The organism is Micromonospora sp. NPDC047074, from assembly GCF_040643815.1.
GTDB lineage: Bacteria > Actinomycetota > Actinomycetes > Mycobacteriales > Micromonosporaceae > Micromonospora.
In genome coordinates this window covers 114,896-165,000 of sequence record NZ_JBEYVB010000013.1, presented here as the reverse complement: position 1 = coordinate 165,000, position 50,105 = coordinate 114,896, and the positions used below count along the sequence as shown (strand labels likewise).

Sequence of the window (50,105 nt, the reverse complement as noted above, 5' to 3'; positions counted from 1 at the left end):
CCGGCGTAACCACCACTCGGCGTCGTGTGGATGACGAAGTCACCGCCGTACACCCGCAGACCCTGGTAGGTCCGGGTGTAACGGGTGTGCGCCGCACCGTTCGCGTCCACCTTGGAGCTGTAGACGGCGTACGTTTCGCCTGCCGAGGCGCGGACGGCTGCGCCGTTCGCGCGGAGTGCCGCCTCGGCCCGGGCGACGGCACTCGGCTCCGGGGCGGGGGCGGCCGGTGCCGCGTACGCCGTGGTGGCAATGCCGGTCAGCAGGCCGCTGGTGAGTAGCGAGATGCTGACGGCGGCGAGGGATCTCTTCACTGGCCCTCCTGGGGGATCACGTGACGGTAGTCACCCAGGTAGATATATCGATTGATCGGAATCAGCAGAAGAGGTCGTTCAACCGATGCGTCCCGCCCGCCGCGCGTGCTTTGGTGGGGGGTTTGACCGCGGGAAGATCGACAGGCCGCCGCCGACGGTGGCGGCAGGCGTCAGGCGCCTGCTCCGGGCTGCGTGCCGCGCCGCGTGGGTGCCTTGTCGACGGCGTGCAGGAAGGCGGCCGTGATCGCCTCCAGCGTGGGCAGCGCGGGGGCGGTCCCGGGAATCCGGGCGACGGTCGTGGTGTCGCGGATGGCGGCCAGCGCGAGCAGGAGCGCGTCCCGGAAGCGGTCCCGCCGGGCGTAGCTCGGGAGCGCGTCCGTGGCGACGGCGAGCACGCGGTCGGTCACGGCGACCAGGGTCGCGGCGGTCTTCGCGGCGGTGTCGGGGTGCGTGCGGGCGAGCACGAGGAGTTCGGCCACGACGGCGAAGACCGGCAGCCGGTAGGTCTCCCACACCTGACGCAGGAGCAGCTCGGCGCGTTCACGTTCGGTCGCGCCCGCGACCGGTTGGGACGCCTCGTCGATGAGCCGGGCGGCCAGTCGGTTGATCGCGGCGTCGATGAGCGCGGCCTTCGTGGGGAAGTAGTGCTGCTGTAGCCCCTGGCTGACCCCGGCGAGCTGGGCGACACCGCGGGTGGTGGTGGCGGCGAACCCGACGGTGGCGAGGCACTCCAGCGTCGCGTCCAGCAGGGCTTCCACCGCCTGCGTCCGGCGTGCCGCGCGCGCCCCTCCCGCGTGTGCCATCACCGCATCCTGGCCGAGCCTTCGACGCATTGCAAGTCAGGTGACTTGTCAAGTCACGTGACTTGACTTAGCGTTGCTGCCGCCGCTCGCCGAGCACCGAGGAGGACCCATGCCCGTCACCGTCACGTCACCCTCCGCCGCGAGCGCGCTTGGTGCGCCCACCGCGCCGACCGTGCCCACCGCGCCGGGCGCCGGACTGGCCCGCCTGAACACGATCTACCGCCAGGGCATCCTCGGCCGCCGTCCGGAGATCCCGGCCGACTTCGGCGAACTCGAGCGCCGGGCACGTCGCGCCAGCAGCGCGGCCGCGTGGGCCTACGTCGCCGGTGGGGCGGGTGAGGGCCGGACGATGCGGCGCAACCGGGCGGCCTTCGACGGCTGGGCGATCGTCCCCCGGATGGCGTCGGCCGCCGTGGAACGGGACCTCTCCGTCGACCTGCTCGGCGACCGGCACGCCACCCCCGTGCTCCTCGCGCCCGTGGGGGCGGCCGCGCTGATGGGCGACGACAGCGACCTGCAGATCGCTCGCGCCGCTGCGGCCACCGGGACGGGCTACATCCTGTCCAACCAGGCGTGCAGCCCCATGGAGGACTGCGCGGCGGCCATGGGCGACGCGTCGCGCTGGTTCCAGCTCTACTGGAGCAAGGACGAGCGACTGGTGGACAGCCTCATCGCGCGGGCGGAGGCCGCCGGCGCCGGGGCCCTCGTCGTCACGCTCGACACCACGGTGCTGGGCTGGCGCCCGCAGGACCTCAACCTGGGCTCGCTGCCGTTCACCAGGGGGCAGGGCATCGCCCAGTACACCTCCGACCCCCGCTTCCGCGAGATCGTCGCCGACCGGGTCGCCCGGCCGGCCGACAAGCCCCCCACCACGGTGACCCTCGGCGCCGTCAGGACACTGCTGGCCATCGCCCGGAACCACCCCGGCCGGTTCTGGAGCAACCTGCGCTCGCCGCTGCCCCGGGCGTCGGTCGAGACGTTCCTCGACATCTACTCCAACCCCGGCCTGAGCTGGGACCACCTCGCCACGCTCCGGCAGCGGACCCGGCTGCCCGTGGTGCTCAAGGGCATCCTGCACCCCGACGACGCGCGTCGTGCCCTCGACCTGGGAGTCGACGCCCTCGTGGTCTCCAACCACGGCGGCCGGCAGGTCGACAACTCCATCGCCTCCCTCGACGCCCTCGTCGCCATCCGCGACGAGCTGGGCGCGGAGCCCACGCTGCTGCTCGACAGCGGCATCCGTACCGGCGCCGACGTGTTCACCGCGCTCGCCCTCGGCGCGAACGCCGTACTCCTCGGCCGTCCCTACATGTACGGCCTCGCGCTCGCCGGCCAGCGCGGCGTCGAGGACGTCATCCGGAACGTCGTCGCCGAACTGGACCTCACCATGGCGCTCACCGGCGCCCGGGACATCTCCTCGATCACGCGGGACCTGCTTCGGCGCGCGCCCGTCGGCTGACCCTGGTCAGGGGATCTCAGCGCGGGACCGCGGCGGTGGGGGCGGCGTTGGCGACGGCCACCCGGACCGGGTCCGGATTCGCCCAGCTCCAGTTCGGGTGGGCGCGGTTGGTCAGGAGGACCAGGACCATGCGGCGGTCCGGGTGGACCAGCAGGGAGGTGCCGGTGAAGCCGGTGTGCCCGAAGGTGCGGGTGCCGCTGAGCCGGCCCATGAACCAGGGCTGGTCGAGCACGACGCCCAGGCCGTGCGCGGAGGTGCGGTCGGGCCGTTCCGGGTCGACGGCGGGCAGGCCGCTGTTCACGTCGGTGAGCATCCGCCGGGTGATCTCCTCGGAGAGGATCCGGGTGCCGTCGTGGATGCCGCCGTCGAGCAGCAACTGACCGATGACGGCCACCTCGGCGGCGGTGCTGAAGATGCCGGCGTGGCCGGCGATCCCACCCATGTGGTTGGCGACGTCGTCGTGCACCACGCCACGGAGCAGCCCTCGGTGTGAGCGCGCGTCGGTGGCGACGAGCCGGCTCGCCTGGTCCGCGGCGCTGAGCCAGCTCCTGGGGTTGAACCCGGTGTCCTTCAGGCCGAGCGGCCCGGTCAACCCGTTCTTGAGGGCCCGGTCGAGTCGCTGGCCGGTGACCTTCTCGACCAGGAACGCGAGGACCATCAGGCCGACGCTGGAGTAGCGGAAGACGGTGCCGGGCACCGCGCCCCCGACCAGGGGAGTGGCGAGGACCGTTGCCCGGCGGGCCGCGTCGTCGGGCAGGCCGGCGACCTCGGCTCCGACGGGCAGGCCGCTGGTGTGCGCCAGCAGCATGGCGACGGTGACCCTGGTCTTGCCGTTGCCCGTGAAGCCAGGGAGGTAGTCGACCACGGGCGCGTCGAGATCGATGCGCCCGTGGTCGACCTGTTGCAGCGCGAGGATTGCGGTGTAGACCTTGGTGATCGAGGCGAGGTCGAAGATCGAGTCGGGTCGCATCATGACCTGCTTCGACTCGGGCAGCAGCACCGGGCCGGCGCCGTAGCGCAGCGCCCTGCCGACCCGTGCCTGCGCCGTGGTGACCCCGTGGGTCCGGCAGAGCGCCACCGCGCCCGCGTACGCGGGATGTCCGGGGTTGGCGCTGGTCGGGGCGAGGTGGCGGTCGAGTTCGCGGAGCAGCCTGCGGTCCGCGGCCGCCGTGCCGGGCCCGGCGGTCGGGCCGGCGGCGGTCGGGACGGCACCCTCGCGGCAGCCGGCGAGAACGGCGGCGGCCGAGGCGAGACCGGCGCCGAGCACGGTGCGGCGATGCGGTGACATACGGGGCATCATGGCAGCCCGCGTGGCCGGGACCAGCTCGCCCGGCCGCCGTGGGTTGCCGACGGCGGGGCCTGCGCGGTGCGGCGACTGACGTGGTCGACGGGGTCGTTGACGCAATCGAAACATGTCAATAATATGAGGAAAGCGTTTTCCCGTCCTGGGTCATGCCCTGGACCCGTCCTCGGAGGTGACGCACCATGACTTCTCCTGTGGCCGCCGGCACCGGCAGCCCGCCCCGACGCCGGTGGGCGGTGGTCCTCGCCGGCGCGACCGCGGTGCTCGCCACCGCGGCGGTGGGTGCCGTCGGCATCCCGACCGCGTCCGCCGCCACCGTCAGCACCAGCGCCACCTACGTCTTCGTCAACCGGCACAGCGGCAAGGCGATGGACGTCTACAACTGGGCCACCAACGACGGTGCCCCGATCCTCCAGTGGGGCCGCAACGACCTCGCCGTGCAGCGGTGGCAGTTCGTCGACACCGGCAGCGGCTACTACAAGATCAGGTCGGTGCACAGCGGAAAGTTCCTGGAACTGCCGAACGCCAACGACGGCACCGGCCTGGTCCAGAACGCCGACAACGGCACCACCCGGCAGCAGTTCCGGCTGGCCGACTCCGACAGCGGCTACGTCCGGTTCATCAACCGGCACAGCAACAAGGCGCTCGACGTGTGGGAGTGGTCGACCGCGGACGGCGGCCAGATCGTCGGGTACGGCGACCTCGGTGGCTGGAACCAGCAGTGGCAGCTGGCGACCGTGAGCGGGGGGAACCCGACCCCGCCGCCGAGCACCTCCTGGCCCACCCCGACGGGGCAGGTCAACGTCAACGGCACGATCCCCGTCTCCGGCGTGCTCGACGGTGGGATGCGCCGCTACTGCTGCATCGGCGACGGCAGCCAGGAGGAGAGCCAGGACCCGATGTTCAAGCTCGCCAACGGCGCCACCCTGCAGAACGTCATCATCGGCGCCCCGGCCGGCGACGGGGTGCACTGCGACGGTTCCTGCACGCTGCGCAACGTCTGGTGGGAGGACGTCGGCGAGGACGCCGCGACCTTCCGCGGCACCGGCTCGCCGACCTTCCTGGTCGACGGCGGTGGCGCGCGCAGCGCCGGTGACAAGGTGTTCCAACACAACGGCGCCGGTACGCTGACCGTCCAGAACTTCCAGGCCAGCAACTTCGGCACCTTCTACCGTTCCTGCGGCAACTGCTCGACGCAGCACCAGCGCGACGTCGTCATCCGTAACGTCACGCTGACCCGGCCGGGCAACACGGTGGCCGGGGTCAACGTGAACTACGGGGACACCGCCCGGTTCAGCGGGGTCACGGTCGTCAACGACTCCAGCCGGTCGATGGTGATCTGCCGCAAGTACAACGGCAACAGCAGCGGCGACGAGCCGACCCAGATCGGCACGGGGCCGGACGGCACCAACTGCGTCTATTCCTCGTCCGACATCAGCTACCGCTAGCCACCGCGAGCGTGTCGGGCCCGTACGGCGCCGCCGGCGGGCCCGGCACCGGGGCGTACGGCCAGGGCACGTCGCCGAACGCCGCCTCGACCAGCAGCGCCTCGACGTCGCGCAGCAACGCCTCGGCCCGAACGGCCGGAAAATACCGGGAGTCGGCGGTGACGACCAGCTCGGCCGCGCCGGGGGCGTCGAGCGCCTGGAGACGGCAGCGCCAAGGGAAGCCCGTCAGCTCCGGCAGCCACCGGAAGGCGCTGCGGGACACCATCGCGCGTACGCCGGCCTCGTCCGGGCCGGCCCCCGAAGGACGGGCGGGGCGCGACAGCCGGGTGTCGTTGAGGTAGCAGAACGGGGCCAGGAAGGTCCGGTGGTCGTGGCCCAGTTCGGTGACCGCGCGCTCCCACGCCGCCGGGTCGTAGTAGGCGTGCCGGTAGGCGTCCAGCGCCGCGCCCCGCGCGCGCGACAGCAGCTCGGCGAAGCCGGGACGGCCGTCCAGGTCCAGCCGGCAGAGCCCGATCTGGTTGAGCGTGCCGACAGCGGTGTCGTGGCCGGGCTGGAAGCGGTTGCTGGCCATGAGGACGATCCCGCAGGCGTCCTGCCCGCTGCCCGCGCCCAGCACGGCGGCGGTCGCCGCCAGCAGGGCGTCGGAGGTGCTGACCCGGTGCCGGGCCGCCACCAGCCGGGTCGCGTGCCCGACCGCCGCGGAGACCAGCGAGCCGCGCAGGTGGCGGGGGACCACCGGCGCGGGCCCGGCCCGGTCGGCCGGGCCCCCGGTGAGGCCGTCCAACTGCCGGATCCAGTACGCCACCGCCCGCTCCGAGCGCCGGGCCTGGACGAGGCGTTCCCGCTCGGCGAGGTCCACCGACTGGAGACCGGGCGGCGTGTCCAGCGTGCCGCGCAGCAGGAGCACCCGCAGGTCGCGCAGCACGGTGTCGGCGGCGTCCAGGTCCACCACGGAGTGGCTGAACACCGTGACGACCTGCCGTACCCGGTCGTCCACCGTGACCAGCGCGACGCGCAGCGGCCACTCGGCGACGTGGTCGAAGCGCGGCTCGCGCAGCCGGGCGGCCAGGGCGGTCGCCGCGTCGCGGCCGTCCGGGTCGTCGGCGGGCCGGGGCACGGCGTGCACGAGGACCGGCAGCCGGCCCGTCGCCGCCGCCTCCTGGTGCAGCTCCCGGTCCCGGCGCCGGAACCGGGTACGCAGCGACCCGTGCCGGGCGACCAGTGCGCCGACGGCGCGCAGCGCCCGGGGCACGGTGACATCGGCCCGGGCAGCGACCGGCAGGGTACGGGGGAGCCCCAGCACCCGGTACGCGGCGGGGGAGTCGAACTCCTCGACGGTGCGCCACATCGCGCGCTGCCCCCAGGTGAGCGGCGCGCTCGCGGCGCGCCCACCGGAGAACGGCGCGTACGTCAACTCCTCGACGCCCGTGCCGTCGGGGGTGACCGGCCCGGTGGCGGCCGGGAGCCCGGCCCCGGCGGACGAGCACGGCCACGGCACCTCCGCGAAGGCCGCCTCGACCAGCAGCTCCTCCAGCCCGCGCAGGAACGGCTCGACGGCGTCCAGCGGGAGATGGCGGGTGTCGGCGGTGAGCGTGACGCCCACCCCGGCCGGCTCGTCGACAACGTGGGTCAGCAGGTGCCAGGCCGCCTGGCGGAGGCCCTCTGTCCAGGTGAAGGTGCTGCGCCCCATGGCGGCCCGTAGCTCGCCGGGGGTCGTCCGGGGCGGCGGGTCGACTCCGCCGACGGGCAGCCGGACGTCGTTGAAGTAGTGGTGCGGCAGGAACGCCGAGTCGAAGTCGACGCCCCGGGCCTCGAAGGCCTGGCGCAGCGCGGGCGGGCTGTAGTAGGCGTGCCGCAGGCCGTCCAGGGACGCGGCCCAGACGCGGGACACCAGCTCGCCGAAGTCGGGGCGCCCGGTGAGGTCCACCACGCAGAAGCCGACCTGGCCGAGGTTGGCGACCGCGCCCGCGTACTCGGTGCGGAACCGGTTGTGGGCCATCGGGAACAGGCCGCACACGTCCCGGCCCGAGTCGCGGACGGCCAGCGCCGCGTACCCGGCCAGCAGCACCGCCGACACGCTGACCCGCTGCCGGGCGGCGATCAGCCGGGCGGCGGTGTCGATGGCGGAGGAGACCAGGACGCCCCGGCGCAGCGGCGGGTCGAGACCCGGCGCGGTCGGGGCCGGCGCCTGCCCGGGCAGCCGCTGGAACTCCCGCAGCCAGTGCGCCACGGCCCGCTCCGAGCGGCGCCGGTCGGCCCCGTGCTGACGGCGGGCCACGTCCGCCGACTGCGGGCCGGGCGGCGTGGCCAGGGCGCCCCGGAGTAGGATCAGCCGCAGGTCACGCAGCACCACCTCGGCGGCGTGCGCGTCCACCGTGCTGTGGCTGAACACCACGACGACCTGCCGTACCCGGTCGGCCACCGTGACCAGCGCGACCCGCAGCGGCCACTCCTCGGCGTGGTCGAACGCCACGTCGCCGAGGCGGTCGGCGGCCTCCCGGGCGGCCCGGGCCCCGTCGTCGGTGCCGGCGCACACCAGCAGCGGCAGCAACCCGGCCGCCGCCGTCTCCTGGCGCGGCCCGCCGTCGGTCACCCGCAGCCGGGTGCGCAGCGCGGAGTGCCGGCCGACCAGCTCGCCCACCGCGCGGGCCGCAGCCGCCACGTCCGCGCCGGCCCGCGCGGAGACCGGCACGGTACGCCTCAGGTTGAGAAAGTGGTGGTTGGAGCCGAACCGCGTGATGGAGCGCCACAGCACCCGCTGGGCCCAGGTCAGTGGTGCTGTCCCGGCACCCGGGCCGGTGAACTCGGCGTGGACGAGGGCCTCCGAGGCCCACTCGGCGGGCACCGCCAGGTCGGCGAATCGCATTCCCGACCGTACGACGGGCCGCTCCGGCGCCGGATCGCTCGATCGAGTCGTCCACAGGGGACCGATCAGCCGATCCACCGCCTCGGTTGCGCCGTGCACACTACTGGCTCCCATCCGTCACCGCCCGAGAAGGTACCGCGTGACCAACGTCGACGTACCGTTGCGGAGCCCTGCCCTCGCACCGACCGCCACCGGCCCCGCCGCAGAACCCCGCCTGTCGTTCGGGCAGGAACGCATCTGGTTCACCGAACAGCTCACCCCCGGCACCGCCGCGTACGTCGTCTACTCGACCACCCGGCTGCGCGGGCCGCTGGACGTCGGCCTGCTGCGCGCCGCCCTCGACGCCACCGCCGCCCGGCACGACAGCCTGCGCATGCGGTTCACCGAGAACGCCGAGGGCGAACCCGTCGTGCGGGTGCTCCCCCGGGTGCGGGTGCCGGTCACCGTCACCGCCGCGCCGTCCGAGCAGGCCGCCCGCGCGCTGGTGGCCGCCTCCGTCGCCACCCCCTTCGACCTCGGCCACGCCCCGCTGCTGCGGGCCCTCGTCGTGCGGCTCGGCGACGGGGAACACCTCGTGCACCTCGCGATGCACCACATCGTCAGCGACGGCTGGTCGCTCGACCTGCTTCTCGGCGAGGTCGCCGCCACGTACGGCGCGCTGCGCGACGGCGGCGTCGAACCCCCGGCACCGGGCATCGGCTACGTCGACTACGCCACCTGGCAACGGGACCGGCTCGACGGGCCGGCCACCGGCGATGGCTTCGCGTACTGGACGCGGGCGCTGGCCGGGGTGCCCCCGCTGGAACTGCCCACCGACCGGCCCCGCCCGGCCGTGCAGTCGTACGCCGGGGACACCTACCGCTTCGCCCTCGACGCCGAACTCACCGACGGGCTGCGCCGGCTCGGCCGCGCCCACCGGGCCACCCTCTTCATGACCCTGCTCACCGGTCTGCAGGCCGTGCTGTCGCGGCACAGCGGCCAGCGGGACTTCGCCGTCGGCACCCCGGTCGCCGGCCGGGTGGTGCCGGAGCTGGAGAACCTCGTCGGCCTCTTCGTCAACACCCTCGCCCTGCGCGCCGACCTCTCCCCGGTCGCCGCGACCGTCGACGCCCCGGCCACCGAGCCCAGCTTCGCGGCCCTGCTGCGGCGCACCCGCGGCACCGTGGTGCGGGCCCTGGCCCACCAGGAGATCCCGTTCGAGCGCCTGGTCAAGGAGCTCAACGTCGCCCGCGACGTCAGCCGCGCCCCGGTGTTCCAGGTGCTGTTCACCCTGCAGAACTACGCCCACGGCGGCGACCGCTGGCCCGCCGGCCTGGCCGCCGAGGGCGTCGGCACCGACGCCGCGACCGCCCGCTTCGACCTGTCGCTCTACGTGGGCGAGGCCGCCGACGGCCTGCGCTGCATGCTCGTCCACAACGCCGACCTGTTCGACGCCGCGACCGTACGACGGCTGGCCGGAAGCTTCGAGACGCTGCTGCGCGCCGCGGTCGCCCGGCCGGACCTGCCCGTCGTCGACCTGGACCTGCTCGGCCCCGCCGAGCGGGACCGGCTGCTCGCCCTCGCCCGACCCGACGAGCCCGGCGCCACCGCCGGCAGCGGTAGCACCGACGGCACCAGCAATTCCGGCGTCACCGGCTCGGCCGGCACCCTGGCCGACCTCGTCGTCCCGTACGCCGCCGCCACGCCCGAGGCGCCGGCCGTGGTCTGCGGGCCGGACACGCTCACCTACCGGGAGCTGGACCGGCGGGCGAACCGGCTCGCCCACTGGCTGCGCGCCCGGGGGGTCGGCCCGGACGGGCTGGTCGGGGTCCTGTTGGAGCAGTCCGTCGACGTGGCCGCGACGCTGCTCGGGGTGCTCCGCGCCGGCGGGGCCTACCTGCCGCTGGATCCGGAGCAGCCCGCCGGCCGGCTGGCCCTGATGCTCGCCGACGCCCGCCCGACGGTGGTGCTCACCAGCGCCGACCTGCGGGACCGGCTGCCCGCCGACGCCCCGGCCGCACACCTCGACGAGATCGCCGGCGAGGTCGCGGCGGCGCCCGACACCCCGCCGCGGACCGGAACGTCCGGCGACAACCTGGCGTACGTCATCTACACCTCCGGCTCCACCGGCACCCCGAAGGGGGTGGCCGTGCCGCACCGGCAGGTGCTGCGCTACCTCGACGGGGTGGCCGACCGGTTCGGGATCGTCCCGGCCGCCCGGTACGGACTGCTCCAGTCGATGTCGTTCGACTTCAGCGTCACCGTCTTCTACCTGGCGCTGGCCACCGGCGGCGCGGTGCACCTGCTGCCCCGCCGCGGCACCGGCGCCGAGCTGGCCGAGCGGCTGCGCGCCGACGGCATCGACTACCTGAAGATCACTCCGTCGCACCTGGCGGCGCTCACCGCCGACGCCGAGCCGGCCGACCTGCTGCCCGCCCGCGCGCTGATCCTCGGCGGCGAGGCGTCCGACCTGGAGCGCGTCGGCCCGCTCGCCGCCGCCGGCCCGGCCCGGGTCGTCAACCACTACGGCCCCACGGAGGCCACCGTCGGCGTCACCACCCACGAGGTGGCCGTCGACGGCCCGCACACCGGCCCGGTGCCGATCGGCCGGCCCCTGCCGCACGCCCGCGCGTACCTGCTCGACGAGCGGATGCGCCCCGTGCCGTTCGGGGTGCCCGGCGAGCTGTACCTCGGGGGCGACCGGCTCGCACGCGGCTACCTGAACCGGCCCGGCCTGACCGCCGAGCGGTTCGTGCCCGACCCGTACGGCCCGCCGGGCGCCCGCCTCTACCGCACCGGCGACCTGTGCCGGTGGAACGCCGACGGGCACCTGGTGTTCCTCGGCCGGCGCGACCACCAGGTGAAGATCCGCGGCTACCGGGTCGAGCTGGGGGAGATCGAGGCCGCCCTGCGGGACTGCCCCGGCGTACGGCAGGCGGCGGTGCTGCTGCGCGACGACCGGCTGGTGGCCTACCTGGAACCGGCCCCCGGCGCGGACGGGCCGGACCCCGCGCACCTGCGCCGCCGCCTCGCCGACCGGCTGCCCGAGCACATGGTGCCGACCCGCTGGGTGGTCCTGGACCGGCTGCCGTTGCAGGAGCACGGCAAGGTGGACCGGCGGGCCCTGCCCGAGCCGACCGACGCGCCGCCGACCGGGCAGCGGGTGGCCCCGACCGGGCCGGTGGAGACCCTGGTGGCCGGGATCTGGGCGGCCGTCCTCGGGGTGCCCGAGGTGGGTGCCACCGACGACTTCTTCGACCTGGGTGGGCACTCGCTGCTGGCCACCCGGGTGGTGGCCCGGCTGCGCCGGGAACTGCCCGCCGTCGCCGGGGGCGCCGCGCCGGCGGTCACCGTGATGGACCTGTTCCGCCACCGCACCGTACGCGAGCTGGCCGCCCTCGTCGCCGGGGCAGGCGGCGGCGCCGGCGGGCTGCTGCACGAGCTGACCCCGCCGACGTCCGCCGCCGACCGGGTCGCCACCCTGGTCTGCGTCCCCTACGGCGGCGGCAGCGCCGTGGTGTACCAGCCGCTGGCCGACGCGCTGCCGGCCGGGTACCGGCTGCTGTCGGTGGCCGTGCCCGGGCACGACATCGGCCTCGCCGACGACCCGGCGCCCATCGCCGACGTCGCCGCCGACGTCGTCGCGGAGATCCTGGACCGGGTGGCGGGGCCACTGATCCTGTACGGGCACTGCGGTCCCGGCGGCGCGCTGGCCGTGGAGGTGGCCCGCCGGCTGGAGGCCGCCGGCCGGGACCTGCTGGCGGTGTATCTCGGCGCGGTCTTCCCGTTCGCGCGGCCCGCCGGGGGCGTACTCGGGCCGCTGACCCGGCTGCGGCTGGCCGAACGCCTGCGCAGCGACCGGATCTACCGCACCTGGTTGCAGGCGCAGGGGACGGCCGTCGGGTCGCTCGCGCCGGACGAGGTCCGGTTCCTGGTCCGGGCGATGCGGCACGACGCCGAGGTCTCCGAGGAGTACTTCACCGACCTGATGCGTGAGCGCGTCGCTCCGCTGCGCGCGCCGGTCGTCTCGGTGGTCGGCGAGCGGGACCGCAGCACCGACTACCACGAGGAGCGGTACCGGGAGTGGCACTTCCTGAGCGACCGCGCCGCCCTCGCCGTGATCGACGAGGGCGGGCACTACTTCCTCAAGTACCGGGCCGGTGAGCTGGCCGAGATCGTCACCGGCGTGCACCGGCACCTCGACGCGCCCACCCCGGCCGCCGCGCCGGCCGGACCGGAGGACGCGTCGCCCGTGCCGGAGGCCTGGCAGCTCGCCGCCGTCTCCCACCGGCCGTCGTCCGGCCGTCCCGCGCCGGTCGACCCGGGCGGCCCGGCCGATACCGCACCGCCACCCAGCATGCGCCGCTTCGGCCTGGTCGCCGCCGGGCAGATCGTCTCCGGGCTGGGCACGGCGCTGACCACCTTCGCGATCCCACTGTGGATCTACACCGAGACCGGGTCGCTCGCCCGGTTCGCCCTCTTCGCCGTGCTCGGCCTGCTGCCCGGCCTGCTCGTGGCCCCGCTGGCCGGGGCGCTCGTCGACCGGACGAGCCGGCGGCGCGTCCTGCTGCTCGCCAACGTCGCCGCCGGGGGCGCGAACGCGTTGATGGCCGGGCTCGTGCTGGCCGACCGGGCCGAGGTGTGGCACTTCTACCCGCTGACGGCGTGGCTGTCGGTGGCGTTGGCGTTCCAGCGTCTCGCGTTCGTCTCGGCGGTGCCGCAACTGGTGCCCAAGCGCTACCTCGGCCACGCCAACGGCCTCACCCAGACCGCCGTCGGCCTCACCCAGTTCACCGTGCCGCTGCTGGCCGTGGCGCTGCTCCAGGCCGTCGGGCTGCGGGGCATCCTGCTCATCGACGTGGTGTCGTACCTGTTCGCGATGGGCGTCCTGGCGGCCGTGCGGTTCCCGCGCACCCTGGCCCTGCGCCGCCGCGAGGGCATCGGCGCCGAGATCGTCGCCGGCTTCCGGTACTCGCTGCGCCGCCGGGAGTTCCGCGCCATGCTGGCGTTCTTCGCGGCCCTGAACTTCTTCCTGTTTCCCGTGCTGTTCCTGCTCTCCCCGCTGGTGCTCGGCTTCGCCGACCTGGACGAGGTGGCCCGGGTCGCGCTCGCCGGCGGGCTCGGCGCGGCCGTCGGCGGCCTGGTGATGCTGGTCTGGGGCGGGCCCCGGCGCCGCCGGATGCGGGCGGTGCTGCTGGGCACCTGCGGCATCGCGGTGGCCGCCGTGCTGACCGGGCTGCGACCGAACCTGCTGCTCGTCGGCGCGGGCGCGTTCGGCATGTACCTCGCCCTCGGCATCGTCAACGGCGTCTACCACACGATCATCCAGACCAAGGTGCCGCCGCGCGTCCACGGCCGGGTCTTCGCGCTCAACCAGATGGTCGCGCAGTCCACCCTGCCGCTGGGCTGGGGCGTCGTGGCCCCGTTCGCCGCCCGGGTCGCCGAGCCGATGCTGCTGTCCGACGGCGTGCTGGCCGGCACGGTCGGTGTGGTGCTCGGTGTCGGTCCCGGCCGGGGCCACGGCCTGCTCTACGTCCTGTTCGGGGTGTGCATCGCGCTGACGGCGCTGGTGTCGCTGCTCACGCCGACCCTGGCCCGGTTCGACGACGAGGTGCCCGACGCGCCGCCGGACGACCTGGTCGGCATCGAGGAACGCCGTGCCCGGGCCGCCGGTGTCCCCGACGGCCGGCCGCGGGTCGCCCCGGCCGGCCGGAAGGCGGCCTGACGTGACCGCCACGACGCCCACCGGCCGGGCCGCGATCCCGCCGCGCACCGTGCCCGAGCTGCTCGACTGGCGCACCGCCCTGCACCCGGACCAGGTCGCGGTCGAGGTGCACGGCGTGGCGACCCTGACCTTCGCCCAGTGGTCCGCCGGCGCGACCGCCGTCGCCGCCGCGCTGCGGCACCGGGGACTGCGTCCCGGCGACCGGGTCGGCCTGCTGTTCGGCGCCCGCGACTGGACCGGGTTCGCCGTGACGTACTGCGGGGTGCTGCGGGCCGGCGGCGTCGCCGTGCCGCTCTCCGACCGGCTCGCCGCCGGGCAACTCGGGTACGCGCTGAGCCACTGCGCGGCCACCGCCGTCGTGCACGGCGCCGACACCCCCGCCCCGCCGGTCCCGCCCGGCGTGCCGGCCTGGCCGGCCGGTGACCTGCTCGCCGGGCCCGGTGCCGCCCTCGACCCCACCGGCCCCCGGCCCGGTGACCCCGCCCAGATCCTCTACACCTCGGGCACGACGGGCCGGCCGAAGGGGGTGGCCGCCAGCCACGCCAACCTCACCGTGGGCGCCCCGAACCACCCGCGCCGGCTGGCGCTGGCCCACTCGCGGCGGTTCCTGCACGCGTTCGCCATCGGCACCAACGCCGGGCAGACCATGCTGCTCAACGCGCTCACCGCGAAGGCCGCCGCGTTCACCCTGCCCCGGTTCACCCCGGCCCGGTTCGCCCGGCTGGTCGAGGCGCCCGGCACCGGGACCGTGTTCGTCGTCCCCTCGATCGCCGTCGAGCTGCTCGACTCCGGGGCGCTGCGCGGGCGGGACACCGGCGGCGTCCAGCTCATCGGCTCGACCGCCGCCCCACTGGCCCCGGCGGTGGCGGCCCGGCTCGCCGAGGCGTTCCCGCAGGCCACCATCGTCAACTACTACACCTCCACCGAGGCGGCCCCGGCCCAGACCACGATGATCTACGACCCGGCCCGGCGGGACGCGGTCGGGCGACCGGTCGGCGGGCAGCTCATGGTCGCCGACGCCGACGGCAACCCGCTGCCCGCCGGGACCACCGGGGACGTCTGGCTGCGCGCCCCGCATCCCCGCGCGTACCACCGCGACGAGGCGGCCAACCGGGCCACCTTCCGCGACGGGTGGGTCCGGATGGGCGACGTCGGCCGGATCGACGCCGACGGCTACCTCTACCTCACCGACCGGCACCAGGACGTCATCAAGTCGGGCGCGTTCAAGGTCTCCACCATCGAGGTCGAGGCCGCACTGCACGAGCACCCCCTGGTCGCCGAGGCGGCCGTCGTCGGGGTTCCGCACCCGGTGCTCGGCTCGGCCGTGGCCGCCGCCGTCGTGCCCCGCCCGCCGGCCGGCGGCGACGGGCTCTCCCTGCCGGTGCTGCGCGGCTTCCTCGCCGACCGGCTGGCCGACTACCAGCTACCCGCCCGGCTCCTGCTGCTGGAGCGGCTGCCCCGCAACGAGGGCGGCAAGGTGCTCAAGCGGCAGCTCGCCGACCTCTTCGACAACTGACCGTCAGCACGACCATGGGAGGCCATGTGGGCACCGCCGAGGCGACTTCCGCGCAGCACGCCGTCTGGTTCACCGAGCAGGCCGGTGTCGCCGGCACGGCGTACCACATGGCGCTGGGCGTACGGTTCGCCGCCGAACTCGACCGCCGGGCCCTCGTCGCGGCGTGCGCCGCGGTGACCGAACAGCACCCGGTCCTGGCCGCCCGGGTCGTCACCGACGACGGCGGCACCCCCCACCTGGCCCCGGCCGACAGCCGTCCGGCGGTCACCTTCGGGGAGCTGACCGACGCCCGGATCGCCGAGGAACTCGCCCGACCGCACGACCTGGGCACCGGCCCGCTGGCCCGGTTCACCCTGCTGACCGGCGCCGACGCCACGCACCTGCTGCTCGTCACCGCACACCACCTGGCCTTCGACGGCACCTCCAAGGACGTGCTCGTCAACGACCTGGCCGCCGCGTACGCCGTGGCGCTCTCGGGCGATCCGGGCCCGGCCCCGGCCCGCGCCGACGGGTACGCCGGCCTCGCCGCCGCCGAGCAGCAACGCGTCGCGGTCGACCTGCCCGCCGCCCGCGAGCACTGGGCGCGGCACTGGACCGGGCCCGGCGACGTCGTCCTGCCCGGCCTGCGCCGGCTGCCCACCGGCGCGGAGCCCGGCGGGGCCGTGACCCTGGACCTGCCCGCCGGCCAGGTCGCGGGCGTCGACCGGGCCGCCCGGTCGATCGGGGTGACCCGCTTCGAGCTGCTGTTCGCGGTGCTGCACGCCCTGCTCGCGCGCTACGGTAACCGGGACGTCCCGATCGGCGTGGCCCTGTCCACCCGCACCCCGGACCAGGCCGACCGGGTGGGGCTGTTCGTCAACGAGCTGCCCGTCGCGGTCCCCCCGGCGCGGGGGACGTTCCGCGACCACGCCCGCGCCGTCCGGGCCCGGCTGCGCGAGGTGTACCGGTACCGCGCCGTGCCGCTGGCACACGCCGTGCCCGGCCTGCGGCCCGCCCCGGCCCTGACCCCGGTCAGCGTCGCCTACCGGCGGCGCGGCGAGGAGCCGGTCTTTCCCGGGGTGGCCAGCGAGGTCGAGTGGACCCTGTTCGGCGGTGCCGCCCGCAACGCCCTGCACGTGCAGATCGTGGACGCCCCGACCGGCGTCACGGTCTGCCTCCAGCACAGCCCCACGGCCGTCGACACCGACGCCGTACGCCGGATCGGCGGGCACCTGCGCACCATGCTCGCCGCCGTGGTCGCCGAACCCGACCGCCCGGTGGCGGACCTGCCCGTGCTGCCCGCCGTCGAACTCGACCGGGTCGTCCGCGCCGTCAACGACACCGCCCGGGCGTATCCCGCCGGGCTGACCGTGCCGGCCCTGTTCGCCGCGCGGGTCGCCGCCGATCCGGACGCGCCGGCCGTGGCCGACGGCGACCGGACGCTGACCTACGCCCAGCTCGACGCCGCCGCCGCCCGGCTCGCCGCGCTCCTGCGGCAGCACGGCGTCGGCACCGGCGCCCTGGTGGCCGTCGCGCTGGACCGGTCCTGGCAGGCGGTGGTGACCGTGCTGGCGGTGCTGCGCTGCCGTGCCGCGTACCTGCCGGTCGACCCGGGTCACCCGCCGGCCCGGCAGGAGGCGATCCTCGCCGACGCCGCCCCGGCGCTGGTCGTGACGGGTGCCGCCGGGCAGGCGACCCGGCCCACCCTCGCGCTCGACGGGGCGAGCCTGCTCGACGGCCCGGTCCCGGCCGGTGACCCCGACGGGCCGCCGAGCGCCGACGACCTGGCGTACGTGCTCTACACCTCCGGATCGACCGGCCGCCCCAAGGGCGTGGCGGTCCGGCAGGGCGCGCTGGTCAACCTGCTGCTGGGCGTACGCGACCTGCTGGGCAGCGGCCCGCGCGACCGTTGGTTGCACCTGACGTCGCTGTCGTTCGACATCTCCACCGTGGAGGTGCTCCTGCCGCTGGTCACCGGCGGCCGGGTGGTCGTGGCCTCGACCGTCGGCGCGCTGGACGGCGCGGGCGTGCTGCGGCTGGTCCGGGACACCGGGGTGACCCACGTCCAGGCCACCCCGTCGGGCTGGCGGGTGCTGCTGGCGGCCGGTCTCGGCGCGCCGGCCCCGGACGCCGCCGGAACCTCGCCGGAGCCGCTGGTCGCGGTCGCCGGCGGGGAGGCGCTGCCGGTGGCCCTCGCGCGGGAGCTGCGGGCCCGCACCGCCCGCCTGGTCAACGGGTACGGCCCGACGGAGGCGACCGTCTACGCGACCATGGCCGACATCCCCGCCGACCCCGGCGAGGTCACCATCGGCCGGCCGCTGCCGAACGTGCGGGCGTACGTCCTGGACGAGACCCGCCGACCGGTGCCGCTCGGGCTGCCCGGCGAGCTGTACCTGGCCGGCGCCGGGCTCGCCGCCGGCTACCTGGGGCGGGCCGACCGCACCGCCGAGCGGTTCGTGCCGGACCCGTTCGCGCGGGCCGGCGGGCGGCTCTACCGCACCGGCGACCGCTGCCGGTGGCTGCCCGACGGGCGGATCGAGTTCCTCGGCCGCACCGACGACCAGGTCAAGATCCGGGGCCACCGGGTCGAGCTGGGCGAGATCGACGCCCGGCTCCTCGACCATCCGGGCGTGGCCGCGGCGGCCACCGTGCTGCGGCACGACGCGGGCGAGCCGCGCCTCGTCGCGTACGTGGTGGGCCGCGCCGCCGCCCCGCAGCCGGCCGAGCTGCGGCAGCACCTGGCGTCGAGCCTGCCGCAGGCCGTGCTGCCCACCGACTTCGTGGCCCTCGACCGGTTGCCGCTCGGCCCGACCGGGAAGGTCGACCGGGCGGCCCTGCCCGCCCCGACGCCCCGGGACCCGGTCGTGGCAATGCCACCCGGGGTGCATGACGACGCGGCCGGCGCCGACCCTGCTGGCGACGACCCGGTGGTGGCGCAGCTCCGCCAGATCTGGCAGGAGGTGCTGCGCGTGCCCGACATCGGGGTGCACGAGGACCTGTTCGACCTGGGCGGACACTCGTTGACGATCACCCGGATCAGCGGCCGGATCCAGCAGCGGCTGGGCGTCGAGGTGCCGCTCGACGCCTTCTTCGAGACCCCGACGATCGCCGAGATCGCCGAGATCGTCCGGCAGTCCGGAAAGGAGTTCTGAGCATGGGTGACACCGACCTGCGCAGCCGGATCGCGGAGCTGGTGAGCGAGTCCACGGCGGGGGAGGTGACGGCGACCGACGTGCTCTCCGGCGGGTCGATGGTGGCCCTCGGCGTGGACTCCCTCGGCCTGCTGCGCCTGGTCGACGCGATCGAGCTGGAGTACGGCGTCGAGGTCGAGCTGAACGGACCGGGCCGGCCGCTGGACACCCTCGACGACCTGGTGGCCCTGGTGGGCGCGGCCGAGCCGCCACCGGAGGCCGCGCCGCCGGCCTGAGCCTGGCTATCCGAAGGTGGTCCAGAGCCACACCTCGTACGCGTTCGGGAGGATCTTCCAGCAGTAGAAGGCGGCCAGCGCCGCCAGCAGGGCCAGCGCGCCCGTCAGCACCCGACGCGCCCACCTGCCCTCGCTCGCGGCACCGCTGTGTGGTGCGGGCCCGGCGGCCGTGGTCCCGGTCGGGGCGGCAGGTCGCCGGACGAGGCGGAGCACCGCGACGACCAGCAGCGCCGGCACGGCGACCACGATTCCCTGCACGAGCACCCAGTGCGTGGTGACCGCCAGCTGGAACGTGGACGGCGGGGCCGAGCAGTAGGACGGCGGGGCATCGGCCGCCCACACGTTGATCCCGCACTGCACCGGGGTCGCGACGGCGAAGTACGCGACGGCGGCGAGCATCGCCGTGACCATCGCCGCGAGGGGGGCCGTCACGGGGCGACCGGGCCCGCGGCCGGCCACCACCACGGTGGTCACCACGGTGACGGCCAGCACGACGACCATGAGGGTCGCCCCGTCGAGGATCTCGTTGAACGCGGCCCCCACGCTGCCCGCCGGGGGTGCCCGGCGTACCTCGGCGGGCAGGGCGAGCCGTGCGGCCACGGGCAGCAGGCCGCCGATCACGGCGGCGACCGCGCCGCCGACGAGGCCGACGGTGACCGCGCGGCGGACCGCCGTCCGGCCGCCGCCCACCCGGTGCGACAAGCACGCCGGTACGAGCCACAACGCGGTCGCCGCCGGCAGGACGAGCGGGTGGTTGACCAGCCGGTAGATCTGGCCGAGGGTGGTGCCGCTGCCGGCCGCCACGTGCGCGTACCAGTCGATGTCCGCCCCGGCGGCCGGTGCGGCACCCAGGGCCGGCCGCAGGCTGATCCCGCCGAGGCTGAACGGCAGCCAGACGGTGCAGGCCGCGCCGCCGGCCAGCGCGGCGGCGGCGAGCACCGCCGGCAGCGCCCAGCGCGGTGGGGGCCCGGCCTGTGCGACCCGGGCCGCCGCCGTAGCCCACGCGGCGACCAGCACCGCGCCGGCGACCAGCACCAGGGCGCTCGTGAGCCGCGTCGCCGGATCGGTGCCGGGCAGGCCGAACCCGCCGTCGTGGATCTGCACCGACAGCAGGGTGCCGGCCAGGTACGACCCGACCAGGACCAGCGGCGCGGACGACCAGTGCGGCATCCGCCCGGTACCGGGTGGCGGCCGACCGTCCACCCACGATCCCGGCGCCACGGCCGCGCGGGCGACCGACCGCCACACGGACAGCGCGAGGACCGCCGCCAGCACTGCGCCGACCGGCAGCCCCAGGAGCCCCAGCCCGAGGACCGGTTCCATCCCGAGCCGCAGACCGAACAGCGGGAGCAGATTCGTGGTCAGCACGCCGAGCGGCAACCCGACCGCGACCAGCTCACCGAGCCGGGGCGCGAGCAGCACCGTGGGATCGCCGACCGCGCGCCGCCGATCCGGGCCGGACGGATGCGTGCCCCAGCGGACGGCGAGGGATCGGGTGGCCGGGAGGCCCGCCAGGGCCCGGTCCAGCTCTTCCGCCGATCCGCCGATTCGCGTGGCGACCGCGTCGGCGTGCAGTTCCCGCACCCGCAGCACCGCGTTGCGCAGCAGGTAGACCAGGCAGGTCAGGACGAGCAGGACGGTGAGCAGTTCCGCGGCCGGGGCTGCCGCCGGCTGGCGGCTCCACCGGGTCGGGGTGACGAAGAGCCCCGGATGCGCCAGCAGTACCAGGCTCGGCACCACCGCGACGACGACGAAGGCCCGCCAGATCCAGACCGTCAGGTAGGTCATGTCGATGTCGCGGTTGCGCAGGTGGGCCAGCTCGTGCCGGACCACCGCCCGGAACGCGGGCAGGTCACGCGCCCGCAGCACGAGCAGACCGGCGTCGAGCGCCACGCGTCGCCTGCCGGGCAGCCCGAAGGCCTGCCCGCCGGTCGTACGCCGCCCCGGTGCCAGCCACCACGAAGGAGTGCGGGCCAGCCCCGCGGTGCGGGCGAGCTCGTCGAGGTCGGCGACGAGTCGCGGCGATGCCGTCGTGGAGAGGCGAAGGAGTCGGTGCCGGCGGACCAGCCACCGGGGATGGCCGGCGTAGCCCAGTGCGGCGACGCCGGCCAGCGCGGCCAGCCCGGCCGCGGCGAAGGCCACCTGCCCGGTGAGCACGGGGCGCAGGCAGGACCGGAACTCCGCCGCGAGTGCCCGGCGGAGTTCCTGGTCGTCGCCCGCCGCCGGCTGTCCGGCCTCGAAGGCCTCGGTGCAGCCGTTCAGGGACACCGCGGCCTGCGTGCGGCCGGGCAGGTGCAGCTCGATGGTGAGGAAGAAGACCAGGCCGGCGGCGAGCACCGCCCCGACCAGCACGCCGAACCGCACCCGGGAAGCGGTCGGTCCGACGGAACGCATGCAACCTTCCTTGTCGCTCGCGATGCCCGATCCGGCCGGCGGCGCGGGTCGGCCGAGCCGGTCATCCCCTTCAATGTAGGAGCACCGGCGCACACATCGACAGCCGCTCATGGATAGCGTCGCGGTCGGATTCGCGTCGCGGGAACCCCTTGCCTAAAGTCGATCAAGGCGATAGGAAAAGTGGGATGTGGCGTCCGGGGAAGCCGTGACCGCCTGCGAGCCCTCTCGTCCCAGGAGGTCCCTTGGCTGCCCGGCTCGACGTCGCTGCCGCGCACACCGGGTGGATGTCCGAGCTGGCCTGGTCGACGGGCGCGTTGGGCTTCGTGGCCGGGCTGACCATCGCCGTGGTCACCGCACCGGTCGGGGTGTCCGGGGCGATGTTCCTGCTTCCGGTGCAGCTCAGCGTGCTGGGAGTGCCCAGCCCGGCGGTGACACCCACCAACCTGCTGTTCAACGTCGTCGCCACCCCCGGGGCGTTGCTGCGGTACCGGCGGCAGGGCGGGCTGCGGACCCCGCTGGCCCGCCGGCTGGTGCTGGGCACGCTGCCGGGCGTGGTGGTCGGTGCGGTGATCCGGGTCTTCGCCGTGCCCGGGCCGCAGGTGTTCCGGCTGTTCGTCGCCGGGCTGCTGCTGCCGCTGGGGGTGTGGCTGTGCGCCCGGACGCTCCGCCCGGCCCGCCGGCGCCCGGCGGAGCCACCCTCGCCGCGGGCGGTCACCGCGCTGGCGGTCGCGGTGGGGATCGTCGGCGGTGTCTACGGCATCGGCGGAGGTTCCCTGCTCGGCCCGATGCTGGTCGGTCGGGGGCTGCCCGTCGTGCAGGTCGCCCCGGCCGCGCTCGCGTCGACGTTCCTGACCTCGATCGTGGGTGCTGGCGCGTTCGCACTGCTGGCCCTGGTCGCGCCCGGCGCGGTCGCGCCGTACTGGTCGCTCGGGCTGCTCTGCGGGCTGGGCGGGCTGGTCGGCGGGTACGTCGGCGCCCGGCTTCAGCCGTACCTGCCGGAGACCGGCCTGCGGCTGCTGCTCGGCGTCCTCGCGGCCCTGGTCGGTGTCCTCTACACCGTGCAGGCCCTCATCTGACACCCGACCGGCGACAGCGTGCCGGTGCCCGGTGGGAGGCGGGACCGCCGAGAGCGTCGCGAGTGGTGTGTCGGGGGGTTGGGCTAGCGTCGGCGGACATGGTGATGCTGAGCCGGGAAGCCTTCGCCCGGGCCCGGGGCTTCGTGTTCCGGCACGGCCGCCCGCTGGACCGCGCCCGGTTCGGGCACCGGTTCGAGTCCCGACCGGCCAGCGAGGTGGTGGCCGAGCTGGCGCGGTTCCAGAATCCGGACGGCGGGTTCGGGCACGCCCTGGAGCCGGACCTGCGGGCAGCCGCCTCGTCCGCGATCGCGACGTCGATGGCGTTCGCGGTGCTGCGCGAGGTGGACGCACCCGCCACCGACCCGGTGGTGCGCCGGGGCGTCGCATACCTGCTCGAGACCTATGACGGCGAGCGGTCGGTGTGGCGCATCGTGCCGCCGGAGGTCGAGGACGCGCCGCACGCGCCGTGGTGGACATACACCGGCGTCGACCAGACCTTCGACGGTTGCCGGGTCAACCCGACCGCCGACCTGCTCGGCGTGCTGCACGACTACGCGGAACTCGTGCCGCCGGGCCTGCTGGCCCGGCTCACCGCCACGGTCCTCGACCGGCTGGAAGAGGCGGCGGCCGACGACCTGAACGCGTTCCGGTGCGCCGTCACGCTGGCCGCCGCGAGACGCCTGCCGGAGGCGACGCGGGGCCGGTTGGCCGAGGTGCTGGCCGCAGGTGTCCACCGGGTCGTCAACCTGGATCCGGCGGCGTGGCCGACCTACGTGCTCCAGCCGCTGGAGGCGGCTCCGTCACCACGGTCGACGCTGGCTGGCGTGATCGACCGCGCCGCGATCGACACCAACCTGGACTACTGGATCCACGGCCAGCAGGCCGACGGGGCCTGGCCCCTGACCTGGAGCTGGGCCGAGGTCGACGAGTCGGCGTGGCGGCAGGCCGAGCGGGACGGAAAGGGGCTCCAGATCGTCGAGCGGCTGACGGTGCTGCACGCGTACGGCCGGCTCTAGGTACGGATACCCAGCACCGGGTCGGTGCGACAGCTCAGGCGTCCCCGGCCGCGCCCGCCGAGGATACTGACATGGCCGAGACGCTGCGTCGATACTCCGATCCGTCCCCCCTCGTGTCACACCGCCTGACGGCCGGCGAGAGCTGGCGCCGGGCCCGCCTGACGATCCTCGTTCGCGTGGTCGCGGCTGCGGTCCGGCTCGCCGGTCGTAACCGGGCGGCGTGGCGGTGGCTGGCCCGGCGGCACCACCCGGTGCTGGACCTGCTCGCGGCGGCGAACGCGCGGGCGGGTTGCGCGCTCGCCGCGCTGGACGTCCCGGCGTACCGTGCCTTCCTGCGTGCCCGGCCGGCCGGGCGCCGCCGCCGGCTGCGCGACTTCCCGGAGACCGACAAGGTCGGCTACGTCGTTCCCTTCGACTCCGCCCGGCGCTGCTGGGGCGGGCGGCTGCCGGAGCGGGGCGTGGTGGTCGACGAGTCGGCCGGCTCGTCGGGACGGCCCTTCAACTGGCCGCGCGGGGAGCGGGAACTGCGCGCGGTGCACCGCGACATCGCCGGCTACACCAGCCTGGTCTTCCCGATGCGCCGCCCGTTCGTCATCAACGCCTACTCGATGGGTGCCTGGGCGACCGGTACGACGACCGGCGCCGCGATGGCCCGGATCGCGGTGGTCAAGAACACCGGCCCGGACCTCGGCAAGATCGTCGACACGCTCCGGGAGTTCGGCCCGGACTTCGACTACCTGGTGACCGCGTACCCGCCGTTCCTGAAGCACCTGCGGGACCGGCTCGACGCCGAGGGCTTCGACTGGTCGCGCCACCGGATCTTCGCCAGCTGCGGGGGAGAGGGGATGACGGAGGCGTTGCGCGGCTACCTGGAGGAGCGGTTCCTCCGGGTCCGGTCGGCGTACGGCGCCTCGGACCTGACCATCGGCATCGGCGCGGAGACCCGGTTCACGGTGTGGTTGCGGCGGCGCCTGCGTACGGACGCCGAACTGCGGGCGGCACTGCTCGGTGCGGACGAGCAGCGGCTGCCGATGGTGTTCCAGTACAACCCGCTGACCACCTACCTGGAGACCAACGAGCGCCGGGAACTGCTCTGCACGATCACCGGTCCCGACGTCCTGCAGCCCCGGCTGCGGTACAACGTCGGCGACGAGGCGCTGCTCGTCACCCACCGGCGGATCCTCGACCTGGTCCGGAGCGACCCGCGGCGCTGGGCCGAGTGCCGCGCGGCGCTGGCCAGCGAGCGGATGACCCTGCCGGTGCTGCTGCTGTTCGGCCGGCGGGACTCGACGGTGTCGTACCTGGGCGCCAACCTCTATCCGCAGGACGTGGAGTACGGCCTCTACACCGGCAATCCGTACGCCGCCGAGATCAGCCGGTTCTGCCTGGCGCTGACCGAGGACGCCGCGCTGGAGACCCGGCCGGTGATCCACCTCGAACTGCGCCGCCCGCTGTCCGCGCCGGAGCGCGAGGCACTCGCCACGGCCTGCCGGACCGGGGTGCGCCAGCACCTCGTGGCGGTCTCCCGTGACTTCGCGCAGTCGCTGACCGAGGACCCGACCGCCGGTGACCTCCGCGTCGAGCTGCACGAACCGGACGCCGGCCCGTTCGCCGGACAGCAGAAGATCAAAAACGTCTACCTGGTGGGCTGAGCGATGCGTACCCGTGACTTCTCCCGTGCCCCGGCGCGCGCCCAGGCCGGCGCCATGTTCTTCGGCGCCACCCGCTACCGGAGCCCGCTGGCGATCCTGCGGCTCCTGCCGGCCTGGCGGCGGATGGTCCGTGACATGCGCCGCATGTCCGGATACCGCTGGCACCGGATCTACTGGGAGTTCCCGTTCACCCTCGGCACCGTCGCGTTCTTCAGCGACCGGGAGGCCCTGCTGCGCTTCGCCCGGTCCCGGCACCACCGCAAGCTGATGATCTGGCTCACCGACGGCGACCGCCACGCGACCGCCGGCTTCATCCGGATCTTCACGGCCGAACCCGACGGCTACTCCAACGGGGTGTGGCGGGCCGAGTCCACCGAGATGGGGCACATCCCGACGTTCACCCCGCTGGGCTCGGAGACGGTCGGACCGGCGGTGCGGCGATGACCGCCACCGCCACGAGCGGCTTCGAGCGGGTCGTCGACCGGCGCGGCCTGCGGGAGTTCCTCGCGCTCACCGACCGGGTGTACGCCGACGAGCCGCGCTTCGTGCCGCCGACGCGCCAGCAGGTACGACGCTGGTGGCGCGACGGGGTGGCGATGTACCTGCTCCGGGACGGCGCCACCGGCGCGGTCGTGGGCCGGACCACCCTGCACACCGATGCCGCCCTCGACGCCCGGCTCGGCCGCCGCTGTCAGCTCTTCGGGCTCACCGAGTTCACCGACGCGGCGGCGCGACCGCTGTTCGAGGCGATCACCGCCGCCGCCCGCGCCACCGGCGACCGGGACGTGCTCTTCGGCCCGGTGGCGTTGCTGCCCAACCAGGCGGGCGGGGTCATCACCTCCGGGTACGCCGACCGGGGCTTCATCGACAGTGCCTGGAACCCGCCCCGGTACGTGACCGCCTACGAGGCGTACGGATTCCGCCGCCGCTTCGAGTCGGACACCTGGATCTGCCCGGTCTCGGAAGGGGACGAGGCTCCGCGCCGCACCGAACCCGACGGCGCGGAGCTGGTGGTGCACCGGGGCGACGTACGCCGCCTCGCCGCGCAGCTCGACCTGCTGCGCGACATGCTGAACGCGTCGTTCGCCCAGCTCGGCTACTACACCGAGATCTCCGCCGCGCAGCTGCGCCGGCAGACCGACGGGCTCGCGTACCTGCTGGACGAGTCGCTGCTGCTCTACCTGACCAGGGCGGGGCAGCCGGTGGCGTTCGTGCTGTGCGTGCCGGACATCAGCGAGTTCGTGGTCCGGGTGCGGGGCGACCTCAACCTGGTCAACCAGCTCCGGCTGCTTGCGGTCCGCCGCCGCTACCGGCGCGAGGCGGTGCTGATCGTCAAGGGTGTGCTGCCCGAGCACCAGGGACGCGGTTACCAGCGGCTGCTCTCCGCCGCGCTGCGCCGCAACCTGCACGCCGGCGGGTACACCACGCTGCGCAGCACCTACGTCGGGCGGGACAACCCGGCCTCGGCCGCGCAGTACACGGCGCTGGGCGGCCGGCCGCTGCACGGGTACACCTTCTACGAGAAGGCGCTGTAGATGGACCTCGCGGCGTTCCGCGCGCTGGAGCCGCTCTGCTGGCGGGCGCCGAGCGCGCACAACACCCAACCGTGGCGGCTCGACCACCGGCCCGGGGCGATCCGGGTCGGCTGGGAACCGGCGTACGCGCTGCCGGCGGCCGATCCCTCCGGGCGGGACCTGCGGCTGTCCCTGGGCGCGTTCGTCGAGACCTGCCTGATCGTCGCGGCCGACGCCGGGCTGCGGATCGGGTTCGTCGCGGACCACTGCACGGCCGACCGCCGGGTGGGCTGGCTGCGGGCGTCCCCGCACCGCTACGACACCCCGTTCGGCGCGGCGCAGGTCCGCTCCCGGCGCACCCACCGGGGCCGGTTCTCGGCCGGCCCGGGCGCCGGGGTGCTCGCGGCCGTCGACGCCGCCGCGCGGGCGAGCGGTGGGGCCGTCCGGGTCGTACCGGACGTGGGCCTGGCCCGCCTGGTGCGGACCGCCGACCGGTGGACGTACGCCGATCCCGCCGTGGTCGGCGAGCTGCGGTCGTGGCTGCGGCTCACCCCGGCGCACCCGGACTACGACGCCGACGGGCTCACCGACCGCTGCCTCGGTCTGTCCCGGCGCGAGGCGGTGGCCCTGCGGGCGGCGCTGGCCGCGTACCCGGTCCTGCGCGGCCTGGGCCTGCCCCGCCTCCTCGCGGCGGCGTCCGGCAACCCGCTCGCCCTCGGCGGCGCCGTGACCGTCCTGATCGGACCGCCCGGGGCGGACGACGCGACGCAGGTCGAGTTCGGCCGGGTGCTCGCGCGCACCTGGCTGACCCTGCACGCGGCCGGGCTGGCGGCGCATCCGCTGAGCCAGCTCGTCGACGCGCCCGTCACCCGGGCGGCCCTGGGCGCATCGCTGGGCGTGGCGCCGGAGCGTCTGCTCCACGTCGCCCGGGTCGGCCGGCCGGCGGGCCCCGCGGCGCCCTCGGCGCGCCGGACCGGTGGTGACGGCGGTGGTCCCTGACCCTCCGGCCGGCGCCACCGATCCGCAGCGACCCGTCCTCGTCAGGAGTCGCGGTCGGCCAGCGCCGCGTGCAGCCGCGCCAGGTCACCGGGGTGGCCGTACCGGTAGCCCTGGCCGTGCACGCAGCCGATGGCGGTGACCGCCGCGTGCTGCCGTTCGGTCTCCACCCCCTCGGCCACCACCGACAGCTCGAACGCCCCGGCCAGCTTGGTCACCATCTCCACGGTCGCGTACGCCCGGGCGTCGTCGCCGAGCCGCGCCACGAACGACCGGTCGATCTTCAGCTCGGTCGCCGGGATCCGGTGCAGGTAACTCAGCGCCGAGTAGCCCGTGCCGAAGTCGTCGATGGCGATCCGGACGCCCAGCTCGCGCAGTTGGCGCAGCCGGTCCAGCACCGCCTCGCTGCCCTCGATGAGCGCCGACTCGGTCAGCTCCAGGGTGAGCGTGCTGGGGGTCAGGCCGGCGGTGGACGTCGCGGCGGCCACCGTGGCGATCAGGTCGGGCCGGCGCAGGTGCGCGGCGGCGATGTTCACCGACACGGAGGTCGCCGGCATCCGGTCCCGCCAGGTCGCCGCCGCCCGGCACGCCTCCTGGATCACCCACCGGTCGATCGGCACGATCAGCCCGGTCTCCTCGGCCAGTGGCAGGAACCGGTCGGGGCTCAGCGTCCCGAGGCGGGGGTGTCGCCAGCGCACCAACGCCTCCGCGCTCGTCACCGCCCCGGTGGCGAGGTCCACGATCGGCTGGAACTCCAGGCGCAGTTGCCCCTCGTCGACCGCGCGACGCAGGTCCGCGATCAGCTCCGCCCGGCTCACCGCCGACTCGCGCAGGGCGGGGGTGCAGCTACGGTAGGCGGCCTTGCCGGCGGCCTTGGCCGCGTACATGGCGATGTCGGCGTCGCGCAGCAGGTCGGTGTGCGAGGCGTGCTGCGGGCCGTACTCGGCGATGCCGATGCTCGCCGAGACGTGCACCCCGACCTCGTCCCGGCCGGGGGACGGGCGCAGCGCGACGAGCAGCCGGCGGGCCAACGCCTCCGGCGACACGGCCCGCTCACGGTCGACGAGGACGGCGAACTCGTCCCCGCCGAGCCGCGCCACCGTGCCGTCGCCGTTCACCGCCGTGCGCATCCGCTCCGCGATGCCGGTCAGCACCAGGTCGCCGGTGGCGTGCCCGAACCGGTCGTTGACCTGCTTGAACCCGTCCAGGTCGAGCAGCAGGACGGCGACGGGCCGGCTGCCGGACAGGGCCGCGCGCAGCCGCCGGGTGAACATGAGCCGGTTGGGCAGGCCGGTGAGCTGGTCGGTGTAGGCGAGCCGGCGCAGCCGGACCACCAGGCGCAGGTTCTCGTTGGCGGCGAGCCCGTGCCGCACCGCCAGCGCGGCGAGCAGGGCCATCATTCCCATGAAGACGAGCTGCGGAATCTGCCCGGTGGGACGGTGGGCCAGCACCACGGCGGCGACGGCCCCGACGACCGGCAGGTACGGCAGCGCCACCCGCCACCATGGGGGCAGGGGCGTCTCGGCCGCGTCGTCGGTGTCGTCGCGGACGGGTGGCGGCGGGCACCGGGTGGCGGCGGCGACCAGCAGGTAGCTCAGCGGCCAGCAGACGTCGATCGGGTGGCCGGCGGCGTAGTCGCCGCGGGCGGCGAGGGAGACGTACCCGACGTCGGCCACCGCGCGCAGGGTCAGGCTCGCGCCGATGAACGTCATCGCCCGCCACCGGGGGCGGTGCGGCCCGATCGTCGCGACCAGGATGGTCAGCTGCACCAGGTCGAGCATCGGGTAGAGCTGCCCGAAGGCGCGCAGCGGATCGGCGAGGTCGGCGGCGGCGACACCCCGGAACACCAGCACCCAGCCGATGGGGATCATGGCCAGTCCGACGATGAGCCCGTCGAGGAGCGTGCGTGCCCGCCCCACGGCGGTGCGCGGCGCGGCGGCCGAGCAGAGCAGGGCGGCGGCACCGGTGAAGATGCCGGCGACGAAGGTCGCGCCGACCAGCGGAGTGTGGGGCAGGCCGCCGCCGGTGAGCCGGTCGACCGTCCACACCGTACGGCCGAGGGCGGCCAGGCCCATGGTGACCGCCAGCAGGATCCAGAACAGGCGCACCGACCGGGGCTGCCGGCGAGCCGCGGTCGCGCAGGAGTACGCCGCGAGGCCGGCGACGAGCAGCCCGCCGAGATCGCTGACGAGGGCGGCCGCGGGCAGCGCCGCCACCAGCCAGGCCGCCTCGACCAGGACCAGGCCGGCGGCGAGGGGCAGGACGAGGCGGGTCACCCCGCCGACCGGGGACCGCCCGCCGCCCCCGGAAGCCGGCACCCCGGCCGGGGGGAGGGGTGGGTCGGGCGGTGCGGGTCGGGCCGGTGCGGGCATCGCCCCGGCGGCCTGCGCGACGTCTCCTGGTGACACGGCGAACGCTCCGGCTTCCTCGGTCACCCTCGACGGCGGGGAGGGGCTCCACAAACCCCGAAAGCCTAGCCAGGGCGGGATTCCGCCGCCAGAGCCAAAATGAGCCTGGAACCGGTCATCCCGGTTGCGACGTGTCACCTTGACCTGAACCTTCGTGCAGGTTCTAGGTTCGCGTCATGAGCATGGAAGTCACTGCGTGGATGTCCCTGCACCACGCGATGAATCAACGTGACCAACGGCCCTTCTCCAGGGCGACCCTCCGGCGGATCGGCTCCTTCGCCCGCCCGCACCGTCGCCTGCTCGCGTGGTTCCTGGTGTGCGCCGTCGTGGCCGCCGTGCTGACCGTGGCCGCGCCGGTGCTGGCGGGGCGGGTGGTCAGCGCCATCGTCTCCGGCACCGACACGTCGACGGTGGTGTGGCTGGCCGTGGCGATCGCCCTGATCGCGCTCGCCGAGGCCGGGCTGGGCCTGCTCACCCGCTACCAGTCGGCCCGGATCGGCGAGGGGCTGATCGTCGACCTGCGGACCACCGTCTTCGACCACGTGCAGCGGATGCCTGTCGCGTTCTTCACCCGGACCCGTACCGGCGCCCTGGTCTCCCGGCTCAACAACGACGTGATCGGGGCGCAGCAGGCGTTCAGCGACACGCTGTCCGGCGTGGTCGGCAACGCGGTGACGCTGCTCCTCACGCTCGCGGTGATGCTGACCTTCTCCTGGCAGATCACCCTGCTGGCGTTGGTGCTGCTGCCCGTCTTCGTGCTGCCCGCCCGGGGGATGGGCCGCCGGCTGGCCCGGCTCGAACGGGAGGCGGCCGATCTCAACGCGGCGATGAGCACCCGGATGACCGAGAAGTTCTCCGCACCCGGCGCCACCCTGGTCAAGCTCTACGGGCGTCCGGCGGAGGAGTCCGCCGAGTTCGCCGTCCGCGCGCGGCGCGTGCGTGACATCGGCGTCCGTACCGCCATGCTGCAGACGGTCTTCATCACGGCCCTCACGGTGGTGGGCTCCCTCGCGCTCGCCCTGGTGTACGGCCTGGGCGGCGTGTACACCATCCGTGGGCAGCTCGACGCGGGCGCGGTCGTCGCGCTCGCCCTGCTGCTGTCCCGCCTGTACGCGCCGCTGACCTCGCTCGCCAGCGCCCGGGTGGAGGTCATGAGCGCCCTGGTCAGCTTCGAACGGGTCTTCGAGATCCTGGATCTCAAGCCGATGATCGAGGACAGGCCGGACGCCCGGCCGCTGCCGGACGGGCCGGTCGCGGTCGAGTTCGACGACGTCCGCTTCGGTTACCCGTCGGCGCGGCAGGTGTCCCTGGCCTCGCTGGAGGACGTGGCGAAACTCGACAGCCGGGGCGGCGAGGAGGTGCTGCACGGGATCTCGTTCCGGGCCGAGCCCGGGCAGCTGGTCGCCCTGGTCGGCTCGTCGGGCGCGGGCAAGTCCACCATCGCCCAGTTGTTGCCCCGGCTGTACGACGTGGAGAAGGGCGCCGTCCGGCTCTCCGGTCGCGACGTCCGCGACCTGACCGGCGACTCGATCCGGGAGGCCGTGGGCGTGGTCACCCAGGACGGGCACCTGCTGCACGACACGATCCGCGCCAACCTGCTCTACGCCCGGCCGGACGCGAGCGAGGACGAGCTGTGGGACGTGTTGCGCCGGGCACGGCTGGCCGACCTGGTCCGTTCGCTGCCCGACGGCCTGGAGACGGTCGTCGGCGAGCGGGGGTACCGCCTCTCCGGCGGCGAACGCCAGCGGCTCACCATCGCCCGGCTGCTGCTCTCGCGCCCACGCGTGGTGATCCTCGACGAGGCCACCGCGCACCTCGACTCGACCTCCGAGGCGGGCGTGCAGGGGGCGCTCGACGAGGCGCTGGCCGGCCGGACCAGCGTGGTCATCGCGCACCGGCTGTCCACGATCCGCGCCGCCGACCAGATCCTGGTGCTGGAGGAGGGCCGGATCGTGGAGCGGGGCCGCCACCCCGACCTGCTGGCGCGCGACGGCCGGTACGCCGAGCTGTACCGCACCCAGTTCGACGAGCCGGTGCCGGCCTGACCCGGACTGGCCGATCGGCCACCGTGTCGGTCGGGATGGTGACGACAAGCTTGCCCTGTGTAACCAGACGGTCGAGGGTCGAGCCCGTATTCACATTCCACCGTGCGCCCGAGGAGTCCCATGCAGCCGTTCGACCTGACCAGTGGCGACCAGATCCTCAACCAGAACTCGCTGGCGAACAACGTCAGCGGACTGAACCTGTCCGTACGCACGGATCTCGGCAACCGCGTGGAGGCGTGGCGGGCCGGGCCGACCGTGACCGGCGACCAGCGGTTCTTCTGTCACGGCTACTCGCTGGGCACCTTCGGCGCGCACAAGTACACCGTGTGGGGTCAGCACCTGCCCCGGGTGCTGGCCGACGAGTACCAGACGCTCGGGCGGGTCGACAACGCGCGCAACGTCGCGGCCCGGGACATCCTGGTCTGGTGGCTGGGCGGCACGGACGCGTACCACTCCGCGGTGGTGGAACAGCCGGTGACCCTGCCCACCGGGGCCCTGGACCTCGCGCAGACGAGGGTCAGCTCGAAGACCGGCACGGGTCCGCTGTGGATCGGCATCCTGGCGGACGACGTGAAGAAGCAGTACAAGCCGGCGGCGTACGTCGAGGTGTACCGCCGCAACGAGTGAGCCCGGGAGCGGGGCGGCCGGCGGCCGGCCGCCCCCGACCTCCGGCGACGCCGCCCCGCACGGTGCGCATAATCGACTCGGACGGACGTCGAGCGGGGATCGGTGTGGAAGAGCTGTTGCCGGGCGGTGGCGTCAACGAGGTGGTACGGGTGGGCGACACCGTCCGGCGGCCGACGGGGCCGTGGTCGCCCCGGGTGCACGCGCTGCTGCGCGAGCTGCGGTCCGGTGGGCTGACGGCCACACCGGACTTCCTCGGCGTCGACGACCAGGGCCGGGAGATTCTCACCTTCATGCCCGGTGACGTCGGCAACTACCCCCTCGCGCCGGCGGTCAGCTCGGAGACCGCCCTGGTCACCGCCGCCCGCCTGCTGCGCCGCTACCACGACGCGACCGTGGACTTCGCCCGGCGCCACCGCGACGGCTGGCAGGTGCCCGCGCGCGAGCCGGTCGAGGTGATCTGCCACAACGACTTCGCCCCGTACAACTGCGTGCTCGCCGGGGACGAGGTCGTCGGCCTGATCGACTTCGACTTCGCCCATCCCGGGCCGAGATCCTGGGACGTCGCCAACGGGCTGTACCGGTTCGCGCCGATGACCGACGACACCAACCCCGACGGCTTCGGCACGCCGGCCGGCCAGGCGCGCCGGGCGCGACTCTTCTGCGACGCCTACGGCCTGCCCGACCGGTCCGGGCTGGTCGACCTGGTCGTCGCGAGGCTGCACGCCGTCGTCGACCTCATGCACGCCCGGGCGGCCGCCGGGGACGCCGCCTTCGCCGGGCACGTCGCGCACGGCCACGACCGGCTCTATCTGCGCGACGCCGAGCACATCGCCCGGCACCGCGACGTGTTCGAGGCCGCCCTGGGGAGCAGCGACGGGGGAGGGGCCGCGCCGAGCCGGTGAGTGAGTAGGGATTTCCCGGATTCCACGACGCGGCCGGCGGCCTACGGTGATGAGGTGCGTCGCCCGCCCGGCTCGGGCCCCGTCGCCCCGCTCCGAGGCGCCGCTGTGACGGGTCGCCTCCGTGCCACAGGGAGATCCGATGATGCCAGGACCTGCTCGTCGTGCTCGCACCGCTGCGGCCTCCGCGATCACGCGGCGGCCGCCGCTCGCAGACCAGGCCGGACGTGCCGCTGTGCGTCGGTGGGTGACACCCGTCGCCGCCCGGCCGGAGTGGGCCAGCCGACAGAATCGGCGGGCTGCGCGTGTGGCACCGGCGGGAACCGCCATGATGAGCCGGTGAAGATCCTGTCCATCCAGTCCTCGGTCGCCTACGGCCACGTCGGCAACTCGGCGGCCGTCTTCCCTCTCCAGCGGCTCGGGCACGAGGTCTGGCCGGTGCTCACGGTCCACTTCTCCAACCACACGGGGTACGGCGCGTGGCGCGGGCCGCTGCTGGCGCCGGCCGACGTGGCCGAGGTGATCGCGGGCATCGCGGACCGCGGGGTCCTCGGCAGCGCCGACGCGGTGTTGTCGGGCTACCAGGGCGACCCGGCGATGGGCGCGGTGATCCTGGACGCGGTGGACCAGGTCAAGGCGGCCAACCCGGACGCGGTGTACTGCTGTGACCCGGTGATGGGCGACGCCGGCCGCGGGATGTTCGTCCGGCCGGGCATCCCGGAGTACCTGCGGGACGTCGTCGTCCCGCGCGCGGACATCATCACCCCGAACCACTTCGAGCTGGACTTCCTCGCCGGCCGGACGACGACGTCCCTGGCGGAGGTGCTGGCGGCGGTCGACGTGGTGCGCGGGACGGGCCCCCGGCACGTCCTGGTCACCAGCGTGCTGCACGGCGAGGTGCCGGCGGGCTCGCTGGAGGTGGTGGCCGTCTCGGACGAGGGCGCCTGGGCGGTGACCACGCCGCTGCTGCCGATCAACCCGAACGGCGGCGGCGACGTGACCGCGGCGCTGTACCTCGCGCACCTGCGGACGACGGGCTCGCCGGCGACGGCGCTGGAACGGACCATCGCCTCCGTCTTCGCCGTGCTGGAGGCGACCCTCGCGGCGGGCACCCGGGAGATCCAGCTGGTCGCGGCCCAGGACGCGATCGCCCAGCCGCCCGTCAGGTTCGCCGCCCGCCGGCTGCGCTGACCGACTGACTTCCCGCCGGCCGACTGACTTCCGCCGGTTGCGGCCAGACCCCGCCGCCGCCCGGCCCGACCCCGCCGGTCGCGGTCCGGTGCCGGAGCCTGACCGAGCCGGCGTACGGCGCGCCGGGCCGCCCGGATCGGGCGACCCGTCCGCGTCGTCGCCGGGTCAGCGCGCCGGGGCCTGCTGCCGCTGTTCGGCCAGCCGGTCCGCGATCCAGACCCCGAACGTGAGCGCGGGACCGACGCTCATGCCGCCGGCGAAGGCGTCGCCGGAGAACTGGCCCATGCCCAGCAGCTCGCCGATGGCGTGCAGGCCCTCGACCGAAGCGCCGGACGTGGTGACGGGCCGCAGTAGTTCGTCGACCACCGGGCCGCCCCGGGACAGCAGCATCGCACCTGTCGTACGGACCGCGTAGAACGGCGGCTCGGTGAGCGGGTCCGGCCGGTACGTGCGACCAAACGGATCGGGCTGATCGGTGGCGTACCCGGCCAGCGTCCGGGACAGCGCCGCGGGGGGAAGGCCCACCATCCTCGCCAGCTCCGCCACGGAGTCCGCCCGGTGCAGCCAGCGGCCGGCTGCCGCCTCCGCCCGTACCTGCTCGGCGGTCCAGTCGGGGCCGATCGGTGAGCTGGGGGCGTGCCGGAGGGCCGCCTCGTTCCAGATGCCCCACATGGACAGCTCCGGCTGGCGCAGCAGCGCCCGCTCCCGGTGGTCGGGGGAGAGCCCGGTCTCGTCCACGAAGCGTTCGCCGTGCGCGTTGACCCAGATCTCCCAGGGCAGCCGGGCGTTCGCGTCCACGACCAGGCGGGCCCGGGTCAGCGGGAACGCGTAGCCGGGGCTGTCGGGATCCTCGATCATTCCCATGGTCGGCAGGTAGGTGTCCTGCCCCGTCATCGGCACGCCGAGATCCATCAGCATCCGGTGACCGTCGCCGGTGGCGTGTGGCAGGCAGCCCACCAGCGCCTGGGCGTAGCGGGGCTGTAGCTGGGCCAGCAGCTCGCGGGAGGCCGCGTAGCCGCCCGTCGCCATGATGACGGTCGTCGCGGGGACGACCCGTTCGCCGGCCGGGCCGATGGTCCGGATCCCGGTCACCCGGGGCGCGCCGGTGCCGGTCTCGGTGAGGATCTCCACGACCTGTTCACCGGTGCGCACCTCGACGACGGCCCGGTCCAGGTGCGGCAGCAGGGTCTCCAGGATCGCCGCGCCTCCGTTGCGGGGGTGGGCGCCCCAGTAGGTGCGCGCCCTGCCGTACGGCTCGTGACCACGGACGATGGCGGGGCACTCGTCGACGAAGGGGAAGCCGAGCGCGTCGAGCCAGTCCACCGCGGTCGCGGCGTGCTCGGTCGCCAGGCGTACCAGGGGGGCGGTGGCCGTCCCGTGACTGATCCGCAGCACGTCCGCGTAGTGCTCGGCGGGGCTGTCCTGGATGCCCCGCGCCGCCTGCCGGCGGGTGCCGGCGGCGCTGAACGCGCCGCCGGACAGGTGCAGTTGCCCGCCGAGGCGGGCGTTCTTCTCGACCAGGATCGCGGGAACTCCCCGCTGGCTGAGCCGTACCGCGGCGGCCAGCCCGGCGTTGCCGGAGCCCACGATGACGGTCGCGGGCCCGCTCGCCGGGGGTGGGCCGGTGACCGTGGGCGCGGCCTGTCCGGAGCTGCCGGTCATCCCCGGACCACCGCCTGCCACAGGGCCTGGACCTGTGCCACGACGACCGGCGGGTCCTCGGTGAGGACGAAGGCGCCACCGCTGGTCCGCACCGGCTCGACGCCGAGCAGCGCGCCCACCTCGTCGGCGGAGGCGGACAACACGTCCCGCTCCGGCGCGACCAGCAGCGTGGGACGGCTGTCGTCCCTGGCCTCGACGGCGATGCGCTCGAGGTCGCTGCTGAACAGGGCGACGTACCCCTCGTACCAGATGCGCCCGGCGCGGATGCGGTCGGCGAAGGCGTCGAAGACCAGGTCGGGATCGGCGTCAGTGGCGAAGGCCCGCTGGATGAAGCGCCAGACCGCCGCGACGCCCTCGCCCTGCGGGTCGGTCTGTACCGGGTTGAGCCGCTCGAACTTGGCGAACTTCGCCTGCCACGACGGGTAGTGCGGGTAGCCGATGAGCCCGAGGCCGCGGACCTCGGCGGCGTTCCGGGCGGCGATCAGGGCGGCCAGTGCCGCGCCGGTGTGGTGCCCGACGACGACCTTGGGACCGGGGCTGACCTCCTGCGCCGCCGACCAGAGCAGGTCGGCCTGCTCGCCGAGGTCGAGCGGGGCCGGCGTCGAGTCGGACTCGCCCAGGTTGAGCGAGTCCGGTGCGACGCAGTGCAGCGGGGCCAGCCCGCGCATGACGGGCAGCCAGATCCGGCTGGAGGCGGGCACCTGGTGCAGGAACAGCAGGCTGGGCCGGTCCGGGTCGGGTTCTCCGGTGGTCCGCAGGTGCACGTAGCCGGCGGGGGTGCGCACGAGGTGCCGCTGCACCTGCGGGGCGGGGGCGTTCACCGGTCACCCGCCTGGTCCGTCGCACCGGTCAGCTCACGCAGGTCGGCGACGAGCTGGTCACCGTGCCCCGCCGCGTCCGTGACCAGGTAGGCGCGCCGTACGACGCCCTGGGGGTCGATCAGGTAGGTGATCCGGCGCGGCGTGTCGGCGAACCTCTCGTCGGGCGAGCGGAGCACCTGGTAGCTCGTGCCGACGGCCTTCGTCTCGTCGCTCAGCAGGGGAAATTCGATGCCCTCCTGCTCGGCGAAGCGGGCGTTCTCGGTGGGCGGGTCGAACGAGGCGCCGACCACGGCGGCGCCGAGTTCCTCCAGGGGCCCGGTCGCGGGCACCAGTGCCCGGCCCTGCACCGAGCAGACCTCGCTACAGGCGCGGGGATACCACCAGAGCACGAGCCAGCGGCCGGTGAAGTCCGCCAGGGTGCGCACCTCGCCCTGGTGGTCGGGTAGCCGGAAGGGCGGAGCCAGCGTTCCCTCGGTAATCACGTAGCCTCCCACTTCGTTCTGGTCATCCAAACGCCGTTCCTATCACTGGTCTTTCGTTGAGTCGAGACCTGCGGCGAAGATGTCCCTGATGAGAGATTCACGGGAGTGTGTGCTGATGAGCAGCGAACCCTTCTCCGGCGTCACCTTCGGTATCGGGCCGATCTCAGAGGTGACCGTGGTGGTGCCGGACCTGGACCTCGCGGTACGCCGGTACGTCGAGGGTCTTGGCTGGTCGGTACGGTCGGAGGTGGGTTGTTGGGGGCGCGGGAGGGCGCGCCGGTGGGACGCGCCCGGGGCGGCGGAGGCGCGTACGGTCCGGGTCGGTCCGGCTGACGGCGCGGCGGTCGGGGCGGGGGTGTGCCTGGTGGAGTGTCCCGACGTGGCCGTCCCGGTCCCGCTGACGACGTTCGGCTGGTCTGCCCTGGAGGTCTGCGTGCTCGACGCGGAGGCCGCCTGCGACCGGGCGGTCGCGGCCGGCTGGCGGCTGCTGAGGGCGCCGGCGCGGTTGGCCTCCGGGCGGCTCCCGCTGGTCGCCGGGCAGGTGGCGGGGCCGGGCGGCGAGGCGGTGTACCTGACCCAGATCCTCGACGACGTGCCCAACTTCGATCTGCCGCGCGCCCGGCAGCAGGTCGACGGGGTGTTCATCGCGGTGCTGGGCGCGGCGGACCTGGTGGCGACGCGGGCCTACCTGGAGCGCCGGTTCGCGGTCACCCGGGCCAGCGACCGTCAGGGCGCGATCGGCGTGCTGAACCTGGCCTTCGGTCGGCCCAGCGAAACCACGTACCGGCTAAGCACTCTTCAGTTGGACGGCAAGGCGTGTATCGAGATCGATGAGCTGCCGGCGGAGGCGCGGGATCGCCCCCGGTCGGCGGGCGGCCTGCCGGCCGCCGTGGCCGGGGTCAGCGTGGCGGTGGGCGGCGAAGTTCCTGCTGAAGTGGTCAGTCTTCCCGGCGGCGCGCTGCTCGAACTGGTGCCCGCGGGCGAGGCGAAGGATTTGAGCGCTGACCTGTGAAAACCGGGTTACCAAATCTGGTCCACCTCTTGACGAGGTGACGGATGAGGGTCAACCCTGTCTCCAAGAAACAGCGTTCCGTCTGAACGAACAGAGGTTTCCATGCGCAGATGGCGATACGCCGTGCTCGGCGTGGTCACGGTGGCGGCGCTCGTCGGGTGTTCCACCGGTTCGGGAGGGTCGAACACCTCCGCCGGGGCAGGCGCGCCGGGCGGCACGATCAGGGTGGGGGTTTCGAGCCTGCCGCCCGGCCAGGGCAATCCCTTCACGGGCATCGGCGCGCAGAGCGTCTACACCTGGAGCGCCATCTTCGACCCGCTGACCATGGTCGACGCGACCGGTCAGCCGCAGCCGTGGCTGACCACGTCCTGGACGAACGTCGACCAGAAAACCTGGCAGTTCAAGCTGCGCGAGAACGTCAAGTTCTCCAACGGCGAGGTCTTCGACGCCGCCGCGGTCAAGGCCACGGTCGACTACCTGGCGAGCGAGGCCGGCCGGGCCACCGTCGTGGGCGCCGAGCTGAAGATGCTCGAGAGCGCCACCGCCGTGGACGCCCACACGGTCGAGATCAAGACCAACGTCCCCGAGGCCATCCTCCCGGCCAAGCTCTCGGCGATGTACATCGTCGCCCCGAAGGCCTGGGCCGACCTCGGCCCGAAGGGATTCGCCGCGGCACCGGTCGGCACCGGTCCGTTCGCGGTCACCTCCGTCACCGACGAGCGGGTCAAGGCGACCGCCTTCAAGGAGTCGTGGCGGACCCCGCAGGCGGACGGCCTTGAGGTGATCAAGCTGGCGGAGTCGGCGGCCCGACTCCAGGCGTTGCAGTCCAAGCAGATCGATCTCGGCATCGCCCTCTCGCCGGACCAGATCCCGACGATCGAGTCCAGCGGGGCCACCGTGCAGGCCACCCCGGCCCCGCAGGTCATGGCCTTCGGCTTCTTCCAGGCCAACGGCAAGTCGCCGGTGAGCGACCAGCGGGTCCGCCTCGCGCTCAACCACGCGATCGACCGCAACGCCATCGCGGAGAGCCTGCTCGCCGGTCGCGGGCGGGGCGCCACCCAGGGCGCGACGAAGGAGACGTTCGGCTACCACGAGGGGATCGAGGGGTTCAAGTACGACCCGGACCGCGCCCGGGCGCTGCTGGCCGAGGCGGGCCACGCCAACGGCCTGACCCTGAACGCGACGGTCACCGTCGGCTCCTTCCCGGCGGACTCGGAGATCTACCAGGCCGCGGCGGACTACCTCGCCAAGGTCGGGGTGACCCTCAAGCTGGAGACGGTCCAGTTCTCGCAGTGGCTGGAGCGCTACCAGACCAGTTCCTGGACCGGCGACATGTTCAACCAGTCCTGGAACCTCTCGCCCGTGGGCGACGCGATCCGCCCGGCGATGATCTTCTCCTGCAAGAAGAACAACCCGTTCTTCTGCGACGAGAAGCTCAACCCGCTGCTGGACCGGATCAACTCCGAGTTCGACCCGGAGAAGCGCCGCGGCCTCCTGCACGAGCTGGCCGAGGCGAACGCCGCGAACCCGCCGAGCCTGCTCCTGGTGGAACAGGTCGACCTGAACGCGACCTCGTCGAACACCGCCGGCTACGAGATCCAGAGCCGCTTCATCCGCTACGAGAAGCTGACCGTCCAGTGACCGGCCGGCCGGCCGGGCGCGGAACGCGTGGTGGCAGCCGCCGCCCGGCCCGGCCGGCCACCCCCGGTGGCGTGACCTTCGACGGCGGCCGCGCGGCCGAGAAATCCAGGGAGTGAACATGGCAGACGTCGCGGTGCCCGCGACGGCGACGGCGACGCCCGCCGTGGCACCGGCTCGCATGCTGCGCGCCGTGGGCAGGGCACTGGTCACCCGGCTGACCCAGCTGGTGGCGCTCCTGCTGGTCGTCTCCACGGCACTGTTCTTCCTGCTGCGGCTCTCCGGCGACGCGGCCCGGGTCCTCGCCGGCGAGAACGCCAGCCCGGAGACGATCGAGCTGGTCCGGGCCCAGTACGGCCTGGACCGCCCGCTCGTCGTCCAGTACGGCGTCTTCGTCGGCCAGCTGCTCCGGCTCGACTTCGGCACCTCGCTCTACAACGGCCAGGACGCGTTGGCCCTGGTCCTCGAACGGGCCCCGGCGACGCTGCAGATGTCGGCCCTGGCCGTGCTGGTGTCGGCGCTGCTGGCCGTCCCGATCGGCACCTGGCTCGGCGCGCGGTCCGGTGGCCGGGCCCGCAACGTCGTGACCGTGCTGATCAGTTGTGTGCAGGGTGTTCCGGGGTTCGTCACCGGGCTGCTGCTCATCCAGGTGTTCGCGGTCTGGTGGGGGGTGCTGCCCTCGATCGCCGGCTCCGGCTGGACGTCCCTGCCGCTGCCGATCCTGACCCTGACCGCCTTCCTGGTGCCGCAGCTCATCCGGGTCCTCGCCGCCAGCACCGGTGAGGTCATGCGGCAGGACTACGTACGGACCGCGGTGGCGAACGGAGCCGGTCGCGGGACCGTGGTGGCCCGGCACGCGCTGCCGAACGCGCTGCTGGGCGTGACCGCGCTGCTGGGCTCCCAGTTCGCGGCGCTGATGTCCGGCGCGATGCTGACGGAGTTCATCTTCGCCTGGCCCGGGCTGGGCCTGCTGCTGATCAACTCGGTGACCACCCTGGACTTCCCGCTCGTGCAGGCGACGGTCTTCGTCATCGCCGTGCTGGTGTTCCTGGTCAACCTGGCGATGGACATCGTCTTTCAAGTTGTCGATCCGCGACTGCGCCGGAGGGCGGCATGAGTACGCCAGCGATCACGCCCGCCGGGCCGGACGTGGAAACCCCCGAGGTCGCGCCCGCGCCGCGACGGATGTTCCGGTTCGGCGGCGCCCGGCGCGGCGGCGGCCCGGTCACGCTCGGCATCGGCGTCGCCCTGGCGCTCGGGCTGGTCACGGTGGCGCTCGTCGCGCCCCTGCTCAACCTGGCCGACCCGATGCAGACCGACCTGACACGCCGGCTGAACCCGCCGGGCACCCCGGGCCATCTGCTCGGCACCGACCAACTGGGCCGGGACGTGCTCAGCCGGGTGCTCGCCGGGGCCCGGTGGTCGTTGGGCATCGGGTCGACCGCGATGCTGCTCGGCGTCACGATCGGGGTGTCGCTCGGGGTGGCGGCGGCGTGGTCACGCTCGTGGCTACGGACGGTGCTCACCCGCGCCATCGACATCGGGATCTCGTTCCCGTACCTGGTCACCGCCATCACCGTGGTCGCGGTCGTGGGCCGCGGGTTCTGGGCGCTGGCCCTCACCCTCGGGCTGGTCTGCTGGCCGCCGGTAGCCCGCGTGGTGTACGCCGAGACCCTCGGGCTGCGCGAGCGGGAGTACGTGCTGGCCGCCCGGCTGATGGGGGTGCGGGCCGTGTCCACCGTGGCCAACCACGTGCTGCCGGCGCTGCGCCCCACCGTGCAGGTGATGGCGGCCTTCACCTTCGCCGAGATGATGATCTCCGAAAGTGGCCTGTCCTTCCTCGGACTGGGCGCGCCGCTGGGGGAGCCGACCTGGGGGAACGCGTTGTCCGAGAGCCGGTCGTACCTCGCCACCGCGCCGTGGATGATGCTCGCGCCAGCCGGCGCGATCGTGATCGCGGTGCTGGCGGCCAACCTCATCGGGGACGGGCTGACCGCCCGGTCCCGCCGCCGCGGCGAACGGCTCGGCTCGTGAGCGCGCCGGCGACCCACCCGGAGGCGACGGTGGGGACCGAGGTGGTGGCGTCGGTGACGGACCTCAGCGTGGCGTTCCCGGCCGGCGCGGACTGGCGGACCGTGGTCCGCGGCGTGTCGCTGACGGTCCGCCGTGGCGACCGGATCGCCATCGTCGGCGAGTCGGGCTCCGGCAAGACGATGGTCGGGATGAGCCTGCTGGGCATCTCCCCGGAGCAGGCCCGGGTGCGGGGGCAGGTGCTGGTCGACGGCATCGACCCGCAGCGCGGCAGCCCGGCGCAACTGCGCCGGCTCCGCGGCGACGCGGCGGCGATGGTCTTCCAGGATCCGCTCACCTCGCTGAACCCGGTGCGGACCATCGGCGCGCAGCTGACCGAGTCGGTACGACGGCACCAGCGGCTGGGTCGTGCGCAGGCGCGCGTGCGGGTCCTGGAGGCCCTGCACGCGGTGGGTGTGCCGGCCCCGGCCGAACGGCTGGGGGTCTATCCGCACCAGCTCTCCGGTGGCCTGCGCCAGCGGGTGATGATCGCGATGGCGATCCTGAACCGGCCCGCGTTGCTGGTGGCCGACGAGCCGACGACGGCGTTGGACGCGACCATCCAGGCGCAGATCCTCGGGGTGCTGCGGTCCGGCCTGGACGCGGGGGCGTTGCTGCTCATCACGCACGACCTGGCGGTGGCCGCCGAGGTCTGCACCAGCGTCGTGGTGATGTACGCGGGGCAGATCGTGGAACAGGGGCCGATCGCCGAACTGCTGCGCCGGCCGCGGCACCCGTACACCAGGGGCCTCATCGCGGCGGTGCCCACGTTCGACCCGGCGCGGCCGAGCCTGCGGCCCATCCCCGGCACCCCGCCGACCCGGCCCGACCTCGGCGTGGGCTGCCGCTTCGCCGACCGGTGCGCGTACGTCAGCCAACAGTGCCGGGACACCGAGCCGGCGCTGGCCGACGGCGTCGCCTGCTGGCATCCGCGAGAGGAGGCACTCCGATGAACGGGACCGTTGCCGACGGTACCCGGGCCGCTGCCGGCGGACCGGACAGCTCGGCGATCCTGGCGGCGGAGTCGGTAAGCGTGTTCTTTGCCGCCGGCCGGCGGTCGCTGGCCGCGGTGCTCGACGTCTCGCTGGCCGTGCACGCCGGGGAGACCGTCGCGCTGGTCGGCGAGTCCGGGTCGGGCAAGTCGACGCTGGCCCTGGCCCTGATGCGGGCCCGGGAGCTGCGACAGGGCCGGCTGTTGTTCCGGGGACGGGACATCACCCGGCAGCGTGAGTCGCGGCTGGAGGACTACCGCCGGCAGGTCCAGATGGTCTTCCAGGATCCGCACTCCAGCCTGGACCCCCGGATGACGGTGGGCCGCATCCTGGCCGAACCGCTGCGGGCCCACCGGATCGGCGACCACGCACAGCGCGACGAACGGATCAGGCAGCTGCTCGCCGACGTCGGTCTGGGCGAGGACGTGCTGGAACGCCGGCCGGCGCAGTTCTCCGGCGGCCAACGGCAGCGCATCGCCATCGCCCGCGCCCTGGCGCTGGATCCCCGGCTGGTCATCGCCGACGAGCCGGTCTCCGCACTCGACGTCTCGGTGCAGGCCCAGATCGTCCAGTTGCTGCGAGCCTTGCAGCGCGAACACGACATGGCCTACCTGCTGGTGAGCCACGACCTCCCGCTGGTGCACCACCTGGCGACCCGGGTGGCGGTGATGTACCTCGGCCGGATCGTCGAGTCCGGGCCGGTCGACGAGGTCGTCCGCCGCCCCCGGCACCCCTACACGGCGGCCCTGCTGGCCGCCGCGCCCTCGATCGACCGACCGGGCGGGCGCGAGCGGATCGTGCTGACCGGCAGCCCGCCGTCGCCGATGGCCCGCCCGACCGGCTGCGAGTTCCACCCCCGGTGCCCGGTGGCCCGGGACCGGTGCCGCACCGAGGCGCCGGTGTTCGAGATCGTCACGCCAGGCCGCGGCGCGGCCTGCTTCTACCCAGGTGAACTGCCCGGGATCGACGTGTCGTCGACCTCGGCCCGAGCAGAGGAGCACGTGTGAACGACCGTCCCTTCATCGAGTTCGTCCAGGCCCAGCAGTTGGGTTGGGCCGACTCGACCCCCTACCACGACGTCCGGCCGGGAACGGGGATCCGGGTGTTGAGCACCGACGCCGGCTCCGGCGCGGCGAGCCTGCTCGTGCGGTACCCGGCCGGTTGGCAGCGCCCGGTGGCCGAGACGCTCACCGAGGACGAGGAGTTCTTCGTCATCAGCGGTCGGCTCGTCGTCGACGGGCAGGCGTACGACCGGTACGGCTACGGGCACCTGCCGGCCGGCTACTTCCGGTCGGGCATGAGCGCCCCGGACGGCGCCGTGGTGCTGACCTTCTTCGCCGGCCAGCCGGAACACCGGGCGGCCTCCACCCACCACTCGGAGCTGGCCGTGGAGCGCGTCGTCGCGCACATCGACGGCCTCGCCGGCCAGTGGGGCGCGGGGTTCAACCCGAAGTTCCCGCCGGGCGCCGGCCGCAAGTGGCTGCGCCGCGACCCGGTGACCGGCGACGAGACCTGGATCCTCGGCACCATGCCGCTGCGCAACGGCACCCGCCCGGAACGGCACCCGGTGGTCGAGGAGATGTACCTGCTCTCCGGGGAACTGCACGGCCACGTCGGGGTGATGCGGCCGGGCGCGTACTTCTGGCGCCCGCCGGAGGAGTGGCACGGTCCGTTCGGCTCGCTGACCGGCAACGTGATGCTGTTCCGCACCGTCGGCGGTCCGCTCTCCACGGTGTACGACGACACCGAGGTGCCGTTCGCCTGGGACCCGCCGTCGCGGCCCATCCTGCCGCCGGACCTCGCCGCGCTGCCCGCGTACGAGTCCGCCGGCTGTGCCTGTTACTGAGCCTGACCGTTCTGTTCGTGGCCGTGCCGCTGGCGCCGAGCGTCACCGGCGGCCCACCGTCGCATTCGGAGGAGGTGTCCGTGCCGGACATCGAGGATGAACTGGACCTCGACGAGCGCAGCGCTGTCGACTTCGTGGCCGGGCTCCGCCGGGGCTGGGCCAGCACGATCTACCCGGCGATGATCGCGGAGGCCGGCCGGACCGGCGGCGCCTCCGGCAGCCTGGCGCAGGCGACCGAGACGCTGCGCGGGCTGGCGTTGTACCCGTGGTTCTCGCACCTGGAGCGCCAGCAGCAGAAGATGATGTGGCGGGTGATGGGCGACGCGGTGTTGCGTCGGCGCGGCTCGCTGGACCAGCGGTTGCGGGTGGACGGCAGCGCGGGCGGCACGCTGGAGCTGGACGCCGGGCTGGAACTGCCCCGGTGGTACACCGACACCGACATCCACATCCAGCCGGGATCGTTCTTCGCGGACGAGTCCTCCGCCTTCATCTACGAGCTCGGCGCCCGGGTGGTGATGCTCCGGGACAACGACGGCTACAAGTTCCACAAGCTGTTCGCCGAGACCGCCCTGCCCGCGCTGCCCGGCGCGACCCGGGTGGTCGACGTCGGCTGCGGCTTCGGCAAGAGCACCCAGGTGCTGGTGTCGCGGTACCCCGGCGCGGAGGTCGTCGGCGTGGACCTGTCCGCGCCGAACCTGCGGCTGGCGCACCGCCAGGCGGAGGGTCACGGCCACCGGATCCGGTGGCGGCAGGCGGCGTCCTACGACACCGGCCTGGCCAGCGCCAGCGCCGACGTGGTGACCGGCACGATGGTGCTGCACGAGATGCCGCGGGAGGCGATCGAGGCCACGCTGCGGGAGGCGGCGCGGCTGCTGCGGCCGGGCGGCGTGATCCGTTTCCTCGAGTTCTGGCCGACGGGTGACCAGTTGCGCGACGCGACGGTCTACGAGCACGCCGAGCGGAACAACGAACCGTACTTCCGTGACCTGTTCGCCACCGACGCCCCGGCCACGCTGGCGGCGGCCGGTGTGCCGGGGGCCCGGTGGATTCCCTTCGACGAACGGGCGCGGGGGCTGACGCCGGAGGGCCGCGATCCGCGGCCGGAGTGGCATTTCCCGTGGGCGGTGCTGGCGGCGGAGAAGCCGGCCGCCCCGAGCGAGGAGGCGACGCGCGGTGAGTGAGTTCACCTACTTCCCCGACGGTCAGCTCGACCGGATGGCCGGGCTGGTCTGGCAACTGGCCCAGGAGCTGCACGTGACCCGCCAGCGGCTGCTGGCACTGGAGCAGGTGCTGGTGGACAGGGGCGGGCTGCCGGCCGGCGCGGTCGACGGCTACCGCCCGTCCGGCCCGGCCGCGGCCGGGCTGCGCGCCGACGGGGACGCGCTGCTCGAACGGCTCCTGCGCAGCGTCAGTGACAGCGACGACCACCGGTCGCCGCTGCGGGAGCAGTTTCAGGAGCAGCTCGACCGCGCGCGGGTTTGAGCGCGACCGGTCGATGGGTCATCGTTCACACCGGTGCCGCCGGGCGGGTGGGTCCCGTTCCGGCGCCAGGTCGTAGGACGGTTCGGAGGGAGAACGATGTCGACAGTGGTGTCAGGAGAGTCCGGTACCCGATCGGGGCTGCTACGCGCGATGGGGGTCGTCGCACTGATCGCCGACCAGGCACCGCAGACACTCGGCGTGTCGGCGGTCGCCCGGAGCCTCAACCTGCCGAAGGCGGTGGCCCACCGCATCCTCAAGGAGCTGGTCAGCGCCGGGCTGCTGAGCTTCGACGACGACTCGAAGCAGTACCGGCTCGGGCCGGGCGCGCTCACGGTCGGGCTGGCCGCGCTCCGGTCGCTGGACGTGCCCACGGTGGCGCGGCCGTACCTGGAGAACCTGGTGCGGGAGACCGGGGAGACGGCGACCCTCTCCATGCGGCAGGGGTGGACCAGGGTGTACATCGCCCAGGTGATCTCCCCGCACGAGGTGCACATGCAGGTGTCGCTCGGGACCCGGCACCCGCTGCACGCGGGTTCCTCGTCCAAGGCGATCCTGGCCGCGATGGCCCCGGACGAGGTGGCGGCCTACCTGGAGCGTCAACAGCTCGAGGAGCTGACCTCCTCGACCATCACCTCCGCGGCCAGGCTTCTCGACGACCTGCGTCGGGTGCGGCGGCGCGGCTACGCGGTGAGTCTCGGGGAGCGTCAGCGGGGCGCGGGCAGCGTGGCGGCGGCGATCCACGGGTCCGACGGGAACGCCTGGGGCTCGGTGTCCCTCTGCGGGCCCCGGGACCGGTTCGAGGCGGGGGTCTGCGAGGCGCACGGCGAGTTGCTCGTCGCGGCGGCCGAGCGGATCAGCGAGCAGATCGGCTACCGGAAGACGCCGGCGGAGGAGGAACCGATGGTGTCCTCGGCCCTTTGACCAGGCAGGCGGATGCACTAACCTAATATCCGGAACGCTGTTCGGATAAGACGAACAACCTGGGGGAGTGGTGGAAGTGGACGGCCCGTTGACCGGCCTGCGGGTGCTGGACGTCTCGACGATCCTCGCCGGCCCGCTGTGCTGCCAGATCCTCGGTGACTTCGGCGCCGACGTGGTCAAGATCGAGCACCCGACCGCGGGTGACAGCATGCGCGGCCACGGCAGGTCCAAGGACGGGCATCCCCTGTGGTGGAAGGAGATCTCCCGGAACAAGCGCACCATCGGGCTGAGCCTCTCCGCACCGGAGGGCGCCGAGCTGCTGCTGCGCCTCGCCGAGCGGGCCGACGTCCTGGTGGAGAACTTCCGGCCGGGGACCCTGGAGCGGTGGGGCGTCGGCCCCGAGGAGCTGCACCGGGTCAACCCCGGGCTGGTGATCGTGCGCATCACCGGCTTCGGCCAGCGGGGGCCGTACGCCTCCCGGGCCGGCTTCGGCACCCTCGCCGAGGCGATGAGCGGCTTCGCCCACCTCACCGGAACCCCGGATGGTCCGCCCACGCTACCGGCGTTCGGCCTGGCCGATAGCATCTGCGGGATCGCGGCCTCGTCCGCGGCGATGATGGCGCTCTGGCACCGCGACCGCAACGGTGGTCGCGGACAGGTGGTCGACATGAGCCTCCTGGAGCCCATCATGACCGCGGTCGGGCCCAGCCCCACCGTCTACGACCAGCTCGGCATCGTCGACCAGCGGCACGGCAACCGGTCCACCAACAACGCGCCGCGCAACACCTACCGCACCGCCGACGGAGCCTGGGTCGCGGTCTCCACAAGCGCCCAGGCGATCGCCGAGCGGGTCCTGCGGCTGGTCGGCCACCCCGAGGTGATCGACGAACCGTGGTTCCGCACCGGTGCCGGCCGGGTCGCCCACGCCGACCAGCTCGACGCCTACGTCGGCGACTGGATCGGCGCGCGCACCCGCGACGAGGTGACGCGTGCCTTCACCGAGGCCGGCGCTGCCGTGGCCCCGGTCTACACCGCCAAGGACATCGTGGAGGACCCGCACGTCCTGGCCACCGGGATGGTCACCGAGGTCGACGATCCCGACCTCGGTCCGATGCGGATGCACAACGTGATGTGGCGGATGTCCGAGACCCCCGGCCGGATCCGGTTCACCGGCCGCAGCCGGGGCGCCGACACCGACGCACTGCTGATCGACGAACTCGGCTGCGACCCGGCCGAGATCGCGCACCTTCGAACCCGCGACATCGTCGCCTGACGGCGTCGTGACACCTGAAACGCGAGGAACCGTGACCACCAGCGCCACCCACGCCGATCGTTTGCTGGACGCGGTCCAGCAGGGCGTCGCGATCTATGACCTCGGCCGGCGGTTGACCATCGGCATGCCCCAGTCGCCCAACCACCCGCCGTTCTGGCTGACCATGCCGCGCCGGCACGGGGACATGGTGCGCGCCGACGGCGGTTCCGCCGCGAACGACCTCCTCGTGATGGGCACGCACGTCGGCACCCACATCGACGCCCTCGCCCACGTCTCCCAGGACGGCCGCCTGCACGGCGGGGCGGACGCCGTCGCCGCCGGAACCGGCGGCCGGTTCGAGGAACTCGGCGTGCACACGATCGCGCCGATGGTGCGCCGTGGTGTCCTGCTGGACATCCCCGCGGTGCTGGGGCAGGAGCGTTGCCCGGCCGGCTACGAGATCACCGCCGCCGACCTGGAGGCCGCGGTGGCCCGGCAGAACACCCCGGTCGGCCCCGGCGACGTGGTGCTGATCCGCAGCGGCTGGGGCCAGCTGTTCGACCACGAGGACCGCACCCGCTACGGCGGCAAGGATTCCGGCGTGCCCGGGGTCGGCGCCGAGGGCGCGCAGTGGCTGGCCGACCGCGAGGTGCACGCCGCCGGCGCCGACACCATCGCCTTCGAGTGCCTGCCACCCGGCAAGGGGCACAGCACGCTCCCGGCGCACCGCATCCTCCTGGTCGAACACGGCATCTACATCATCGAGACGATGGCGCTGGAGGAGCTCGCGCGCGACCAGGTGCACCAGTTCACCTTCGTCCTGGCGCCCCTGCCCCTGTACGGCGCGACCGGCTCCCCGGTGCGCCCGCTGGCGGTGGTGGGCCGTGCCTGAGCCGACGCTGGGGCAGCGCATCGCCACCTTCGCCGCCGACACCCGCTCGGACGCGCTGCCCGACGAGGTGGTGGACAGCGTCCGCAAGCGGGTGCTGGACATCGTCGGCCTCTGCGTCGCCGCCCACCGGCTGCCGACCAGCCAGGCCGCCCTGGCCTACGTCGCCGAACAGGGCGGGCGGGGCCAGGCCCGGGTGATCGGCCTCGCCGAGCCGGTCCCCGCCGCGCTCGCGGCCTTCGCCAACGGGGTGCTCGCCCACTCCCTCGACTACGACGACACCCACCTGCCCTCGGTGCTGCACCCGAGCGCGTCGGTGGTGCCGGCCGCGCTCGCCGCCGCCGAACTCGTCGGGGCCAGCGGGCAGGACACCGTGGCCGCGATCGCTGTCGGCCTGGAGGTCT

General features: G+C 74.2%; 37 protein-coding genes and 1 pseudogene (1 of these 38 cut by a window edge). 29 read left to right on the top strand and 9 right to left on the bottom strand.

Translation table 11 applies throughout. The features are described 5' to 3' along the window. A pseudogene (locus tag ABZ809_RS18670) lies at positions 1 to 311 on the bottom strand (M4 family peptidase); the annotation flags it as partial. A gap of 170 nt (positions 312 to 481) precedes the next feature. After that, the gene (locus ABZ809_RS18665; protein ID WP_357563758.1) at positions 482 to 1,114 is read right to left on the bottom strand and encodes a TetR/AcrR family transcriptional regulator; all 633 of its coding nucleotides are present in this window, start codon (positions 1,112 to 1,114) and stop codon (positions 482 to 484) included. 109 nt (positions 1,115 to 1,223) lie between these two features. On the opposite strand from ABZ809_RS18665, the gene ABZ809_RS18660 reads away from it, so the two are divergent. Continuing rightward, on the top strand, positions 1,224 to 2,573 hold the full coding sequence (locus tag ABZ809_RS18660; RefSeq protein WP_357563757.1) for an alpha-hydroxy-acid oxidizing protein: 1,350 nt from the start codon (positions 1,224 to 1,226) through the stop codon (positions 2,571 to 2,573). Positions 2,574 to 2,589: 16 nt separating this feature from the next. Here ABZ809_RS18660 and ABZ809_RS18655 read toward each other — a convergent pair whose 3' ends face one another. After that, on the bottom strand, positions 2,590 to 3,861 hold the full coding sequence (locus tag ABZ809_RS18655) for a serine hydrolase domain-containing protein (protein ID WP_357563756.1): 1,272 nt from the start codon (positions 3,859 to 3,861) through the stop codon (positions 2,590 to 2,592). 197 nt (positions 3,862 to 4,058) lie between these two features. On the opposite strand from ABZ809_RS18655, the gene ABZ809_RS18650 reads away from it, so the two are divergent. Next, positions 4,059 to 5,324, top strand: a complete 1,266-nt coding sequence (locus ABZ809_RS18650) for a pectate lyase (protein ID WP_357563755.1) — start codon at positions 4,059 to 4,061, stop codon at positions 5,322 to 5,324. Here the strand turns inward: ABZ809_RS18650 and ABZ809_RS18645 are convergent. Then, positions 5,311 to 8,190, bottom strand: coding sequence for a condensation domain-containing protein (locus ABZ809_RS18645; protein WP_357563754.1), 2,880 nt, complete (start codon positions 8,188 to 8,190; stop codon positions 5,311 to 5,313). The two genes, ABZ809_RS18650 and ABZ809_RS18645, sit on opposite strands and share 14 nt — an antisense overlap. Before the next feature lie 139 nt (positions 8,191 to 8,329). Between ABZ809_RS18645 and ABZ809_RS18640 the strand changes: the two genes are divergently transcribed. From ABZ809_RS18640 to ABZ809_RS18625, 4 genes are read left to right on the top strand one after another with little or no spacing between them, the layout of a single operon-like run. Next, on the top strand, positions 8,330 to 13,894 hold the full coding sequence (locus ABZ809_RS18640; protein ID WP_357563753.1) for an amino acid adenylation domain-containing protein: 5,565 nt from the start codon (positions 8,330 to 8,332) through the stop codon (positions 13,892 to 13,894). A 1-nt stretch (position 13,895) separates the two neighbouring features. After that, entirely contained in the window at positions 13,896 to 15,410 is a 1,515-nt protein-coding gene (locus tag ABZ809_RS18635) for an AMP-binding protein (RefSeq protein ID WP_357563752.1), read from the top strand. Between the two features lie 14 nt (positions 15,411 to 15,424). Further along, a complete protein-coding gene (locus ABZ809_RS18630; RefSeq protein WP_357563751.1) occupies positions 15,425 to 18,541 on the top strand; it encodes an amino acid adenylation domain-containing protein in 3,117 nt (1,038 codons plus the stop codon). 2 nt (positions 18,542 to 18,543) lie between these two features. Beyond that, positions 18,544 to 18,816: an acyl carrier protein gene (locus ABZ809_RS18625; protein WP_357563750.1), complete on the top strand. Its 273-nt coding sequence runs from the start codon at positions 18,544 to 18,546 to the stop codon at positions 18,814 to 18,816. Between the two features lie 6 nt (positions 18,817 to 18,822). Here ABZ809_RS18625 and ABZ809_RS18620 read toward each other — a convergent pair whose 3' ends face one another. Then, entirely contained in the window at positions 18,823 to 21,210 is a 2,388-nt protein-coding gene (locus ABZ809_RS18620) for a M48 family metalloprotease (protein WP_357563749.1), read from the bottom strand. A 242-nt stretch (positions 21,211 to 21,452) separates the two neighbouring features. On the opposite strand from ABZ809_RS18620, the gene ABZ809_RS18615 reads away from it, so the two are divergent. The 6 genes from ABZ809_RS18615 (at position 21,453) to ABZ809_RS18590 (ending at position 27,467) form a co-directional block, all read left to right on the top strand. After that, the gene (locus tag ABZ809_RS18615) at positions 21,453 to 22,286 is read left to right on the top strand and encodes a sulfite exporter TauE/SafE family protein (RefSeq protein WP_357563748.1); all 834 of its coding nucleotides are present in this window, start codon (positions 21,453 to 21,455) and stop codon (positions 22,284 to 22,286) included. A 98-nt stretch (positions 22,287 to 22,384) separates the two neighbouring features. Further along, positions 22,385 to 23,302, top strand: a complete 918-nt coding sequence (locus tag ABZ809_RS18610) for a hypothetical protein (protein WP_357563747.1) — start codon at positions 22,385 to 22,387, stop codon at positions 23,300 to 23,302. Between the two features lie 71 nt (positions 23,303 to 23,373). Continuing rightward, entirely contained in the window at positions 23,374 to 24,954 is a 1,581-nt protein-coding gene (locus tag ABZ809_RS18605; RefSeq protein ID WP_357563746.1) for a phenylacetate--CoA ligase family protein, read from the top strand. Positions 24,955 to 24,957: 3 nt separating this feature from the next. Continuing rightward, the gene (locus ABZ809_RS18600) at positions 24,958 to 25,398 is read left to right on the top strand and encodes a DUF4188 domain-containing protein (RefSeq protein WP_357563745.1); all 441 of its coding nucleotides are present in this window, start codon (positions 24,958 to 24,960) and stop codon (positions 25,396 to 25,398) included. Further along, a complete protein-coding gene (locus ABZ809_RS18595) occupies positions 25,395 to 26,489 on the top strand; it encodes a GNAT family N-acetyltransferase (protein WP_357563744.1) in 1,095 nt (364 codons plus the stop codon). Before ABZ809_RS18600 ends, ABZ809_RS18595 begins: the two co-directional genes overlap by 4 nt. Continuing rightward, positions 26,490 to 27,467: a nitroreductase gene (locus tag ABZ809_RS18590; protein WP_357563743.1), complete on the top strand. Its 978-nt coding sequence runs from the start codon at positions 26,490 to 26,492 to the stop codon at positions 27,465 to 27,467. A gap of 41 nt (positions 27,468 to 27,508) precedes the next feature. On the opposite strand, the gene ABZ809_RS18585 is transcribed toward ABZ809_RS18590, so the two are convergent. Continuing rightward, entirely contained in the window at positions 27,509 to 29,740 is a 2,232-nt protein-coding gene (locus ABZ809_RS18585; protein WP_357563742.1) for an EAL domain-containing protein, read from the bottom strand. Between the two features lie 308 nt (positions 29,741 to 30,048). Between ABZ809_RS18585 and ABZ809_RS18580 the strand changes: the two genes are divergently transcribed. The 4 genes from ABZ809_RS18580 to pdxY all read left to right on the top strand — a co-directional run bounded on the left by ABZ809_RS18580 (position 30,049) and on the right by pdxY (position 34,634). Further along, complete coding sequence (locus ABZ809_RS18580) at positions 30,049 to 31,917, top strand: ABC transporter ATP-binding protein (RefSeq protein WP_357563741.1); 1,869 nt, start codon at positions 30,049 to 30,051, stop codon at positions 31,915 to 31,917. A gap of 120 nt (positions 31,918 to 32,037) precedes the next feature. Beyond that, complete coding sequence (locus tag ABZ809_RS18575; protein ID WP_357563740.1) at positions 32,038 to 32,544, top strand: hypothetical protein; 507 nt, start codon at positions 32,038 to 32,040, stop codon at positions 32,542 to 32,544. A gap of 104 nt (positions 32,545 to 32,648) precedes the next feature. Next, entirely contained in the window at positions 32,649 to 33,446 is a 798-nt protein-coding gene (locus tag ABZ809_RS18570; protein WP_357563739.1) for a phosphotransferase, read from the top strand. Between the two features lie 336 nt (positions 33,447 to 33,782). Continuing rightward, positions 33,783 to 34,634, top strand: coding sequence for a pyridoxal kinase PdxY (pdxY, locus tag ABZ809_RS18565; RefSeq protein ID WP_357563738.1), 852 nt, complete (start codon positions 33,783 to 33,785; stop codon positions 34,632 to 34,634). A 165-nt stretch (positions 34,635 to 34,799) separates the two neighbouring features. Here pdxY and ABZ809_RS18560 read toward each other — a convergent pair whose 3' ends face one another. The 3 genes from ABZ809_RS18560 to ABZ809_RS18550 are packed head-to-tail and all read right to left on the bottom strand — an operon-like array spanning position 34,800 to position 37,599. Further along, a complete protein-coding gene (locus ABZ809_RS18560) occupies positions 34,800 to 36,296 on the bottom strand; it encodes an FAD-dependent oxidoreductase (protein WP_357563737.1) in 1,497 nt (498 codons plus the stop codon). After that, a complete protein-coding gene (locus ABZ809_RS18555) occupies positions 36,293 to 37,117 on the bottom strand; it encodes an alpha/beta fold hydrolase (RefSeq protein WP_357563736.1) in 825 nt (274 codons plus the stop codon). Before ABZ809_RS18555 ends, ABZ809_RS18560 begins: the two co-directional genes overlap by 4 nt. Then, positions 37,114 to 37,599: a peroxiredoxin gene (locus tag ABZ809_RS18550; RefSeq protein ID WP_357563735.1), complete on the bottom strand. Its 486-nt coding sequence runs from the start codon at positions 37,597 to 37,599 to the stop codon at positions 37,114 to 37,116. Before ABZ809_RS18550 ends, ABZ809_RS18555 begins: the two co-directional genes overlap by 4 nt. Before the next feature lie 115 nt (positions 37,600 to 37,714). Here ABZ809_RS18550 and ABZ809_RS18545 point away from each other — a divergent pair, with 115 nt between their 5' ends. From ABZ809_RS18545 to ABZ809_RS18485, 13 genes are all read left to right on the top strand, one after another. Further along, entirely contained in the window at positions 37,715 to 38,611 is an 897-nt protein-coding gene (locus tag ABZ809_RS18545) for a VOC family protein (protein ID WP_357563734.1), read from the top strand. 102 nt (positions 38,612 to 38,713) lie between these two features. Beyond that, entirely contained in the window at positions 38,714 to 40,252 is a 1,539-nt protein-coding gene (locus tag ABZ809_RS18540) for an ABC transporter substrate-binding protein (RefSeq protein ID WP_357563733.1), read from the top strand. A 118-nt stretch (positions 40,253 to 40,370) separates the two neighbouring features. Beyond that, positions 40,371 to 41,366, top strand: coding sequence for an ABC transporter permease (locus ABZ809_RS18535; protein WP_357563732.1), 996 nt, complete (start codon positions 40,371 to 40,373; stop codon positions 41,364 to 41,366). Beyond that, positions 41,363 to 42,283: an ABC transporter permease gene (locus ABZ809_RS18530; RefSeq protein WP_357563731.1), complete on the top strand. Its 921-nt coding sequence runs from the start codon at positions 41,363 to 41,365 to the stop codon at positions 42,281 to 42,283. Before ABZ809_RS18535 ends, ABZ809_RS18530 begins: the two co-directional genes overlap by 4 nt. Beyond that, complete coding sequence (locus tag ABZ809_RS18525; protein WP_357563730.1) at positions 42,280 to 43,272, top strand: ABC transporter ATP-binding protein; 993 nt, start codon at positions 42,280 to 42,282, stop codon at positions 43,270 to 43,272. Before ABZ809_RS18530 ends, ABZ809_RS18525 begins: the two co-directional genes overlap by 4 nt. Next, positions 43,269 to 44,318: an ABC transporter ATP-binding protein gene (locus ABZ809_RS18520; protein WP_357563729.1), complete on the top strand. Its 1,050-nt coding sequence runs from the start codon at positions 43,269 to 43,271 to the stop codon at positions 44,316 to 44,318. Before ABZ809_RS18525 ends, ABZ809_RS18520 begins: the two co-directional genes overlap by 4 nt. Continuing rightward, positions 44,315 to 45,157, top strand: a complete 843-nt coding sequence (locus tag ABZ809_RS18515; RefSeq protein ID WP_357563728.1) for a DUF4437 domain-containing protein — start codon at positions 44,315 to 44,317, stop codon at positions 45,155 to 45,157. Before ABZ809_RS18520 ends, ABZ809_RS18515 begins: the two co-directional genes overlap by 4 nt. 80 nt (positions 45,158 to 45,237) lie before the next feature. Beyond that, the gene (locus ABZ809_RS18510) at positions 45,238 to 46,338 is read left to right on the top strand and encodes a class I SAM-dependent methyltransferase (protein ID WP_357563727.1); all 1,101 of its coding nucleotides are present in this window, start codon (positions 45,238 to 45,240) and stop codon (positions 46,336 to 46,338) included. Further along, positions 46,331 to 46,639, top strand: a complete 309-nt coding sequence (locus ABZ809_RS18505) for a hypothetical protein (RefSeq protein WP_357563726.1) — start codon at positions 46,331 to 46,333, stop codon at positions 46,637 to 46,639. Before ABZ809_RS18510 ends, ABZ809_RS18505 begins: the two co-directional genes overlap by 8 nt. A gap of 150 nt (positions 46,640 to 46,789) precedes the next feature. Continuing rightward, positions 46,790 to 47,560, top strand: coding sequence for an IclR family transcriptional regulator (locus ABZ809_RS18500; protein WP_357563725.1), 771 nt, complete (start codon positions 46,790 to 46,792; stop codon positions 47,558 to 47,560). 67 nt (positions 47,561 to 47,627) lie between these two features. Further along, the gene (locus ABZ809_RS18495; RefSeq protein ID WP_357563724.1) at positions 47,628 to 48,833 is read left to right on the top strand and encodes a CoA transferase; all 1,206 of its coding nucleotides are present in this window, start codon (positions 47,628 to 47,630) and stop codon (positions 48,831 to 48,833) included. A gap of 31 nt (positions 48,834 to 48,864) precedes the next feature. Further along, positions 48,865 to 49,704 (top strand): cyclase family protein, encoded by an 840-nt coding sequence (locus tag ABZ809_RS18490; protein ID WP_357563723.1) that lies wholly within the window; start codon positions 48,865 to 48,867, stop codon positions 49,702 to 49,704. Further along, on the top strand, positions 49,697 to 50,105 hold the 5' portion of the coding sequence (locus tag ABZ809_RS18485) for an MmgE/PrpD family protein (RefSeq protein ID WP_357563722.1). 1,037 nt of this gene lie beyond the right edge of the window; 409 of the gene's 1,446 nt are visible here — the first part of the coding sequence; the start codon lies at positions 49,697 to 49,699; its stop codon lies beyond the right edge, outside the window. The genes ABZ809_RS18490 and ABZ809_RS18485 overlap by 8 nt, the downstream gene beginning before the upstream one ends.

Coding starts and splice junctions, on each gene's coding strand:
- ABZ809_RS18575 (WP_357563740.1), top strand. CDS start 32,038: ATGCAGCCGTTCGACCTGACCAGTGGCGACCAGATCCTCAACCAGAAC.
- ABZ809_RS18625 (WP_357563750.1), top strand. CDS start 18,544: ATGGGTGACACCGACCTGCGCAGCCGGATCGCGGAGCTGGTGAGCGAG.
- ABZ809_RS18560 (WP_357563737.1), bottom strand. CDS start 36,296: ATGACCGGCAGCTCCGGACAGGCCGCGCCCACGGTCACCGGCCCACCC.
- ABZ809_RS18595 (WP_357563744.1), top strand. CDS start 25,395: ATGACCGCCACCGCCACGAGCGGCTTCGAGCGGGTCGTCGACCGGCGC.
- ABZ809_RS18605 (WP_357563746.1), top strand. CDS start 23,374: ATGGCCGAGACGCTGCGTCGATACTCCGATCCGTCCCCCCTCGTGTCA.
- ABZ809_RS18645 (WP_357563754.1), bottom strand. CDS start 8,190: ATGCGATTCGCCGACCTGGCGGTGCCCGCCGAGTGGGCCTCGGAGGCC.
- ABZ809_RS18520 (WP_357563729.1), top strand. CDS start 43,269: ATGAACGGGACCGTTGCCGACGGTACCCGGGCCGCTGCCGGCGGACCG.
- ABZ809_RS18660 (WP_357563757.1), top strand. CDS start 1,224: ATGCCCGTCACCGTCACGTCACCCTCCGCCGCGAGCGCGCTTGGTGCG.
- ABZ809_RS18655 (WP_357563756.1), bottom strand. CDS start 3,861: ATGTCACCGCATCGCCGCACCGTGCTCGGCGCCGGTCTCGCCTCGGCC.
- ABZ809_RS18580 (WP_357563741.1), top strand. CDS start 30,049: ATGAGCATGGAAGTCACTGCGTGGATGTCCCTGCACCACGCGATGAAT.
- ABZ809_RS18535 (WP_357563732.1), top strand. CDS start 40,371: ATGGCAGACGTCGCGGTGCCCGCGACGGCGACGGCGACGCCCGCCGTG.
- ABZ809_RS18500 (WP_357563725.1), top strand. CDS start 46,790: ATGGGGGTCGTCGCACTGATCGCCGACCAGGCACCGCAGACACTCGGC.
- ABZ809_RS18600 (WP_357563745.1), top strand. CDS start 24,958: ATGCGTACCCGTGACTTCTCCCGTGCCCCGGCGCGCGCCCAGGCCGGC.
- ABZ809_RS18650 (WP_357563755.1), top strand. CDS start 4,059: ATGACTTCTCCTGTGGCCGCCGGCACCGGCAGCCCGCCCCGACGCCGG.
- ABZ809_RS18630 (WP_357563751.1), top strand. CDS start 15,425: ATGGGAGGCCATGTGGGCACCGCCGAGGCGACTTCCGCGCAGCACGCC.
- ABZ809_RS18610 (WP_357563747.1), top strand. CDS start 22,385: ATGGTGATGCTGAGCCGGGAAGCCTTCGCCCGGGCCCGGGGCTTCGTG.
- ABZ809_RS18530 (WP_357563731.1), top strand. CDS start 41,363: ATGAGTACGCCAGCGATCACGCCCGCCGGGCCGGACGTGGAAACCCCC.
- ABZ809_RS18620 (WP_357563749.1), bottom strand. CDS start 21,210: ATGCGTTCCGTCGGACCGACCGCTTCCCGGGTGCGGTTCGGCGTGCTG.
- ABZ809_RS18545 (WP_357563734.1), top strand. CDS start 37,715: ATGAGCAGCGAACCCTTCTCCGGCGTCACCTTCGGTATCGGGCCGATC.
- ABZ809_RS18590 (WP_357563743.1), top strand. CDS start 26,490: ATGGACCTCGCGGCGTTCCGCGCGCTGGAGCCGCTCTGCTGGCGGGCG.
- ABZ809_RS18540 (WP_357563733.1), top strand. CDS start 38,714: ATGCGCAGATGGCGATACGCCGTGCTCGGCGTGGTCACGGTGGCGGCG.
- ABZ809_RS18665 (WP_357563758.1), bottom strand. CDS start 1,114: ATGGCACACGCGGGAGGGGCGCGCGCGGCACGCCGGACGCAGGCGGTG.